This window comes from Streptomyces sp. KL2, from assembly GCF_046529545.1.
Lineage (GTDB): Bacteria > Actinomycetota > Actinomycetes > Streptomycetales > Streptomycetaceae > Streptomyces > Streptomyces radiopugnans.
The window spans coordinates 1,811,270-1,868,151 of sequence record NZ_CP127170.1; the positions used below are offsets into that span (position 1 = coordinate 1,811,270).

Consider the following 56,882-nt stretch of genomic DNA (forward strand, 5'->3'; position numbering starts at 1 on the left):
GACCGGCTTGCGGACGGTCGGCGCGTAGCGGCCGGCGAGCGTGCCGCCCGCGTCGGTCAGCTCGGCCTTGCGGGCCCGGTCGTACTCCCACGGGGTGAAGCGCTTCATCAGCTCCAGCGTGAGGTCGAAGTGCTCGGCGGGGTCCTTGACGCCCTGGAAGACGTCCAGCGGGCCGCCGGGGACCCCCTCCCAGAACAGGATGTCGCAGGCGCCGGAGACGGTGTATCCGGGGATCATGAACAGCTCGCCGACGCCCGGCACCAGGTTGAAGCGCACCGCCAGCATCTCGGGGTGCTCCGGGCGCCGCTCCAGGCCGTGCACGTAGGACACCGCCAGGGCGCGCTGCGGCTTGTCGTACGGCGAGCGCGAGGCGTCGCGCTCGAACATCGTCACCAGCTCGCCCTTGCCCGCCGCGACGAGCACCAGGTCGTAGGTGCGGGCGAAGAAGTCCAGGTCGGAGACGGTCGCGCCGTGGATGACGAGCTGGCCGCCGCGCTGGGCGAAGGTCTCCAGCCAGCCGGCCATCTTCACGCGCTGGTCGATCGACTGCGCGTAGGAGTCCAGACGGCCCACCCAGTCGATGACGCGGGACCCGTCGGGGCCGACGACCGAGACGCCCAGGCCCTCGGTGCGCGGGCTCTGGTCCTCCCAGAAGTTGATCTCCAGATCGCGCTCGTGCTGGAGGGCCTGGTCGAACATGCACTGGGTGGACATGACCCGGCCGCCGCGGATCTCGTCCGCCGTACGGTTCGACATCACGGTGACCTCGTAGCCGTGCGACTGGAGGCCGAGCGCGAGCTGGAGGCCGGACTGGCCGGCTCCGACGATGAGTATCTTCCGCATGGCGGTTCTCCCCTGGAGTGCCTGGGTGATGGGGTGCCTGGGTGTGGGGCGTGAGGACGGGGGCGGGACCGGCCGCCGGTCAGGCGGGGGTGAGGTCCAGCGCGTGGCCGACGAGCGCCGTCAGCGAGTCGACGACCGTGTCCCGCTTGCGCGCGTCCATGATGACGACGGGCACGCGCTCGGGGACGGACAGCGCCTCGCGCACGTCCTCGGCCTCGTAGTACTCCGTCCCCTCGAAGTGGTTGACGGCGACGACGTAGGGCAGGGCGCAGCTCTCGAAGTAGTCGAGCGCCGGGAAGCAGTCCTCCAGCCGCCGGGTGTCGGCCATCACCACCGCGCCGATCGCGCCGCGCGCCAGGTCGTCCCACATGAACCAGAAGCGCCGCTGGCCGGGGGTGCCGAACAGGTAGAGCACCAGGTCGGCGTCGAGGGTGACGCGGCCGAAGTCCATGGCGACCGTGGTCGTGGTCTTCTCGGGGGTGGCGGTGATGTCGTCGGTGCCCTCGCTCGCCTGGGTCATCACCGCCTCGGTGGTCAGCGGTTCGATCTCGGAGACCGATCCGACGAAGGTCGTCTTGCCCACGCCGAAGCCTCCCGCCACCACGATCTTGACGGAGATCGGGGCGCGTCCGCGCTCCTCCTGCCAGGGCTGGAGCTTCTCGGCGCTCTGTGCCGGGTCGTTCACGGCGTCCACCACGGGTCTTTCTCGGGGTCTGCGTCGGTGTCGATGTCGGGATCTGCGTCGAAGTCTGTGCCGGGGCCTGTGCCGGTGTGCCGGCCGGCCGTCCGCGCCGCTGTGCCCCGCACGGCGCCGGGCGGGGTGCGGGGCGGCCCGTCAGAGCCTGCGGAGTCCACCCAGCACCCTCTCCAGCAGCGCGCGGTCGGGGCGGTCGTTGTCGTAGCCGGTGCCGTAGACCCGGATGCGCCCCTGGTCGGCGAGGTCGCTGAGCAGTACGCGCACCACGCCCAGCGGCATCCGCAGACGGGCGGCGATCTCGGCGACCGAGCGCATCCTGCGGCACAGCTCGACGATGGCCCGCATCTCGGGCATCACGCGGTCGCGCAGCCCGCCGGAGGTCAGCTCCAGGCGCGCTTCGGGGGCCTCGATGGCGGCCACGAGGGTCTCCACCAGCAGGACGTGCCCGAAGCGGGTGCGGCCTCCGGTCAGGGAGTAGGGGCGCACGCGCGCGGGTTTGCGTACGGGCAGCGGGCTGTGGGAGGTCACTGGTCCAGCTCCATCGACGTGCGCAGTTCGGTGCGGAGTTCGGGGGTGAGGACGTGTCCGGCCCGGCCGACGAAGAGGGCCATGTGGTACGCGACGACGCTCATGTCGCAGTCGGGTGCGGCGTGGACGCCGAGCAGCGAGCCGTCGCTGATCGACATCACGAACAGGCTGCCCTCGTCCATCGCGACCATGGTCTGCTTGACGGGCCCGGCGTCCATCAGCTTCGACGCGCCCTGGGTGAGGGAGCCGAGGCCGGAGACGATGGTGGCCAGGTCGGCGCCGGCGTCCCTGGGGCCGCGCTCCGGCCGCCCTCCGGACTCCCGGCGCGGGGCGGCGCCGTCCGCGTGCTCCCCCTCGCCGCGCTCCTCGCGGCCCGGTCCGCCGCCGGGACCGGCGTCTGCGGCGGTTCTGCCCGGTTCGGAGGAGAGCAGGAGCAGGCCGTCGGAGGACACCACGGCGACGGAGCGTACGCCGGGGACCTCGTCGACCAGGTTGGACAGCAGCCAGCGCAGGTTGCGTGCCTGCCTGCTGGGCGTGTGTGCGGTGGTGGGCGCGTTCACTTGCGTGCCTCCTCGACAGTGCCACCCGTGTCCGTCGCCTCCGCGCGGCCGTCCGCCGGGCCGTCGCCGCGGCCGGCGGCGACCTGCTCGGCGGCGATCTGCGCCTCCGCGTCGCGCTGGCCGTCCCGGGCGCCCTGCTGGAAGCCGCCGAGCCGTCTGCGCAGTTCATCGGCCTTCAGCCCGCCCGTACGGGGGCGGGGGATGTCGGCCGCGGTCTCCACGGTCTGCGGTGTGCGCTTGGGGAGCCCCTTGGCGGTGACGGTCCGCGGGGCGGGGGAGGTCCCGTCCTCCGGGGCGGAGGACGGGGCGGGTCCGGGCGCCGGCGCCTCGTCCCGGGCCCGGCTGTGCTCACGGGGGTCCTCGGGCTCGACGTAGTACGGGCCCGCGGCCCGGACCAGGGCGTCGCGCGCGGGGTCGGCCGCGGCCTCGTCGGCCTCCGCGACGTCGGTGACGCCGGCCGCCGGGGAAGGCCGGGAGCGCCCCCCGCCGGAGGGCGGCGGAGTCCCCTCGGTGATCCGGGGGATCCGCGCGGTCTCGGTGGCGTCGACGGTGCCGGCGCCCTCGCCGTCCGCTCCCGTCCCCGGCACGTCCGTGCCCGCCGCGTCCGCGCCCGCCGCACCACCGGCCGCCGTCGCCGGGCGCGCGCGGTCCGGACGGGGCGGCAGCGCGTTGCCGTTGGCCTCGGCGACCGTGCCCGGCAGGGGCTGCGCCGTGCCGGCGGTGGCGGCCCTGGCCCCCGCGAGGGCCCCGGGTACCGGGCGGTCGGGCAGCAGGGCGCGCGGCAGGACGGCGACCGCGGCGATGCCGCCCTGCTTCTGCTCGCGCAGCTGCACCCGCACCCCGTGCCGCGCGGCGAGCCGGGCCACCACGTACAGGCCCATGCCCAGCGCGTCGTCGTCCTCGGGGACGGCGGAGGCTCCGTCGGCCAGCTTGGCGTTCAGCGCGGCGAGCCGCTCGGCGGAGGAGCCGATGCCCTCGTCCTGGACGGAGAGCATGATCTCGCCGCTCTCCAGCATCCAGCCCGACAGCCGCACCTCGGCGTCCGGCGGCGAGAAGGCGGTGGCGTTGTCCACCAGTTCGGCGATCAGGTGGCTGATGTCGTCGGCGGCGGAGCCGGACACCTGGGCGTGCGGCGGCAGCGCGGCGATCTCCACCCGCTCGTAACGCTCGACCTCGCTGATCGCGGCGCGCAGCACGTCCAGCAGCGGCACCGGCTCCAGATGGCCGGTGGTGTGCTCGGAGCCCGCCAGGAGGAGCAGGTTCTCGCTGTGGCGGCGCATCCGGGTGGCGAGGTGGTCGAGTTTGAAGAGGGCCGCGAGCCGCTCCGGCTCCTTCTCCTCGTGCTCCATGGACTCGATCAGGGCGAGCTGCCGCTCCACCAGCCCCAGCGTCCGCAGCCCCAGGTGGACGAACGTGCCGTGGGAGGCGCCCTGCCGGCGCTCCGGGCGCTCGCCCTCGGCGCTCCGCGCGGCGGCTTCGGCCTCGCTCCCGGCGGCGGCCTTCGCGGACTCGTGGTCGCGCAGCAGCCGTTCGTGTTCGGCGGTCAGCGCGGCCAACTGCTCGCGCGCGGCGGCGAGTTCGGCGGCCAGTCCGGCGGTTGCGGCGGTTCCGTCCTCACCCGCGGGATCGGCGGACGGCGCCCCGGCGGCCTCCGCGGAGCCGGACGCCGCGGAACCCGCCGCGGCCTCGGCCCGGACGGCGCGCTCGTGCAGCTCGGCGGCGGTTTCCCGCAGGCGGTTGACGGCGCGTACGACGTCCGCGAACTCGTCGTTGCGGCCGGTGTACACCACCGGCTCCTCGCCCACCGGATCGGCGGCCACCCGCTCGCCGCCGCGCCTCAGGACGGCCAGCGGGCGGGCCATCGAGCGGGCGGTCTGCACGCTGATGCCGACGGCGAGCAGCAGGCAGATCCCGAGCAGGGCGGCACGCAGCTCCAGCGCGGTGACGTCGTCGTCGCGCAGCCCCTCCAGCCTCTTCACCTCGGCGGCCGCCAGCGAGGACTCCATGCTGCGCATGCGGTCCACCCGGGCGGTCAGCGCGGACTCCACGCGGTCGGGGTTCAGCGCGCGGTCCTGGTGGTCCAGCCGCGGCTGGTCGGTGAGGCGGGCCAGGTAGCGCTCGGCCAGCGTCACGTCGGTACCGGTGACGGTCCTGGCGTACGCGTCCCGGTCGGAGGCGAGCGCGGTCTGGTCGAAGTCGGCGAGGGCGGCCTGCTCGCGCAGGTGCGCCTGCTGGGCGGCGGCGGTCAGACGCGGCTGCTCGCCCTCGCCGGCGAGCGCGGCCAGCAGCAGCCCGCGGGCGGCGGAGGCCTGCTCGACGGCGCGCCCGAGGTCGGGGAGCGCGTCGGCCGTCGCGTTCTCGGCGCGTGCGGGCAGGGCGCGGGTGGTGGCGGCGGTGATGCCGCCGAGGGACTGGATGAGCTGGGTGTACGCCTCGTACGCCTCGGCGGCGCCGCTCTCCCCGGCCACGGCCCGCTGACGGGTGTCGGGGAAGGCGTCGAGCAGCCGCCGTATGTCGGCGGGGGCGTCGGCGCTCAGTTCCCGGATGCCGCGGTCCACCCGGGCGCGCTCCCGTTCGGAGAGCCCCTCGCCGTCCCGGCCGGTGCGGCCGGCGGCGATGTAGCGGACGACGGCGTCGCGCTCGTCGGCCAGGGCGTGGGAGAGCGAGACCGCGCGGCGGCCCAGGTCCGCGCGGTCGACCAGCCGCTGGGAGTCGGTCAGATCACGCGAGGCGGTGGCCACCGAGGGCGCGCCCGCGGCGAGTACGGCGGCGGCGCACAGGACGACGGAGACGAGGAGTCTGTTGCGCACCCGCGCCCTGCGCCCTGTGGGGGGCGGTGTGGAGGCTGTGCCGTCCTGGCGGTCCTGCCGGCTGCTCCGGTGTCGCTTCTTCCCCACCCGTGCTCGCAATCTCGTTCCGCCGTCCCGGATCCGTCCGGGACGCGACAGTCCAGTGTGTGCGGCAAGGGACCGTATCCCGTCCGTTCACAGTTGCCCGCGGCGGCCGACGTTTCCATCGCCGCGGCGGATGCGGAGGCGGTCCCCCTGCCAGGCCACCCGAAGGAGTGAACATCACGGGGGAGTTGCCGAACAACTCCGATGCCGCGGCCAGTTCGGCCACACACCGGCCGGGGGTTGGAAATCCGCCCGGCCTTTTGGCAATATTCGCGCCCACCGTTTCACGGACACCACGATTCCGGTAGAACTCCGGCGAAGAACCGCAGGTCGCGACACTGGTCCAGACCTGTCTCCCGCTCCCCCGCCCCCTCCTGGGCCCGCTCCGGCACACTGGCGCGCATGCGGATCGAGATGGCGAGCGAACCCGGGAGCCCCCGGATCCCCAACGAGGACTACGCGTCGGTAGCCCTACCTGCGGCGGGAAGGGGCGGGGCGCTGGTGGTACTGGACGGCGTGACTCCGCCGCCGGAGGACACCGGGTGCGCGCACGACGTGCCGTGGTACGTGGCCCGCCTGGGCGGGGCACTGCTCGAACTGTCCGGTTCACGGCGGGATATGACGCTCAGGGAGTGCCTCGCCTCCGCCATCGGCCGGACCGCCTCTTCCCACGGTCCGGGGTGTGACCTTTCTCACGTCCGCACCCCGCAGGCGACGGTGGTGCTGGCCCGCTGGGACGAGTCGGCCGTCGAGCACCTGGTGCTCTCCGACTCGGCCCTGCTGGTGGAGAACGCGGACGGTTCGGTGACGCCCGTCCTCGACACCCGGCTGGACGGGCTGCGGCCCGCCGCGCGGGCGCTGCCCCCGGCCGGGCGGGCCGCGTACCTGGAGTCCCTGCGCAACACGGAGGGCGGTTTCTTCACCGCGGCGGCCGATCCGGCGGTGGCCGGGCGCGCGGTGGTGGGCTCGGCGCCCCGCGAACGGGTGCGCGCGCTGGCCGCGCTGAGCGACGGCGCCACGCGCTGGACGGAGACCTTCCGCCTGGGCGACTGGACCGCGCTGATGGCGGTGCTCCGCAAGGAGGGGCCCCGGTCGCTGATCGGCCGGGTGCGCACCGCCGAGTCGGCCGACCGCGCGGGCACGGCCTTCCCGCGCGGCAAGGCGCACGACGACGCTACGGCCGTGCTGGTGGAGTTCTAGTGTCGCGTCAGCCGGGGTTTGCCCGGTGGCGAGGCTTCCGGGCGCGTGCGACCGCAAGGCGGCCGGAAGCCGCATGCAGTTGGTCCCACCTGGGCTTTCGGCCGGCGCAGCGTGGGGGCGCGTGGGGGCACCCCCGGCCGGAGGCCGGGGAGTGCGTGCCGGGGCGGCGAGCGGGGTGAACCCTGGCTGACGCGGCACCAGACGGCCCCCGGGCGTCCCCGGCCCCGCCGGCCGGGGACGCCCGTCCGGGCCCGTCCGCTCAGACCGCGACCGGGAGGTCCGCCGCCGCGGGGGTCAGCGCCAGCTCCAGCACCTGGCGGACGTCCGCGACCGGGCGGACGTCCAGCTTCCGCAGCACCTCCTCGGGCACGTCGTCCAGGTCCGGCTCGTTCCGCTTCGGGATGACCACCGTGGTGATCCCGGCGCGGTGGGCGGCCAGCAGCTTCTGCTTCACCCCGCCGACCGGCAGGACGCGGCCGGTCAGCGAGACCTCGCCGGTCATCGCCACGTCCGGGCGGACCTGGCGGCCCGACAGCAGCGAGGCCAGCGCGGTCGTCATGGTGACGCCCGCGCTCGGCCCGTCCTTGGGCACCGCTCCCGCCGGGACGTGGAGGTGGACGCCGCGGTCCTTCAGGTCGCCGACCGGCAGCTCCAGTTCGGCGCCCCGTGAGCGCAGGTAGGACAGGGCGATGTGCGCGGACTCCTTCATCACCTCGCCGAGCTGCCCGGTCAGGGTCAGGCCGGAGCCGCCCGTCTCCGGGTCGGCCAGCGACGCCTCGACGTAGAGGACGTCCCCGCCCGCGCCGGTGACGGCCAGCCCGGTGGCCACACCGGGGACGGCGGTGCGCCGCTCGGCCGGGTCCTGGGCCGACTCCGGGGTGTGGTGCGGGCGGCCGATCAGGGCGCGCAGATCGTCCGCGCCGACCGTGAACGGCAGCTCGCGCTCGCCCAGTTCGTGCTGGGCCGCCACCTTGCGCAGCAGCCGCGCCACGGACCGCTCCAGGTCGCGCACCCCCGCCTCGCGGGTGTACTCGCCGGCCAGCCTGCGCAGCGCGTCCTCCTCCAGCACCACCTCGCCGGACTCCAGCCCGGCGCGCTCGCGCTGGCGGGGCACCAGGTGGTCGCGGGCGATGACGACCTTCTCGTCCTCGGTGTAGCCGTCCAGCCGGACCAGCTCCATACGGTCCAGCAGGGGCTGCGGGATGGACTCCAGGACGTTGGCGGTGGCCAGGAAGACCACGTCGGACAGGTCGAGTTCGACCTCCAGGTAGTGGTCGCGGAAGGTGTGGTTCTGCGCGGGGTCCAGCACCTCCAGCAGGGCGGCGGCCGGATCGCCGCGGAAGTCGCTGCCGACCTTGTCGATCTCGTCGAGCAGTACGACCGGGTTCATCGAGCCGGCCTCCTTGACGGCCCGTACGATCCGGCCCGGCATCGCGCCGACGTAGGTGCGGCGGTGGCCGCGGATCTCGGCCTCGTCGCGCACCCCGCCGAGTGCGACGCGGACGAACTTCCGCCCCATCGCCCGGGCCACGGACTCGCCCAGGGAGGTCTTGCCGACGCCGGGCGGTCCGACCAGGGCCAGCACCGCGCCGCCCCGGCGTCCCCCCACCACGCCCAGGCCCCGTTCGGCCCGGCGCTTGCGGACGGCCAGGTACTCGGTGATGCGCTCCTTGACGTCCTCCAGGCCGGCGTGGTCGGCGTCCAGGACGGCGCGGGCGCCGGCGATGTCGTAGGCGTCCTCGGTCCGCTCGTTCCACGGCATCTCCAGGACGGTGTCCAGCCAGGTGCGGATCCAGCCGCTCTCGGGGCTCTGCTCGGAGGCGCGCTCCAGGCGGTCGGCCTCCTTCAGGGCGGCCTCGCGGACCTTGGGCGGCAGGTCGGCGGCCTCCACCCGGGCGCGGTAGTCGTCGCCCTCGTCGCCCGCCTGTCCGCTCAGTTCGGCCAGCTCCCTGCGGACGGCCTCCAGCTGGCGGCGGAGCAGGAACTCGCGCTGCTGCCTGTCCACGCCCTCCTGGACGTCCTTGGCGATGGCCTCGGCGACGTCCTGCTCGGCGAGGTGGTCGCGCAGCCAGGTGACGGCCAGCCTCAGCCGCTCCACCGGGTCGGTGGTCTCCAGCAGCCTCACCCGCTGCTCGGACCCCAGGAACGGGCTGTAGCCGGAGTTGTCGGCGAGCTGCCCGGGGTCGTCGATCTGCTGGACGCGGTCCACGACCTGCCAGGCGCCGCGCCTGCGCAGCCAGCTGGTGGCCAGCGCCTTGTACTCCCTGACGAGCTCGGCGACGGCGCCGGGCAGCGGATCGGGGGTGCTCTCCTCGATCTCGGTGCCCTCCACCCACAGGGCCGCGCCCGGCCCGGTGGTGCCCGCGCCGATCCGCACCCGGCTCACGCCCCGGATCAGGGCGCCGGGGTCGCCGTCGGCGAGCCGGCCGACCTGCTCCACACGGCCGAGCACCCCGATGCCCGCGTAGGAGCCGTCGATGCGCGGCACGAGCAGGACCCGCGGCTTCTCCCCCTTGCCGCCGGTCCTGCCGTCCCCCGAGCCGTCGGGGCCGCCGGAGCCGGCCGCGCCGTCTCTCACGGCGGACTGGGCGGCCTCCACCGCGGCCCGCACCTCGGCGTCGGACAGGTCCAGCGGCACCACCATCCCGGGCAGCACCACCTCGTCGTCGAGCGGCAGCACGGGCAGGGTGAGCGTTGCGGGCGACAGAGCCATGATCTCTCCCTCGGCAGACAAGTTGAGCTGACAGGACTCAATGCCTTTTCAATGTCCGGGAGGCCCGCGGTGTTCCCCTCCGTGTGTTCGCTGCGAGCGATCACCTCGCTTCACGGCCCGCCCGGTGCGCTCCGTCCGCCGGCGGCAGGATGGGCGGCATGACGGCCGACAGGCAGCCCCCGTATCCCCCGTACGAGACGACGGCCGGCCACGGGACCGGCGCCCCCCTCGTCCTGGACCGCCGCGACGGCCCCCACGGCGAGGTCGTCCTGCGGCGGCACGGGAGGCTGCTCCAGATCATCGCCAACGGCTGCTTCCTGATGGACACCTCCGACGGCCGCTCCGAGCGCCTGCTGGTGCGGGCCGCGCTGGAGGAGCTGGACGCCGGCGGCGGCCGGCCCTCGCCGTCCGTGCTGATCGGCGGGCTGGGCGTCGGCTTCTCGCTGGCCCAGGCGGCGGCCGAGCCGCGCTGGGGGCGGATCACCGTGGTCGAGCGGGAGGAGGCGGTGATCGACTGGCACCGCGACGGCCCGCTCGGCGAGGTCTCCTCCGGGGCGCTGGCCGACCCCCGGGTGCGGATCGTCCGCGCCGACCTCCTGGCGTACCTGGCCGGCGGCGGGTCCGGGGGCCCGCCCGGCGGCGGGGAGCCGTACGACGCGCTGTGCCTGGACGTCGACAACGGTCCCGACTGGACGGTCACCGAGGACAACGGCTCGCTCTACGCCCCCGCCGGGCTCGCCGCCTGCGCCCGGCGGCTCACCCCGGGCGGGGTGCTGGCCGTGTGGTCCGCGCAGCCGTCCCGCGCCTTCGGCGAGGCCCTCCGGAATGCCGGGTTCACACGGGTGCGCACCGAAGAGGTGCCCGTCGCCCGAGGCGTCCCGGACGTGGTCCACCTCGCCACCCGACCGGCGTAGCGCACCGCACACGCGCCGTTTACGCTCTAGCGAGAAACCGAGCGGTAGGGCGAGACGTATGGACCACAGGAACACCACGCAGTCCCACGGCGGCACCGCCGCCGCGGCGGCCACCCCGGGCGCCCAGCGCCGGATCCTGGTCGTGGAGGACGACCCGACCATCACCGAGGCGGTCGCCGCCCGGCTGCGCGCCGAGGGCTTCCAGGTCCGCACCGCCGGGGACGGCCCGGCGGCGGTGGAGGCGGCCGAGGTGTGGCAGCCCGACCTGCTGGTGCTGGACGTGATGCTGCCGGGCTTCGACGGCCTGGAGGTCTGTCGCCGGGTGCAGGCGCAGCGGCCGGTGCCGGTACTGATGCTCACCGCCCGGGACGACGAGACCGACATGCTGGTCGGCCTGGGGGTCGGCGCGGACGACTACATGACCAAGCCCTTCTCCATGCGGGAGCTGGTCGCGCGCGCCCACGTCCTGCTGCGCCGGGTGGAGCGGGCCACGATCGCCGCCGCCTCCCCGCGCTCGGGCACGCTGCGGCTGGGCGAGCTGGAGATCGACAACGCCCAGCGCCGGGTGCGGGTCTCCGGCAGGGACGTCCATCTCACCCCGACCGAGTTCGACCTGCTGGTCTGCCTGGCCAACTCCCCCCGCGCGGTGCTCTCCCGCGAACAGCTCCTGGCCGAGGTGTGGGACTGGGCGGACGCCTCGGGCACGCGTACGGTCGACAGCCACATCAAGGCGCTGCGCCGGAAGATCGGCGCGGAGCGGATACGCACGGTCCACGGCGTCGGTTACGCGCTGGAGGCGCCCGCCCCGGCCTCCGACTGGACATGAGCGCGGCGGGCGCGGGCGGCCGCCTGCGTTCCCTGTGGAGCCGGTTCTGGGAGGGCGTGCGCCCCGTGGACCCGTTCCGCTCGGTGAAGGCCGCGCTGGGCGCGCTGGTGATCGTCACGGTGGCGATCACCACCCTGCTGACCATCGTCGCGGTCCACTCGGCCATCGAGCTGCGGGTGATCGCCCTGCTCGCGGCGATCGCCTCGCTGGTGGTCACCCAGTTCGTGGCACACGGGCTGGCCGCGCCGCTGGACGAGATGACGGACGCCGCGCGCTGGATGGCCCGCGGCGACTACAGCCGCCGCGTCCGCGTCGACCGCCGCGACGAGCTGGGCGAGCTGGCCGGGACCTTCAACCGCATGGCCGCCGATCTGGAGGCCGCCGACCGGCACCGCAAGGAGCTGGTGGCCAACGTCTCGCACGAGCTGCGCACCCCGATCGCGGCGCTGCGCGCGGTGCTGGAGAACGTGGTGGACGGGGTCTCCGAGGCCGATCCGGCGACGATGGACATCGCGCTGCGGCAGACCGAGCGCCTGGGCCGCCTGGTGGAGCACCTGCTGGACCTGTCCAGGCTCGACAACGGCGTGGTGCCGCTGCACTCCCGCCGCTTCGCGGTGTGGCCCTACCTGGCGGGCGTGCTCAAGGAGGCCAACATGACCAAGGGTCAGGGGCACTCCCGCACCGACGTCCACCTCCACCTGGACGTGACCCCCTCGGACATGGTCGCGTACGCCGACACCGAGCGGCTGCACCAGGTGGTCGCCAACCTGATCGACAACGCCGTCAAGCACAGCCCGCCCCACGGCCGGGTGACGGTGCGGGCACGGCCCGGCCGGGCGCCGCTGAGCCTGGAGCTGGAGGTGCTGGACGAGGGCCCGGGCATTCCGGAGGCGGACCGCGCCAGGGTCTTCGAGCGCTTCGGCCGCTCCGCCTCGGCCGAGGGCGGCGACGGCGGCACGGGGCTGGGGCTGGCCATCGCGCGCTGGGCGGTGGATCTGCACGGCGGGCGGATCGGGGTGGCCGAGTCCCCGCGCGGCTGCCGGATCCGTGTCACCCTTCCCGGCGATACGTCCAAACTTGAGTTGACGTAGGCTCGGAACAGCCGCGAGGTGAGGGAGCGAGGCAGGGGCCACTCCCTGGGGCGCCCCTTCCCAGAAGCGGTCGAACCATGTTCGTTTCCCGCCCAGGAAAGCGCCGAAACGCGCCCGTGGATGTGACTTAGACGACGCAAACACCATGCCGACTGCACCGAACGGTGCGGGGGGCGTAGCCTTTATTTCTGCTGTCCACCCACACAGGTAAGCGGAAGAGGGCGGTTGCCGCCGTGTCGCCACAGGCCCCCAAGACTTCGAGTTCCCCCAGGACCGAGCAGGACGGGCAGGGAAAGAGTCCTGCCGCCGGTTTCGGTGCCAACGAGTGGCTCGTCGACGAGATCTACCAGCAGTACCTCCAGGACCCGAACTCCGTAGACCGGGCCTGGTGGGACTTCTTCGCCGACTACAAGCCGGGACAGGCCGCCGGAGGAGCCGCGGCCCCCAGCGCGTCGAAGCCCGCGGGTGAGCCCCAGGCGTCACAGGCCCCCCAGCCGCGGCAGCCGGCGCCCGCCGCGGAGACTCCCGCGGGCAAGCCCGCCGAGCCCGCCGAGCCCGCTCCCCCCAGGAGCGAGCCCGCGGCCAAGGCCGCCCCCGCGAAGAGCGAGCCCGCCGGCAAGGCCGCTCCCGCGAGGAGCGAGTCCACCGGGAGCGGTGACGGCCAGGCGGCCGGCCCGGAGTACGTGCCGCTGCGCGGCCCGTCCGCCGCGGTCGCCCGGAACATGAACGCCTCGCTGGAGCTGCCCACCGCCACGTCGGTGCGCGCGATCCCGGTGAAGCTGCTCATCGACAACCGCATCGTCATCAACAACCACCTCAAGCGCGCCCGCGGCGGCAAGGTGTCCTTCACGCACCTCATCGGCTACGCCATGGTGCAGGCGCTCAAGGCGATGCCGTCGATGAACTGGTCGTACACCGAGAAGGACGGCAAGCCGACGCTGGTCAAGCCCGACCACGTCAACCTCGGCCTGGCCATCGACCTGGTGAAGCCCAACGGCGACCGCCAGCTCGTGGTGGCCGCCATCAAGAAGGCCGAGACCCTGACCTTCTTCGAGTTCTGGCAGGCCTACGAGGACATCGTGCGCCGCGCCCGGAACAACAAGCTGACGATGGAGGACTTCTCCGGCGTCACCGCGTCGCTGACCAACCCCGGCGGCATCGGCACCGTCCACTCGGTGCCGCGCCTGATGCCCGGCCAGGGCCTGATCATCGGCGTCGGCGCCATGGAGTACCCGGCGGAGTTCCAGGGCACCTCGCAGGACACCCTGAACAAGCTGGGCGTCTCCAAGGTCATGACGCTGACCAGCACCTACGACCACCGCGTGATCCAGGGCGCCGCCTCCGGCGAGTTCCTGCGGATCATGCACCAGCTGCTGCTCGGCGAGAACGGCTTCTACGACGAGATCTTCGAGGCGCTGCGCATCCCCTACGAGCCGGTGCGCTGGCTGCGCGACATCGACGTCTCCCACGACGACGACGTCACCAAGGCCGCCCGCGTCTTCGACCTGATCCACTCCTACCGGGTCCGCGGCCACGTCATGGCCGACACCGACCCGCTGGAGTACAAGCAGCGCAAGCACCCCGACCTGGACATCACCGAGCACGGCCTCACCCTGTGGGACCTGGAGCGGGAGTTCGCGGTCGGCGGCTTCGCCGGCAAGTCCCTGATGAAGCTGCGCGACATCCTGGGCGTGCTGCGCGACTCGTACTGCCGCACCACCGGCATCGAGTACATGCACATCCAGGACCCCAAGCAGCGCAAGTGGATCCAGGACCGCGTCGAGCGCCCGCACTCCTCGCTGGAGCGCGACGAGCAGCTGCGCATCCTGCGCAGGCTCAACGCCGCCGAGGCGTTCGAGGTCTTCCTGCAGACCAAGTACGTGGGCCAGAAGCGCTTCTCGCTGGAGGGCGGCGAGTCCGTCATCCCGCTGCTGGACGCCGTGCTCGACGCCGCCGCCGAGGCGCGTCTGGACGAGGTCGTCATCGGCATGGCCCACCGCGGCCGCCTCAACGTGCTGGCCAACATCGTGGGCAAGTCCTACGCCCAGATCTTCCGCGAGTTCGAGGGCAACCTCGACCCGAAGTCGATGCACGGCTCCGGCGACGTGAAGTACCACCTGGGCGCCGAGGGCACCTTCACCGGCCTGGACGGCGAGGAGATCAAGGTCTCCCTCACCGCCAACCCCTCCCACCTGGAGGCCGTGGACCCGGTCGTGGAGGGTGTGGCCCGCGCCAAGCAGGACATCATCGGCAAGGGCGGCACGGACTTCACCGTCCTGCCCGTCCAGCTCCACGGCGACGCGGCCTTCGCGGGTCAGGGCGTGGTGGCCGAGACGCTGAACATGTCGCAGCTGCGCGGCTACCGCACCGGCGGCACCGTGCACGTGGTCATCAACAACCAGGTCGGCTTCACCGCCCCGCCGGAGTCGGCGCGCTCCTCGATGTACGCCACGGACGTGGCGCGGATGATCGAGGCGCCGGTCTTCCACGTCAACGGCGACGACCCGGAGGCCTGCGTCCGCGTGGCGCGGCTGGCCTTCGAGTTCCGCCAGGCGTTCAACAAGGACGTGGTGATCGACCTCATCTGCTACCGCCGCCGCGGTCACAACGAGGCCGACAACCCGCACTTCACCCAGCCGCTGATGTACACCCTGATCGACAAGAAGCGCTCGGTGCGCAAGCTCTACACCGAGTCGCTGATCGGCCGGGGCGACATCACGCTGGAGGAGGCCGAGCAGGCGCTCCAGGACTTCCAGGGGCAGCTGGAGAAGGTCTTCACCGAGGTCCGCGACGCCACCAGCCAGCCGGCTCCGGCGGAGGTGCCGGCCCCGCAGGCGGAGTTCCCGGTCGCGGTGGACACCGGCGTCAGCGCGGAGGTCCTCAAGCGGATCGCCGAGTCCCAGGTCAACATCCCCGAGCGGATCACCGTCCACCCCAGGCTGCTGCCGCAGCTCCAGCGCCGCGCGGCGATGGTGGAGGAGGACAGGATCGACTGGGCGATGGGCGAGACGCTCGCCATCGGTTCGCTGCTGATGGAGGGCACCCCCGTCCGGCTGGCCGGCCAGGACTCCCGCCGCGGCACCTTCGGCCAGCGCCACGCGGTGCTGGTGGACCGGGAGACCGGCGAGGACTACACCCCGCTGCTGTACCTGTCCGAGGACCAGGCCCGCTTCAACGTCTACGACTCGCTGCTGAGCGAGTACGCGGCGATGGGCTTCGAGTACGGCTACTCCCTGGCCCGCCCCGAGGCGCTGGTGATGTGGGAGGCGCAGTTCGGCGACTTCGTCAACGGCGCGCAGACGGTCGTGGACGAGTTCATCTCCTCGGCCGAGCAGAAGTGGGGCCAGACCTCCGGCGTCACGCTGCTGCTGCCGCACGGCTACGAGGGCCAGGGCCCGGACCACTCCTCGGCCCGGATCGAGCGCTTCCTCCAGCTGTGCGCCCAGAACAGCATGACGGTCGCGATGCCGACCCTGCCGTCGAACTACTTCCACCTGCTGCGCTGGCAGGTGCACAACCCGCACCACAAGCCGCTGGTCGTCTTCACCCCGAAGTCGATGCTCCGGCTCAAGGCGGCGACCTCGAAGGCGGCGGAGTTCACCTCCGGCGGCTTCCGCCCGGTGATCGGCGACGCCTCGGCGGACCCGGCCCAGGTGCGCAAGGTCGTCTTCTGCTCCGGCAAGGTCTACTACGACCTCGCCGCCGAGCGGAGCAAGCGGGGCGCGACCGACACCGCGATCATCCGGCTGGAGCGGCTGTACCCGCTGCCCAGCAAGGAGATCCAGGCCGAGATGGCCCGCTACTCCGGCGCCTCGACGATCGTGTGGGCGCAGGAGGAGCCGGCGAACCAGGGTGCGTGGCCGTTCATCGCGCTCAACCTGGTGGACCACCTCGACCTGTTCATCGGCTCGGGGAAGGCTCCGAACGCGGACCGGCTGCGCCGGGTCTCGCGTCCGTCGTCCTCCTCCCCGGCGGTGGGCTCCGCCAAGCGCCACCAGGCCGAGCAGCAGCAGCTGGTCAACGAGGTCTTCGACCTCTGAGGCCGCGGCCCGGAGGCCGAGGGCGGCCCGCCGCCGTCCGCAGACCCCGTGGTACCGACGCACACCATCAGGCCCGGACAGGGAGACATCCATGTACTTCACCGACCGCGGTATCGAGGAGCTGGCGCAGCGGCGCGGCGAGGAGGAGGTCACCTTCGAGTGGCTCTCCGAGCAGCTGCGGACCTTCGTCGACCTCAACCCGGACTTCGAGGTGCCCGTCGAGCGGCTGGCGACCTGGCTGGCACGTCTGGACGACGAGGACGAGTGACGGCGGGCGGCGCCCGCGGCAGTGCGCTCTCCTTGACTTCCCGACGCCGCGATATATCGTGTCTTCACAGAGACGCGATATGTCGTCGTACGCCGATTCAGGGGAGGCCGCCGTGCCAGGCCGGTCCGAGTGGTCCGTGGACGCGCCGTGCGGGCTCGTCTTCGAGGAGGACGTCCACACCCTGCGGGTGCGCGTCGTGGGCGGCGCGGTGAACGTCGTCGGCGCCGACGCCCCGCCCGCCAGGCTGGAGGTCGGGGCCGTGACCGGGCCTCCGCTGACCGTCCGGCTGGAGGACGGCACGCTCACGGTCGCCTACGACGACCTGCCCTGGAAGGGCTTCCTCACCCTCCTGGACCGCGAGGCGTGGCGGCACAGCGCGGATGTTTCGCTCGCCGTGCCCGCCGGCGTCCGGGTCGAGGTCGGCGTGGTCGGGGCCGACGCGGTGGTCACCGGCATCGAGGGACGCACCGAGGTGCGCGGGATCACCGGCGGCATCACGCTGGTGGGCCTGCGCGGCGACGTACGGGCCGACACGGTCTCCGGCGGTGTCCAGGCGCAGGGCGTGACGGGGGGCCTGCGCTTCAGCTCCGTCTCCGGCGATCTGACGGTCATCGACGGCGGCGGCTCACCGGTGCGGGCCGACTCGGTCAGCGGCGACATGGTGGTCGACCTGGCCCCGGCCCGGGAGCGGCGGCGCACCGACGTCCGGCTGAGCTCCGTGTCGGGCGGGATAGCCCTGCGGCTGCCCGAACCTGCCGACGCCGCCGTGGAGGCGGGCACCGCCGGAGGCTCGGTCTCCTGCGCCTTCGAGGATCTGCGGGTCTCCGGGCAGTGGGGTGCCAGGCGTGTCACCGGCACCCTGGGCACGGGCGACGGGCTGCTGCGGGCCACCACCGTCTCCGGCTCGATCGCCCTGCTGCGGCGCCCGGAGCCGGAAGCCGGCGAGGAGGCCGGCGACCCCTGTCCGGCCGGCGGCACGCCCGCGCCGGCCGAGCCCTCCCCCCGTAAGGACGTGTGACATGCCCCCCGTCTTCGCCCACGGCCGACTGCGCCTGTACCTGCTGAAGCTGCTCGACGAGGCGCCGCGCCACGGCTACGAGGTGATCCGGCTGCTGGAGGAGCGCTTCCAGGGGCTGTACGCGCCCTCGGCCGGCACCGTCTACCCGCGGCTGGCCAAGCTGGAGGCCGAGGGCCTGGTCAGTCACACCACCGAGGGCGGCCGCAAGGTCTACTCGCTCACCGACGCCGGCCGCGCCGAGCTCGCCGACAGGCAGGGCGAGCTGACCGAACTGGAGCTGGAGATCCACCAGTCGCTGGCGGCCCTGGCCGCCGACATCCGCGATGACGTCAGCGGCGCGGCCGGGGACCTGCGCCGCGAGATGCGCGAGGCGGCCGAGCGGGCCCGCGGCGCAGGCCGGGCTCCGGGCGCCGCGGATACGGCGGGCACCGCGGAGGCCGGAGGCTCCAAGGGCTCCAGGGGTGCCGAGGGCGGCGGTGCGTCCGGGCCCGGTCGGGAGAAGGCCTGGGAGAAGGCCTGGGAGAGCGCGTGGGAGGGCGCCTGGGAGGGCGCCTGGGGCGACAAGGAGGCGCTGCGGGCCGCGCGCGAGGAGATGCGCCGGGCCGGTGAGCAGTGGAAGGAGCAGGCCCGCCGCGCCCGCCAGGAGGCCCAGCAGGCCAGGCTCCAGGCGCGCAGGGCCCGCCAGGCGCGGGACGCCGCCCTTCAGGAGGCCGAGCGGATCGCCCGCCAGGTCCAGGAGCAGGTGCAGTCGCACGCCCGGCAGGGCGACTGGCAGGGCGCCGTACGCGCGGGCATGTCGGAGCTGGGCAGGCACCTGGGCGGTCTGGGGGGCCTGGGCGACCTGGGCGGCACCGGCGGCCGGAGCACGCCCAGGGCACGGCACACGGGGCCGGAGCACGCGGGACCGGACGACCGGGCGGGCGCGGCACAGGCACCGGTCCCGGAATGGGCCGAGGAGCCCGCCGCACCGTCCGGCGACCCCCGGCGCGATCTGGAGCGGCTGCTGGACCGGTTCCGCGACGACGTGCGGGACGCGGCCCGCGACCACGGGGTGGACGAGGAGCAGCTGCGCGAGGCCCGCCGCCATCTGTCGACGGCGGCGGCACGCATCGCCTCCCTGCTGCGGTCGCCCGGCTCCGGCGGGCCGGACGGGCCGGGAGCGTAGGGGGCACGCGGGGCGGCCCGCCTGCCCTCGCTCCGGAGGGAAGGCGGGCCACCGCGCCGTCAGACCGTCAGACCGTCAGAACGATCTTGCCGAAGAGGTCGCCCGTCGCCATCTTCTCGAAGCCCTCGCGGGCCCGGTCCAGAGGGAGCGTGGAGTCGATCACCGGGCGGACGCCCTTGGCCGCGCAGAAGTTCAGCAGACCGGCCAGCTCCTCCTTGGAGCCCATCGTGGAGCCGACGACCTTCAGCTCCAGGAAGAAGATCCGGTTCAGCTCGGTGGCCTGCGGGTTCGGACCGCTGGTGGCGCCCGAGATGACCAGCCTGCCGCCGGGCTTGAGGGACTTCACCGAGTGGGACCAGGTGGCGGCCCCCACCGTCTCGATCACCGCGTCCATCCGGTGCGGCAGCCGCGCGCCGCTCTCGAAGGCCGCCTCGGCGCCCAGCTCCTCGGCCCGCCTGCGCTTGGTCTCGTCGCGACTGGTGGCGAAGACCCGCAGGCCCGCCGCGGCGCCCAGCACGATGGCCGCCGTGGCGACGCCCCCGCCCGCGCCCTGCACCAGGACGGAGTCCCCGGGACGCACCTCGGCGTTGGTGAAGAGCATCCGGTACGCGGTCAGCCACGCCGTCGGCAGGCAGGCGGCCTCCTCGAAGGAGAGCTCCTTCGGCTTGGGCAGGACGTTCCACTGCGGTACGGCGACCCGCTCGGCGAAGGTGCCCTGGTACTTCTCGGTCAGGATCGAGGGCCGCTCGCGCGGTCCGACCCCGTGTCCGGTCGCGCCGATGACGGAGTAGAGCACGACCTCGTTGCCGTCGGCGTCCACCCCGGCCGCGTCGCAGCCGAGGATCATCGGCAGCGACTCCTCGCCCAGGCCGACGCCGCGCAGGGACCACAGGTCGTGGTGGTTGAGGGACGCCGCCTTGACGTCGATGGTCGTCCAGCCGAGCGGAACGTCCGGCTCAGGACGCTCGCCCAACTCGAGTCCGTTCAGCGGCTTGTCTCGGTCGATGCGCGCGGCATAGGCAGCAAACATGATCAGAACCCTAGGCCGCGCCGGGCCTTCGCGGAACCGGGCGGCGGTGTGACACGCGCCGCTGGCCGCGCAGGCGGCCGGACACCGGACCGGCGTCCGCCGGAGGACACCGGAAAGGCGCAGGGCGGTGCGGACCCCGGTCCGGGGTCCGCACCGCCCTGCGCCGGCGGCCGTGTCTCAGAGGACCTTGGACAGGAACGCCTTCGTCCGCTCGTGCTGCGGATCGGTCAGCACGTCGCGCGGGTGCCCCGACTCGACGACCACGCCGTCGTCCATGAAGACCAGCGAGTCGCCGACCTCCCGGGCGAAGCCCATCTCATGGGTGACGACGATCATCGTCATGCCGTCCTCGGCCAGCCCGCGCATGACGTCCAGCACCTCGCCGACCAGCTCCGGGTCGAGCGCGGAGGTGGGCTCGTCGAAGAGCATCAGCTTGGGCTCCATCGCCAGCGCGCGGGCGATGGCCACGCGCTGCTGCTGGCCGCCGGAGAGCTGGGAGGGGTAGTTGTCGGTCCGGTTGCCGAGCCCGACCCGGTCCAGCAGCTTCAGGGCCCGCTCCCGGGCCGCCGCCCTGGACTCGCCCTTGACCTGGACGGGCGCCTCCATGACGTTCTCCACCGCGGTCATGTGCGGGAAGAGGTTGAAGCGCTGGAAGACCATGCCGATGTCGCGGCGCTGGGCGGCGACCTCGCGCTCCTTGAGCTCGTAGAGCCTGTCGCCCTTCTGCCGGTAGCCGACGAGGTGGCCGTCGACCGACAGCCGCCCGGCGCTGATCTTCTCCAGGTGGTTGATGCAGCGCAGGAAGGTGGACTTGCCGGAGCCGGAGGGGCCGACCAGGCAGAACACCTCCCCCGCGGCGACCTCCAGGTCGATGCCCTTGAGGATGTGGGCGTGGCCGAAGGACTTGTGGACGCCCTCGGCCTTCACCATCGGGACAGCGGAGGTGGTCATATCGTCTTCCCTCCCACCTGGCTCGGCGTGCGGAACGAGGTGAGGCTCCTGCGCACCCGCTGCCACGGTGTGGGCGGCAGGCTGCGGGACGAGCCGCGCTGGAAGTAGCGCTCCAGGTAGTACTGGCCGACGCTGAAGATCGTGGTGAGGATCAGGTACCAGATGGTCGCCACCAGCAGCAGCTCCATCACCTCCAGGTTCCGCGAGGAGATCCTGGTGGCGGAGAACAGCAGCTCGCTGTACTGGATGGCGTAGGCCAGCGACGAGGTCTTGAGCATATTGATGAACTCGTTGCCGGTCGGCGGGATGATGACCCGCATGGCCTGCGGCAGCACGATGCGGCGCATGGTGCGCGAGCCGGTCATGCCGAGCGCGTGGGCCGCCTCGGTCTGGCCCTCGTCCACCGACTGGATGCCCGCGCGGCTGATCTCGGCCATGTAGGCGGCCTCGTTCAGGCCCAGGCCGAGCAGCGCGGCGAGGAACGGCGTCATCACGTCGTTCATCTCGTCGCGGTAGAAGCCCAGGTCCAGGATCGGGAAGATCAGCGCCAGGTTGTACCAGATCAGCAGCTGCACCAGGACGGGGGTGCCGCGGAAGACCCAGATGTAGCCCCAGGCCACGGACGACATCACCGGGTTCTTCGACAGCCGCATCACCGCGAGGACGGTGCCGAGCACCACACCCATGAGCATGGCGAGCAGGGTGATCCACAGGGTGTTGACCGCGCCGGTGAGGATCGTCTCCTGGTTGAGGTAGCGACCCACCGTCGGCCAGGTGATGTCGGCGTTGACGAAGGCCGCCACCACCAGGCCGAACAGGACGAGCACGATCGCGGCGCTTATCCAGCGGCCGTAGTGGCGTACCGGGATGGCCTTGATGGCCTCGGGCGGGACCGGGGAGTTCTTGGCCACCGGCACCGCACCGCCCGCCCCGGTTCCGCCGCCCTCGGTGTTGGAGGCCGGCGCCGAAACGGGTGGTGCCTTGTCTTCAGGTTCGGACACGGAGAGTTACCTTTGCTGTGGAGCTACGGAGGTTCGCTGCGGCTCACTTGCCGCCGTTGACGGTGGCCTCCTCGACCGCGGCGTCGGTGACCTCCCACTTCTCCAGGACCTTCTGGTACTCGCCGTTGTCGATGATGGCGTCGAGGGCGGCCTTGATGGCGTCGCGCAGCTGGGTGTTCTCCTTGCTGACGGCGATGCCGTAGGGGGCGGCGTCGATCTGGTCGCCGACGACCTCGAAGTCCTCGCCGCCGCCGGAGGTCTTGGCGTTGTACGCGGCGACCGGGTAGTCGTTGATGTCGGCGACCGCGCGGCCCTGCTTGACCTGGAGGAGCGCCTCGGTGTCCTTGTCGAAGGCGAGGATCTTGATCGGCTTGTCGCACTTCTCGTTCTGCGCCTCGGCGAGCTCCTCGTTCGCCGTGCCGCGCTGGAGCGCGACGGTCTCGCCGCAGAGGTCGTCCAGGGACTTGATGCCCTCCGGGTTGCCCTTCTTGACCAGGATCGAGGAGCCGGCCCGGAAGTAGTCGACGAAGTCGACGCCCTCGCCGACCTTCTCGCCCTTGTCGTCCAGGCCCTCCTGGCGCTGCTTGGTGTCGGTCATCGCCGACATGATCACGTCGTGGCGGCCGGAGTTCAGACCGGTGATCAGCCCGTCGAAGGTGCCGTTGGTGAACTCGAACTCGACGCCGAGCTGCTTGCTCAGGGCCTCGCCCAGGTCGGGGTCGATACCGGCGATCTTGTCGTTCTCGTCGTAGAACTCGACCGGGGCGTAGGCGATGTCCGAGCCGACCTTGATGACGCCGGCGGACTGGATGTCCTTGGGGAGCTTGTCGAACAGCGGGGCCTCGGAGCTCTTGGCCTCTCCGCCGCCGCCCTCGTCGCCGCTGCCGGTCTGGTCCCCGCACGCGGTCAGCAGCAGGGAACCGGTGAGCGCGACGGCCGCGGCGGCGGCCAGGCGCCGGCGCGCGGACGGCCTGCGGGAGCCTTCCACCGAGGGCAGGGGGCGGTTGGTGCGTGCGGTCATGAAGGGTCCTCCTGCGGGGTGATGTGGAGTGTCCGGTGGTCGGCCGGGCACGCCCGGGGCGTGCGGCGACACTGCGTGATGGGGGCATCTTGCCATCCGGACACCTGAGGCCAGGATGCCAACCATGTCAAAATCGGATAACGGGCGACCGGAAACGATCGGTGCCTGACGAGGCGTGCGCCACCGCCCACTCGGCCACCCTTCCGCTCGTATGAGCGGGGGCGCGCACACGGGGGGAGAGCTTCGTCACTCCCCCATGCGGTGTTAAGCGGTCTTCCACCCTCTCTACAGGCTCTTTGCCCAGGATGCCCCATGTCCGGCGCACTTCGCGGGCAGCCGGTGGGACGGAAGACATTCGTGCACGGTGGCGCTCATCCGGTAGAAAGAGCAGTTACACCCCTCACCCGGGGACCAGGGCGTGAGTGCGACGCGCCCGGCGTCCGTTCCCCCCTCGACGGTGGCCCCATCCGCCGGACAGGCCGCGGACGTGGTGCCCGCCCGCGCCTCGACCAGGCAGCGGCCACCCTCGATCAGGAATTTCAGCAAAGGGGTCAAACAGTGGCAGCGGAGATCGTCAATTCCCAGGGCGAGCTGGACGGCGGCGTCGAGTCGGCCATCGATCCGGCGTTCGCCCTGCACCGCGGCGGCAAGATGGCGGTCCGGGCGACCGTGCCGGTGCGGGACGCGGACGACCTTTCCCTGGCCTACACGCCGGGTGTGGCCAAGGTGTGCAGCGCCATCGCCGAGCAGCCGGAACTGGTCCACGACTACACCTGGAAGTCACAGGTCGTCGCGGTCGTCACGGACGGCACCGCGGTGCTGGGCCTGGGCGACATCGGCCCGCAGGCGTCCCTGCCGGTGATGGAGGGCAAGGCGATCCTCTTCAAGCAGTTCGGCGGCGTGGACGCGGTCCCGATCGCACTGGACTGCACCGACGTGGACGAGATCGTGGAGACCGTCGTCCGGCTCGCGCCCTCCTTCGGGGGCGTCAACCTGGAGGACATCTCCGCTCCGCGCTGCTTCGAGATCGAGCGCAGGCTCCAGGAGCGCCTGGACATCCCGGTCTTCCACGACGACCAGCACGGCACGGCGGTCGTCACGCTCGCCGCGCTGCGCAACGCCGCCCGGCTGCGCGGCGTCGCGCTCGGCGAGCTGCGCGCCGTCATCTCCGGGGCCGGCGCGGCCGGGGTGGCCATCGCCAGGATCCTGGTGGAGGCCGGCATCGGCGATGTGGCGGTCTGCGACCGCAAGGGCATCGTCTCGGCCGACCGCACCGACCTCACCGACGTCAAGCGGGAGCTGGCGGGCTTCACCAACAAGGCGGGGCTGAGCGGGTCGCTGGAGTCGGCGATGGACGGCGCCGACGTCTTCATCGGCGTCAGCGGCGGCACGGTCCCCGAGGAGGCCGTCGCGAGGATGGCGAAGGACGCCTTCGTCTTCGCCATGGCCAACCCCACTCCGGAGATCCACCCGGACGTCGCCCGCAGGTACGCCTCGGTCGTCGCCACCGGCCGCAGCGACTACCCGAACCAGATCAACAACGTCCTCGCCTTCCCCGGCATCTTCGCCGGCGCCCTCCAGGTGCGGGCTTCGACGATCACCGAGGGCATGAAGCTGGCCGCCGCCGAGGCACTGGCCGCGGTGGTCGCCGACGAGCTGAGCGCCGACCGCGTGATCCCCTCCCCGTTCGACGAGCGGGTCGCCCCGGCGGTGACCGCCGCCGTCGCCGCCGCCGCCCGCGCGGAGGGCGTGGCGCGGCGCTGAGCACCGCGTGACACGGCCGCGGGGGCGGTACGGGCCGGGGCGATCCGGCCCGTACCGCCCCGCGGCCTTCCCGCCTCCGGGCCGGCCCCGGACCGCCTCCGCCGAGGACCGGTCCGGGGAACGGTCCAGGGACCGGTCATCCGCCGGTCCCGGTCACTTCAGGCCGAGCACCATCGCGTCGGCCGGCGACGCCCACACCGGACGCGCCTCGGCGAAGCCCGCCGCCCGCATCGCCTCCACGTGCCAGGCCGCGGACTGCGTCTCGCCGTCGGCGTGGTCCCCCGCCACCGGGTCGCCGAAGATCCGGAAGCGCTCGGCGGCAGGCTCCGCCAGCACCGGGTCGGCGGCCGCCGCCGCCCACCAGCCCGCCCAGTCCTGGGCGCCCGCGGCCTTCTCGCGCTCGCGCCGCGCCCGGTGGAAGGCGTCCACGGCCTCGTTGATCCGGGGCGTGGCGGGGTCGGGCATGTGGTCGGCGTTGACGAGGATGCCGCCGTCGCGCAGGACGCCCGCCAGCCGCCCGTACAGCGCACGCAACTCGTCGGTGCGCAGCCAGTGCAGCGCGGTGGAGGTGAGCACCGCGTCGTACGCCCGGTGCGGCAGGGCGTCCGTCCACCGCTCGTCCCGCAGATCGGCGGTGACGAACGCGGCGCGGGGGTCGGCGGCGAAGTGGCCGCGCGCGATGGTCAGCAGGGCCGGGTCGAGGTCCACCCCGGTGCTGGTGGCCCCGGGGAAACGGCGCAGCAGCCGGCCGGTGATGCTTCCCGTGCCGCAGGCCAGGTCCAGCACCTTCGGCTCGGTCCCCACCAGCGCCTCGACGGCGTCGAGCATCGCCCCGAAGCGTTCCTCCCGGTCCGGCAGGTACCACTCCTGCTGCCGGTCCCAGCTCTCCTGCCAGCGCCGCCACCGCTCGCCCTCCGCCACGCCCGCCGACGCGTTCCCCTCCGTCCCGGCTTCCTTCCCGGTCCCCATACCGGTCTCCGTTTCCGTCTCCGTCATGACGACCCCCGCATCCTGGGTACGTAATAGCCTGTACCGAGAGGCAACCCTTACTCGCCCCTCCCCATGACCATAGAGCGCGCCCGTAAGGACCACAAGTGGAACTGAACTATTACTCGGACTTCGCCGTGCGGCTGGTCAACACCGAGCAGCCGCAGCGCGGCGAGGACACGCTCACCTCCGTGGAGGCCGTACGCGCCCTCTTCGGCCCGGGCCAGAGCGCCGCGCGGCGCGCCACGGAGGCCGACGTGACCCGGCTGCGCGGAGTGCGCACACGGTTGCGCGCGGTCTTCGCGGCCGCCTCGGAAGGGGACGAGACCAGGGCCGTGGACCTGCTCAACGCCCTGCTGATGGAGTTCCCCGCCAGCCCGCAGATCTCCGGCCACGACCACCTGGACGACGCCGGCCGTCCCCGCTGGCACATGCACCTGGCCGACCACCCCGCCAACGCCACCGCCGGATACGCGGCCATCGCCTGCATGGGCCTGGCCTTCCACCTCACCGACCTGGGCGTGGACCGGCTGGGCATCTGCCAGGCCGACCCCTGCCGCAACGCCTACCTGGACACCTCGACCAACCGCTCCCGGCGCTACTGCTCCGACCGCTGCGCCACCCGTGCCAACGTCGCCGCCTACCGGGCCCGCAAACGCCTGGAGAACAGCGGCCGCAGCGCCGAGAGGACCCAGCCCAGCAACGCGCCGGGGGTGCGCTGAACCCGCCGCAGCGGCCGCAGCCGCACCCACGCCCGCGCCACCACGAGTTCGTCGGGCACCACTCCGAACTCGCGGCTGTCGTTGCGCACCGACGGATTGTCGCCCTCCACCCACCAGCCGCCGTTCCGCCGCCCCACGGCCCGCTTGACGATCAGCAGGTCGTGCTGGAAGGGGTGCCGCACCACGACCACGTGCCCGGGCCGCACCGCTCCCCCGTAGCGGACCACCAGCAGATCGCCGGGGCGCAGCGTCGGCTCCATCGACGGGTTGTAGACCTCGGCCAGCCCGATCCGCAGCAGCCCGCGGCCCTCCTGCTCGTCCGCCCGCTCCGGCATCCGCCGCACCTCCGGTCCCTTCCTCGGCTCCAGCGCCCTGCCCGTGTACCCTCCTCGTCCCCGCAACCCTCGGACTTTTGTCCCAGGCGAGTGGGGGCACACGCGAAAAGGCGCTCCTCACGGAGTAATCTCACACGTGAGAAGACGATCACGAGGAAGGACAGCTCTATGCTCTCCCGCCTGTTCGCCCCGAAGGTGAAGGTCAGCGCCCACTGTGACCTTCCCTGCGGCGTCTACGACCCGGCCCAGGCCCGTATCGAGGCCGAGTCGGTCAAGGCCATCCAGGAGAAGTACCAGGCGAACGACGACCCGCACTACCGGGCTCGTGCGACGTACATCAAGGAGAACCGGGCCGAGCTCGCCAAGCACCACATCTCGGTGCTGTGGAGCGACTACTTCAAGGCCCCGCACTTCGAGAAGTACCCGCAGCTCCACCAGCTGGTGAACGACGCCCTCAAGGCCGCCTCGGCCGCCAAGGGCTCCACCGACCCGGCCACTGGCCAGAAGCTGCTGGACCTCATCGCCGAGATCGACAAGATCTTCTGGGAGACCAAGAAGGCCTGACCCGGGCCCCCGGGCCGCGGCCCGGCCCCTCCAGGACCCACCGGTCCTTCCTTCCGCACCCGGCCCGCCGGGTTCCGCGCCCGGAACCCGCCGCGGGCCGGGTGCGGCCTTGAAGGGCCCTCCCGTCCGGTCGCCCCGGGCGCCGGTCCGCCGGGCGGCGGCGCGCACCCGGCGGACGGGGACGCGCGCCGGGCCCCGGCGGCCGCCCCGGCACGATCTCCGGCGCCGGAGTGGCTATCGTCTTCTGGTGCATACGATCGTGACCCGAACCCATGGTGGAACGGGGACGCTGCGGTGACGGGGCTGGGGTGGCGCCGTCTGCGGTTCCGGCACCCGGCCCAGGTCGTCGTGGCCGGCTTCGCCGCGGCCATCGCGGTCGGAACGGCGCTGCTGACGCTGCCGGTCGCCAGGGAGGGGCCCGGCGGCGCGAGCGCGATGGAAGCGCTGTTCACCGCCACCTCCGCCGTCTGCGTGACCGGGCTGGTGGTGGTCGACACCCCCTCCTACTGGACCGGCTTCGGCGAGGGGGTGATCCTGGCGCTGATCCAGGTCGGCGGGTTCGGGATCATGACCTTCGCCTCCCTGCTCGTGGTACTGGTCTCCCGCCGTCTGGGGCTGCGCGCCCGTCTCACGGCCGCGGCGGAGACCAAGACCCTGGGACTGGGCGAGGTGCGGTCGGTGGTCGCCGGTGTCGTCAGGGCCAGCCTGCTGCTGGAGGCGGTCACCGCCACGATGCTGACCCTGCGCTTCGGGCTCGGCTACGACGAGCCGTGGCCGCGGGCGGTGTGGCTGGGGGTCTTCCACGCGGTGTCGGCGTTCAACAACGCCGGTTTCGCCCTCTACACCGACAATCTGATGGGCTTCGTCGCCGATCCGTGGATCTGCCTGCCCATCGCCTTCGCCGTCATCGCCGGCGGGCTGGGCTTCCCCGTGCTGTTCGAACTGCGCCGCCGCCTGCGCCGACCGCGCACCTGGACCCTGCACACCAAGATCGTGCTGTGGGCCACCGGAGCCTTCCTGGCCGGCGGTACGGCGTTCATCACCGCCCTGGAGTGGTCCAATCCGGGCACCCTGGGGCCGCTGGACGTGCGGGGAAAGCTGCTGGCCGGCTTCTTCCAGGGCGTGATGCCGCGCACCGCCGGCTTCAACAGCGTCGACATCGGTCAGATGAACCCGGCCACCTGGCTGGGCATGGACGTTCTGATGTTCGTCGGAGGGGCCAGCGCGGGAACGGCCGGCGGCATCAAGGTCACCACCTTCGCCGTGCTGTTCTTCGTCATATACGCGGAGGTGCGGGGCGAGGGCGCGGTCAACATCTTCAACCGCCGCCTGCACGGCGACGTCCAGCGCCAGGCGCTGACCGTGGTGCTGCTGGCGGTGGCCGCCGTCGCGGCCTCCACGATCGCCTTCATGGTCTTCACCGACTTCAGCCTCGACCGGTCCCTGTTCGAGGTCACCTCGGCCTTCGCCACCGTCGGACTGTCCACCGGCATCACCGCCGACCTGCCGGCCGGGGAGCAGATCCTGCTGACCGTGCTGATGTTCATCGGCCGCCTCGGCCCCATCACGGTGGCCTCCGCGCTCGCCCTGCGCCCCCGTGTCCGCATGTACGAACTGCCCGAGGAGCGACCCGTCATTGGCTAAGCACCCCGCCCCCCAGAGGAAGAACCCGCCGGCCAGGGGCCGCGGTGCCAGGGCCCGCCGCCGCGACGACCGCAACGACTCCGTGGTCGTCATCGGCCTGGGCCGTTTCGGCCGCGCCCTGGCCCTGGAACTGGCCGAGGAGGACACCGAGGTCCTGGGCATCGACCACAGCGCCGAGGTCGTCCAGTCCCTGTCCGGCTCCCTCACCCACGTGGTGAGCGCCGACTCCACCAAGGAGGAGGTCCTGCGCCAGCTCGGCGTCCACGAGTTCGGCCGGGCCGTGGTCGCCATCGGCAGCAATCTGGAGGCCAGCATCCTGACCGCCTCCCTGCTGGTCTCATTCGGCATCCCCAACGTGTGGGCCAAGGCCACCAGCGAGGCGCAGGGCCGCATCCTCACCCAGCTCGGCGTCCACCACGTCGTCTACCCCGAGCACGACATGGGCCAGCGCGTCGCCCACCTGGTGCGCGGCCGGATGCTGGACTACATCGAGTTCGAGGACGACTTCGCCATGGTCAAGACCAGCCCGCCGGCCGACATCGTCGGACTGACCCTGGGCAACAGCGGGGTGCGCACCCGCCACGGCGTCACCGTCGTCGCCGTCAAACGCCCCGGCGAGGGCTTCACCTACGCCACGGCCGACACCGTCGTGGAGGAGGGCGACACCATCATCGTCGCCGGCCGCACCCGACAGACCGAGCGCTTCAGCGAACTGCGGTGACCCCCGCCCGTCCATGAGGGTTCGCGGGCGGGGGGCGGGGCCGTCCCATGCCCTTCGCGGCCCCCTGCGCACGTCATGCGGCCATGCCGGCCGCCGGGGCCTCTGCCCGCCGGCCCGTCACCGGGCCCGGACACGCCGTCGGGCGGCGGCCCGCAGCGCCGTGGAGTCGCTGCGGGCCGCCGGCCCGACCGGTCGTCCCCGCTCAGACGAGCTGACCGGCCCGGCGGGTGAGCTGGGCGCGTCCGAACAGCAGGGCGTAGCCGGGCGGCAGCCGGTCGATGATCCGGTCGAGCAGGTCCTTGTCGGCGAGCTCGGCGACCACGCTCAGCACCGAGCTGACGTCCCAGCGGGCCGTCGCCGGGGTCGCGCCCTCGATGCGGGCCGCGACGCTGTCGACGAACTGCGCGCCGCTGAGCGGCTTGGTCACCTTGAGCTGCCCGGTCAGCACGCGCATGCCCTCCTGCGGAAGGCGGACGGCCAGCTCCGTGCGCTCCGCACCGGTGAGATGGCCGCCGAGCGCCGAGAGCACGATCCGGGAGACGCGCTCCGCCTCCTTGGCCGTCGGGTACTGCCCCCGCTCGCGTACCTGCGCCACGAACTCGCTCCACCGCATGATCCATCTCCCCTTCCGCACTGACTGGTACCGGTGAGGTGGTCGGCACGGGCCGTCGCCCGCTGCCCCGCCAAGAGCACGGGGCAGTCGGCGGTGCGGCACTGAGTGCAATGCCCTCCGCCCATCTGTATAACTCAGGTCAAGAAAACTTGACAACAGTCGGCTCAGAGGTACGCAGCCACCTCGTATCAGCCCTGGTCCAGGGGAGGCGCGACAGCGAGCTTCCATCGACCGGGGCGTACACCCATGTGCCCGGGAAAAGCGCTTTCATACTGGACGGGTCGCCGCGTTCGCGAAGGCGTACGGGCCGCCTGCGGCGACGGCGTGCGGGAGCGCGTCCGCCCAACGCCCCCGCCCTCTCCGCCCCTTGCCTCGCTGACCTCGGCTTCCCTTCCCCTCGCACGCCTCCGACCCTCGACCCGGGGTGGATTGGGGAAGGAAAAGTCCGATGCGTCGTATGACGGATCTCACACCCGCCCCGGAGAGACGGCCGAGTCCCGTTCCCGCACATCCGCGCCGGGCGCCTCCCGTCCGCGGGGACGGGCCCTCCTACCGCACGCCCCCGGGGAGCAGCCGCCCTCCACTGCCGACTGGCATATTCCGTCGCAACCGCAATCCGCCGCCGGTACGCGGAGGGCGGGCGCCGGCCGCGGCGCTCGTACGGGCTTTCACCGTGCCCGGCCGACCGGTGACACGGGGTGCCACCCCGGCGTGACAATGGCTGGATGAGCAGCGCACCGCCTCCCCCGGCCGGCCCTCCGGCGTCCCCGGTGTCCCGGGCCCCCCTGACGGCCCTGGACTCCCTCGCCCCGCGCCTGCCCTCCCCCCTGGCGGAGGCCGCCGACGAGCACTTCTCGCGCCACGGCGTCCGGCTGCTGCTCAAGCGCGACGACCTGATCCACCCGGACCTCGTCGGCAACAAGTGGCGCAAGCTCGCGCCCAACCTGCGCGCCGCCGTGCGCAGCGGCGAGCGCACACTGCTGACCTTCGGCGGGGCCTACTCCAACCATCTGCGCGCCACGGCCGCCGCCGGGCGCCTGCTGGGCCTGTCCACGATCGGGGTGGTGCGGGGCGACGAGCTCGCCGGCCGGCCCCTCAACGACTCCCTGGCCCGCTGCGCCGCCGACGGCATGCGGCTGCACTTCGTGTCGCGGGCGGACTACCGCCGCAGGAACGACCCGGAGTGGACCGCCGGGCTGCGCGACCGCTTCGGCCCGTTCCTCCTCATACCGGAGGGCGGCAGCAACGCCGAGGCCGTGCGGGGCGCCGCGGAGCTGGGCCGGGAGCTGCGCGGCGCGGCGGACGTGGTGGCCGTCGCCTGCGGTACGGGCGGCACCCTCGCCGGGCTCGCCGCCGGACTCGCCCGCGGCCAGCGCGCGATCGGCTTCGCCGCCCTGCGCGGCGGCTTCCTCGCCGAGGAGGTGGAGCGGCTGCAGCACGCCGCCTTCGGCGGACGCCGCGGCGCCTGGACGGTGGAGGACCGCTTCCACTGCGGCGGCTTCGCCCGCACCACCGACGAGCTGGAGTCCTTCGCCCGGGACTTCGCGGCCCGGCACGGAATGCCGGGCCTGGACCGCGTGTACGTCGCCAAGGTGCTGTACGGCCTGGCGGTCCTGGCCGGCGAGGGCGCCTTCCCCCCGGGGACGACGGTGGCCGCCGTGGTCACCGGTCAGCCCTCCCCGCCCGGTCCGGCCGGCCGTCCCCGCCGACGTCCCGGTCCTCCACGCCTTGATCCGCGAGCCGGCTGAGTACGAGCGCCCGCCGGGGCAGGCCGGGGCCACCGAGGAGCGGTTGCGCGACCGCGACGCCCTCTTCCGCGAGCACCCGGCCGTCTTCGCCCTGATCGCCGAGGACGGCGGCGGCGAACCGGTCGGCTTCGCCCTGTGGTTCCTCGGCTTCTCGGCCTGGACCGGCACCCGCGGCGTGCACCCGGAGGACCTGTACGTCCGCCCGGCCGCGCGCGGCGCGGGCCACGGCAGGGCGCTGCCGGGCGATACTCGCGCGCGTCTGCGCCGAGCGGGGTTACGAACGTTTCCAGTGGTGGGTACTGAACTGGAACGAGCCCGTCATCGGCTTCTACGAGCCGCTCGGCGCCGAACCGGTGGACGAGCGGACGGTCCACAGGCTCTCCGGCGAGCCGCTGAGGGCCCTGGCGGCCGGGCGGACGCCGGGATCCCCGGGGGCCGGGAACGACCGGCGGCCCCGCGGCGCTGTGAACCCGGCGCGACCGGAGAGGAATTGGGCACCGCAGACCTCTAGCCACGGACAGTACCCATGTGTTTACTATGGGTGACGACCGCAGGAAGGGTGCCCTTCTCGGCCCGGGCGACAGCATGCCCCGGATCGCGATAGCGTCGCAGTCGAACGATCTGCCCCGCCCGTCCGTTGACCCGTTGCGACAGGGTCGTCGGGAGGGCGTACACGGCAGCCACCAGCTCGTGCCACCTTGGAGGTGAGGGTGTCCCAGATCGCAGGCGAGCCCGGGACGCAGGACTTCGTCGAGGTCCGGCTGCCCGCCGCGGGCGCCTACCTTTCGGTCCTGCGTACCGCCACCGCCGGTCTCGCGGCCCGTTTGGACTTCACCCTCGACGAGATCGAGGATCTGCGCATCGCCGTCGACGAGGCGTGCGCCATCCTGCTCCAGCAAGCGGTCCCCGGCAGCGTGCTGAGCTGCGTCTTCAAGCTCGTCGGGGACTCCCTGTGGGTGACGGTCTCGGCACCCACCACGGACGGCCGCGCCCCCGAGCGCGACACCTTCGCCTGGACGGTGCTCTCCGCGCTGGCGGGCGAGGTCGACTCGGCCGTGGCCGAGGACCGCACGGTCAGCATCAGCCTGCACAAGAAGCGCGGCGCCGGCCCAGGGGCGCCGTGACCGGCACACACGGGCCGGTACGGGACAAGGGGGTCGGTGTGAACGACCTGGAGAGCGAAACGCGGACGGGCCGCCACGAGAAGGCGGCGAGTCCGGTCATTCCCGAGCAGCACGCCCGGCCCCATCCGGTCGAACCTGATGAGCGGGCGGATGCCATGGAGGACCAGCAGCACGACATGCGCGAGGACGAAGGGGCCGGTGAGGGCGTCGCCTATGTGCACCGCCAGCCGGATCCCCAGGACCGCAGCGGCGCACGGAACCTGTTCGTCAGACTGCGCGGCCTCCCGGCGGGCTCCCCGGAGCGCGCCGAGCTGCGCGACACCCTGGTGCGGATGCACCTGCCGCTGGTGGAGCATCTGGCGCGGCGCTTCCGCAACCGCGGAGAGCCACTGGACGACCTGACGCAGGTCGCCACGATCGGCCTGATCAAGTCGGTGGACCGCTTCGACCCGGAGCGCGGCGTGGAGTTCTCCACCTACGCCACTCCCACGGTCGTGGGCGAGATCAAGCGGCACTTCCGCGACAAGGGCTGGGCGGTGCGGGTGCCCCGCCGGCTCCAGGAGCTGCGGCTGTCCCTGACCACGGCCACCGCCGAGCTGTCCCAGCAGCACGGCCGCGCCCCGACCGTCCACGAGCTGGCCGAGCGGCTGTCGATCTCCGAGGAGGAGGTCCTGGAGGGTCTGGAGTCGGCGAACGCCTACAGCACGCTCTCCCTGGACGTCCCGGACACCGACGACGAGTCCCCGGCCGTCGCGGACACCCTGGGCGCGGAGGACGACGCCCTGGAGGGCGTGGAGTACCGGGAGTCGCTCAAGCCGCTGCTGGAGGAGCTGCCGCCGCGTGAGAAGAAGATCCTGCTGCTGCGCTTCTTCGGCAACATGACCCAGTCCCAGATCGCCCAGGAGGTCGGCATCTCCCAGATGCACGTCTCGCGTCTGCTGGCCCGCACCCTGGCACAGCTGCGCGACCGGCTGCTGATCGAGGAGTAGCGGGGAGCAGGGGGCCCGCGGGCGGGATGCCTGCGGGCAGGGCGCCCGCCGGTCCGGTCAGGCGTCCCGGTGCTCGCGCGGGCCGACGCCCAGCGCCCCGGCCGCCGCCGGGCTCATCAGGCAGCCGAGCACTGCCAGCGCGGTGAGCGCGATGGCCACTCCGCCCGCGAGCCACACGCCGCCGTTCTGCGCCATCTGCCAGCCCACCGGAAGCGCCATCAGCTGGACGATCACCGCCGGTCCCCGGCTCCACCGGCGCCGCAGCCACAGTCCGCGCGCGGCGGCCAGCGGCAGCACGGCCAGCGCCAGCACGGTCACGGCCCCGGTGAGGGCCTGCACCGCGTCGTCGGCCCGGCCGCCGGTCAGCAGCATGACCAGCATGGTCACCCCCAGGCCGGCGACCACCACTCCCTGTGCCGCCACCACGGCGGCCGCGGCGGTGATCCGCCCGGGCCGGGAGGGCTCGGAGGAGCGGGGGGCGTCGGCGGAGGATGCGTCCGTGGTCACATCGCCAGGGTAGCGGGGCGGACCTCCCGGACCTCCGTCCGTCCCGGGCCGCCCCTCCCGGGGCCGTCCGTCTGGGCCGCGAGCGGCTGGGTACGCTGCACACCATGCGCGCGCTCCTCGTGGTCAACCCGGCGGCAACCACCACCAGTGCCCGCACCCGAGACGTCCTCATCCACGCCCTGGCGAGCGACCTCAAGCTGGAGGTCGCCACCACCGAGTACCGGGGACACGCGCGCGACCTGGGGCGGCAGGCGGTCCAGCGCGGGGAGATCGAGCTGGTCATCGTGCTCGGCGGTGACGGCACGGTCAACGAGGTCGTCAACGGGCTGCTGTACGCCGGCCCCGCGCCCGAGGCCCTCCCCCGCCTCGCGGTCGTGCCGGGGGGTTCGACCAACGTCTTCGCCCGCGCCCTGGGGCTGCCCAACGACGCGGTGGAGGCCACGGGTGCGCTGCTGGACGCGCTGAACTCCGGCGGCGAGCGCACGGTGGGCCTGGGGCTGGCGGCCGGTACGCCGGGGACGGACGACGCGGAGGTGCCGTCCCGGTGGTTCACCTTCTGCGCGGGCCTCGGCTTCGACGCGGGTGTGGTGGGCCGGGTCGAGCAGAAGCGCGAGGGCGGCAGGCGCTCGACGCACGCCCTCTACGTGCGCCAGGTGGTGCGGCAGTTCCTGGGCGACCCCTACCGCCGCCGCGGGACGATCACCCTGCGGCGGCCCGGCGAGGAGCCGGTCGAGGAGCTGGCGCTGTCCATAGTCTGCAACACCGCGCCCTGGACCTACCTGGGCAACCGCCCGGTGTACGCGGCCCCCCGCGCCTCCTTCGACACCGCCCTCGACGTGCTCGGACTGACCCGGCTCACCCCCTCCGCGGTGACCCGCTACGGCACCCAGCTGCTGACCTCCACGCCCGAGCGCGGCCCGCACGGCAAGCACGCGGTCTCACTTCACGATCTCACCGACTTCACCTTGGAATCACAGGTGCCACTGCCGTTTCAGATGGACGGTGACCACCTGGGGCTGCGTACGAGCGTGACGTTCACAGGCGTACGCCGTGCACTGCGTGTGATTGTGTAAGTGGATGTGGTGAAAGTCCTTTCACTCGAACGTTTAGACCAGGTTCCACCCCCTGGAAGTACGGCTGTGACCTAGTCGACACCAAGGAATCAAAAAAAACTTTCCGGAAGGGGTTGTATCCGCCGCCGAGGTTTGCGAGTCTCTTCATGGCGATCGGGACGGTCGACGCCGACCCCCTTGAGAGCCCCGAATCCACCTCCTCATCCCTCGGGACACTCCCGGCGAAGCCGGGCGATGCCCCTTCCCTTGTGGAGGGATTCGTGAAAGCGTTCACATTCACAAGCAATTACCGCAACGCGTAGGAGATGGAGCAGCCATGGACTGGCGTCACAACGCCGTTTGCCGCGAGGAAGACCCCGAGCTCTTCTTCCCCATCGGCAACACCGGTCCTGCGCTGCTGCAGATCGAGGAAGCCAAGGCCGTCTGCCGCCGCTGCCCCGTGATGGAGCAGTGCCTGCAGTGGGCCCTGGAGTCCGGCCAGGACTCCGGTGTCTGGGGTGGCCTCAGTGAGGACGAGCGCCGCGCTATGAAGCGCCGCGCCGCCCGCAACCGGGCGCGCAAGGCCACTGCCTGACGCCCACCCCGCCACCTGCTGCCCCCGAGCCGCAGCGCGCAGTGCCCACAGTGCGCACCGCAAAGACGATGATGTCGAGCCCCGGACCGTGCTCACCACGGTCCGGGGCTCGGTGCTGTGCGGGGCCCGCGCCCGTCGTCAGCGCCTCTCCGGCTCCACGGGGATGTCCAGGACCACCCGGGTGCCGCCCCCGGGAGCCGGGAGCATGTCGAAGCCTCCCTCCAACTCCCCCTCCACCAGCGTCCGCACGATCTGCAGCCCCAGGTTCCCCGCGGTGCGCGCGTCGAAGTCCTCCGGCAGACCGCGTCCGTCGTCCTGCACGGTGACCAGCAGCCGGCCCTCCCCGTGGCCGGCGCCCGCGCCGCGGACGGCCGCGACCTCGACCGTGCCCCGCTCCCCCGGCCGGAAACCGTGCTCCAGCGCGTTCTGCAGCACCTCCGTGAGGACCATGGACAGCGGGGTGGCCACCTCCGCCGCCAGTACGCCGAAACGGCCCGTACGCCGCCCGGTGACCATGCCCGGGGAGATCTCGGCGACCATCGCCAGCACCCGGTCGGCTATATCGTCGAACTCCACCCGCTCGTCCAGTGTCTGGGAGAGCGTCTCGTGGACGATCGCGATCGAGCCGACCCGGCGGACGGCCTCCTCCAGCGCCTCCCGCGCGGTGCCGCCGGTGCCCGAGCCGATCCGCCGGGCCTGGAGCCGCAGCAGGGCCGCGACGGTCTGGAGGTTGTTCTTCACCCGGTGGTGGATCTCCCGGATGGTGGCGTCCTTGGTGATCAGCTCCCGCTCCCTGCGGCGCAGTTCGGTGACGTCGCGCAGCAGGATGAGCGAGCCGATCCGCACCCCCTTCGGTTTGAGCGGGATGGCGCGCAACTGGACGACGCAGCCGTTGCCCTCGATCTCGGTCTCGCGCGGCGCCCAGCCGCTGGCGAGCTTGACCAGCGACTCGTCCACCGGGCCTCGGGAGGGCGCCAGTTCGGCGGTGGCCTGGCCCAGGTGCAGCCCGACCAGATCGGCGGCCAGACCCAGCCGGTGGTAGGCGGAGAGCGCGTTGGGGCTGGCGTACTGGACGACTCCGTCGGCGCCGAGCCTGATCAGTCCGTCGCCGACCCGCGGTGAGGCGTCCATGTCGACCTGCTGGTCGGGGAAGGGAAACGATCCCGCGGCGATCATCTGCGCCAGGTCCGAGGCGCTCTGCAGATAGGTCAGCTCCAGCCTGCTGGGCGTGCGCACCGTCAGCAGGTTGGTGTTGCGGGCGATGACGCCCAGGACGCGGCCCTCGCGGCGCACGGGGATGGACTCCACCCGGACCGGCACCTCCTCGCGCCACTCGGGGTCGCCCTCGCGGACGATCCGGCCCTCGTCCAGGGCGGCGTCCAGCAGCGGCCGGCGTCCCCTGGGCACGAGGTGGCCGACCATGTCGTCCTGGTAGGAGGTGGGTCCGGTGTTGGGGCGCATCTGCGCCACGGAGACGTAGCGCGTGCCGTCCCGGGTCGGGACCCACAGCACCAGATCGGCGAAGGAGAGGTCGGACAGCAGCTGCCACTCGGAGACCAGCAGGTGCAGCCACTCAAGGTCGGAGTCGCCGAGGGCGGTGTGCTGGCGTACGAGGTCGTTCATGGAGGGCACGGTGTGAGCCTAACCGGCGACCGATCCGGTCGTACGTCTGTGCATACGCGCCGTCGTGCGCAAGAATTGACGGCAGCCGCCACAGCGAACCGCTGATGCGTTCAAGGCGTGGACACGGGTCGGAGACCCGGTCCACAATGGCGGCAGGCTTCTGCCCTCCCCGCACAGGAGGGTGGAACGAGACCGGGCGCTCTCTGCCCTGACTGTGCCTGGTCTCCGATCGCTCCGGGCTGCGGTGCCGGACGGGTTGAGGGTCCCGTCCCGGCGCCGCGGCCCGCGGGTGTTCCACGGGTCTCCCAGAGCCTCCCGGGGCATCCCGTCACCCCCGCCGTCTCCTGGTCGCTCCCGCCCGGCTCCGCTGCGCGCATACGGAAGGCGAACGCGCGAGCGGCCGGACCCCGCGGGGAAGGGAAAGGCGGGATCCGGCCGGGGAAGGTGCGGTCAGCGGGTCTCGGTGACCTTCGCCAGGGCGCGGGGGGCGTCCGGGTCCTGGCCGCGGGCGATGGTCACCTCGTAGGCCAGCATCTGCAGCGGGAGGATCTCCAGGATCGGCTGGAGTTCCTCGGGCACGTCCCCGGTCGGCAGGACGAAGCCGGCGGAGGCCTCGGCCACCTGCCGCTCGGGGCCGATGACGACGAGGTCGGCGCCGCGGTCCTTCAGCCGGTCGAGGACGGGCTGGAGCGCCTGGCCGCCCCTGCCGTCGGTGACGATGGCGATCACCGGGGAGACGTTGTCGACCATCGCCAGCGGGCCGTGCAGCAGGTCGGCGCCGGAGTAGGACAGGGCGGGGACGTAACTGGTCTCCATCAGCTTCAGCGCCGCCTCCTTGGCCGTCGGGTAGCCGTAGCCGCGGGAGGTGATGACCATGCGCTCGGCGAAGCGGTAGCGGGCGGCCAGCCGCCTGACCTCGTCCCGGCGGGCCAGGATCGACTCGGCGAGATCGGGCAGCGCCTTGGCCGCGCTGCCGAAGGCGCCGCCCGCGATGCCCCCGGCACCCCCGTCGCCCCCGGCACCGCCGGCGGCCCGCAGGCCCTCGACCAGGAGGTACAGGGACAGCAGTTCGGCGGTGTAGGTCTTGGTCGCGGGCAGCGCCCTCTCCGGGCCGGCCAGGATGTCGATGTGGAACTCGGCGGCCTCGGCCAGCGGGGAGCCGGGGTTGTTGGTCACCGCCAGGGTGACGGCTCCCGCCTCGCGCGCCGCCCGGGTGGAGGCGACCAGGTCGGGGGAGCCGCCGGACTGGCTGACCGCGATGACCAGGCAGTCGGTGAGGTCCTGCCGGGCCTCGTAGGCGGTGGTGGTGGACATGGAGGTGAGGCCGCAGGGCTTGCCCAGCCGGATCTCCAGCAGGTACTTCGCGTAGAGGGCGGCGTTGTCGGAGGTGCCGCGCGCGGTGAGCAGCACGAAGCGGGGTCCGCGCGCCGCGATGCGTTCGGCGGTCTCGCGGATCCCGGGCGCGCCCTCGTCGAGGATCCGCCGGAGCACGGCGGGCTGCTCGGCCATCTCGCCGGACATGATCCGGCCCGGCCGCTCGCCGTGCGGTGCGGGGGTCGCGGCCGGGGTCGTGGCGGACATGCTGGGGGCCTCCCGTTGTCTGTGGTGCGTACGGTCCACGGAGCTCAGCCGTCGGTTCCCCGGCCGGCGATGACCTCCGCGGCGGCCCGTCCGCAGACGCGGGCGGCGCCGTGGGTCGCGATGTGGAGTGCTCCGGAAGGCGGTGCCTGGGGCAGGCCCATCTCGACCACGACCGTGTCCGGCCGGGCGGTGAGCAGGGCGTCCAGGGCGTCCGCCATCCAGGGATGCCGGTGGACGTCGCGTACCACTGCGACGATCCTACGGCCGGCCGCCTCCTCCAGCACCTGTGCGGCCGGTCCGCCCCGCCCCGCCCGTTCGGCCCGCTCGCGGTTCCAGGAGCCGGTCGCGGTGCCCGGGAGCAGTTCCGCCAGTTCGGCGGCGAGGCCCCAGGGCGTCTCGTCGCCGACGGCGATGTTGGCCACGGGTGTGAAGGCGGCGACGTACGGCGGCCCGGTCAGGGGCGTGTGGTCCCGCCGGACGGTGACCTTCAGCGCGCGGCGGGCGGCCTCCAGCCCGACCCGGGGATCGGCGGGTGTCGCCTCCCCGGCGCGGGCGGACGCCTCGGCGGTCCAGCGGGCCAGGGCGCGGACCCGGTCGGCCGCGTCGGCGAGCCGTTCCTCGGACAGCTCGCCCTCGACCACGGCGCGCACCAGGGCGTCGCGCAGGCGCAGCACGGTCTCCTCGTCGGCCAGTCCCCCGCCGACGCAGAGGGCGTCCGCGCCCGCGGCGACGGCCAGGACGCTGCCGCGCTCGATGCCGTAGGTCCCCGCGATGGCCCGCATCTCCATGCCGTCGGTGACGATCAGGCCCTCGAAGCCGAGCCCGCCCTCGCTCCGGGGCGCGCGCAGCAGGCCGGTCAGGGCGGCGGGGCTGAGCGTCCCCGGAAGCGCCGGGTCCAGGGCGGGCAGCAGGATGTGCGCGCTCATCACGCACTTGCTGCCCGCGGCGACCGCCGCCCGGAAGGGGACCAGTTCGCGCCTCTCCAGGGTGGCCAGGTCGGCGTCGATGCGCGGCAGGGCGTGGTGGGAGTCCACGCTGGTGTCGCCGTGCCCGGGGAAGTGCTTGGTGCAGGCGGCGACTCCGGCGGACTGCAGCCCCTCGACCCAGGCGGCGGTGTGCCGGGCCACCAGGTCCGGTGCGGAGCCGAAGGAGCGGACGCCGATGACCGGGTTGTCGGGGTTGGAGTTGACGTCGGCCGAGGGCGCCCAGTTGAGGTTGACCCCGCACTCGGCGAGCCTGCGCCCCAGTTCACGGGCGACGGCACGGGTCAGCGCGGTGTCGTCGACCGTGCCCAGGGCGTGGTTGCCGGGGAAGGACGACCCCGTGCGCGCCTCCAGCCGGGTGACGTCGCCGCCCTCCTCGTCGATGGCCACCAGTACGTCGGGGCGGACACCGCGCAGCTGGGCGGTGAGCGCGGCCAGCTGCGCGGGAGATGTGATGTTGCGGCCGAACAGGCCCACCGCGGCGAGCCCCTCGTCCAGCCGGCGCAGCAGCCAGCCGGGCGCGGTGGTGCCGGTGAAGCCCGGCTGGAGGACGGCCAGGGCGTTGCGCACCAGGGTGCTGCCGGTGGTGCCGGTGAGAGTCGTCATGGGAGCGACGTCATCCCTTCACTGCGCCGGAGGTGAGGCCCGTGGCCATCTTCTTCTGGAGGAGCATGAAGAAGATCACCACGGGGAGTGCGATGAGGACGGAGCCCGCCATCAGGGCGCCGTAGTCCGTGCCGCGGTCGGTGGTGAAGTTCATCAGCCACACGTTGAGCGTGTACTTGTCGTTGTCCTGCAGCAGGATGTACGCGAACAGGTACTCGTTCCACGCGGTCACCAGGGCGAAGATGGACGCCGCCGCGAGACCCGGGGCGACCAGCGGGAAGATGACCCGCCAGAAGGCGCCCATCCGGGTGCAGCCGTCCACCATCGCGGCCTCCTCCAGCTCCTTGGGCACGTTGATCACGAAGCCGCGGATCATCCAGGTGGCGAAGGGCAGCACCGAGACCGTGTAGACGACGATCACGCCCCAGTACTCGTTGAGCGCGCCCAGGTTGTTGAGCTGGATGTAGATGGGGATGAGCATCGCGGTCGGCGGCAGCAGCTGGACGAGGATGAGGACCGTCATGAACGGCTTGCGGCCGTAGAAGTCGAAGCGGCCGATGGCGAACGCCGCGATGGTGCCGATGAAGATGGCGCCGGCCACCGAGGTGCCGCAGATGATCAGACTGCTCTGGATGGCGGTCCAGAAGTTCGGGGACTCGGTGGCGCGGACGAAGTTGTCGAGGGTGAAGGAGGAGGGCCACAGCGTCTGGTCGTAGCTGCGGATCTCGCGGTTGGGCCGGAAGGCGCTGAGGACCAGCCAGTAGACCGGGAAGGCCATCACCGCGAAGGCGCACAGGCCCAGCACGTCGTACAGCAGGCGGCTGCGCTTGCGGTCCGGACGCAGCTCGTACGCCGAGTCGTCGCCGGTGGCCGCCTCGGGAGCCGCCACGGGCGTGGTGGCGGGCGGGGTGGAGGTGCTCACTCGACCTCTCCTGTCTTCATCAGCTGACGCAGGTAGTACACGGCCACGCCGGAGAGCAGCAGCACGGTGATGAGCGCGATCGCCGTGCCCTGGCTGAACGAGGCGCTCTCGAACGCCTTGCTGAACGAGTACAGGCCCAGCAGCTCGTACTCGGGCTCCGGCTTGTTGGCGCGCATCAGGAAGATCTGGCCGAAGACGTTGAAGTCCCAGATCACCGAGAGGGTGGTCACCATCTGGAAGACCGGCTTGATCACCGGGAAGACCACGTGGCGGAAGACCCCGAGGGCGTTGGCGCCGTCGAGCCGGGCCGCCTCCTCCAGTTCCGCGGGCACCTGGGTGAGCGCGGCGTACAGGGTGATCACCACGAACGGGATCGCCCCCCACACGACCACCGCGCCGATGACGGTGAAGCCCTGCCAGGGTTCGAGGAACCAGTTGTGGCCCTGGAAGTCCGCTCCGGGCAGTCTGCTCAGCAGGTTGTTGACCACGCCGTAGTCGGAGTCCGACAGCCAGCGGAAGATCGAGGTGGCCACCAGCAGCGGCATCGACCAGGCGGCCACCAGGGCCCCGGTCAGCAGCAGCCGCACCCAGGTGGACAGGCGCTGCATCAGCAGGGCCAGCCCCAGTCCCAGCCCCATGGTCGCCGTCACGCAGACCACCATGAACAGCACGGTGCGGACGGTGACCGACCAGAAGTGGGGATCGCCCAGGATGTTGGAGAACTGCTCGAAGCCCACCCACGGCGGGGTGGTGCCGCCCCACAGGTGCGCGCGGCGCATGTCCTGGAAGGACATGACCACCGTCTTCACCAGCGGATAGGCGAAGACGGCGCCGACCGCGACGATCGCCGGGGCGATCAGCAGGTACGGAAGCTTCGCGCCTCCGCCGCGGCCGCCTCGCGGCCGGGGCTTCGACGGACGGGAGGAGGAGTGGGGGGGCCGGGGCGGCCTCGGCCCGGAACGGTGCGGTACGGCCGCCGGCGGGTCGGCGGCTTTGGTGTCGGCGGCGGTCACGGTGCTGGCCTTCCGTTCGTTCTCTTCACCGAAGGTGCGGGGCGGAGGACGCGGGAGCGTCCTCCGCCCCCCGCGGCACGTGCCGGAAGGCCCGGGGTCGGGAGCCCTCCGGCGCGTTCTCAGGCCTCGTTGTTGATCAGCTCGTCGATCTTCGCGTCGGCCTTCTCGGTGGCGTCGGCCACCGAGGTGCCCTTGAGGACCTCCAGCAGCATGTTCTCCAGCACGTTCTGGCTCTCGATCGCGGTCCAGCCGGGGGCGATCGGGGTGAACCAGGCGTCCGGGACCGCGTTGGCGATCGGGGCGGTCTCGGGCTTCTCCTTCAGCGGTTCGAGCTGCTTGGTGTTGTTCGGCAGGATGTTCTTGGAGGCCAGGACCTCCATCGACTTCTCGCTGGTGAACATCGAGACCCAGTCCTTGGCCAGGTCCTGGACCTCGGACTTCTGGATCACCGCGAGGTCGGAACCGCCGATGAAGGACGGCAGTGCCTCGCCGTTCGGGCCGGGCATTCCGGCGGTGGCGATCTTGCCCTCCAGCTCCGGGTTGCCGTTCTCGCCCTCGACGACGCCGCCGGCCTCCCACCCGTTGCCGTAGATCAGCGCGGCCTTCTCGTTGGCCATCACATTGGCGTGGTCCTGCTCGTCCTTGGTCCGGTCGCCGTTGTTGTACTCCTTGACCAGGTCGATGAAGTGCTGGATGCCCTTGCGCGCCTCGGGGCTGCTCAGGGTGGCCTTCCACTCGCCCTTGCCCTCGTCGTACTCGGCTATCTGCCCGCCGTACGCGGCGACGTAGGACATGGCGGCGTACCAGTAGCGGCCGGGCAGGTAGAGGGGGGAGAAGGCCTTGTCGTCGCCGTACTCCTTCGCGACCTCGTCCAGCGCCTTCTTCAGCTCGTCCTCGGTCTGCGGCAGTTCCTTGGTCCCCGCGCCCTTGTCGAACATCTCCTGGTTGAAGATCGCGACGCGCGCCCCGGCGTAGTAGGGGACGCAGTAGAGCTTGCCATCGAAGGAGCAGGTGTCCTTCAGGCCCTGGATCCAGGTGTCGGAGTTGTCGTACTGCTCCGGGTCGATCTCGGCGAGGGCCCCGTTGAGGATGTAGGTCATGGTCTCGGTGTTGCCGAGCTCGACCACGTCGGGGAACTTGTCACCGCCCAGCGCCGCGTCGAGCTTCTTGGCCTTGTCGCCCCACTGCTGGTACTGGACCTTGACCTTGACCTTCGGGTACTTCTTCTTGAACTGGGCGTTGACGTCCTTGACCAGTTCGGGCCAGGTGCTCTGGGCGTCGTTCATCAGCCAGACGGTGAGCGTCTCGTTCCGCTCCTTGGGATCCTTGGAGGAGTTGTCCTCGCCGCCCCCGCCGCAGGCGACGAGACCGGTCGTCATCGCCGCGGCGCCGATCGCCGCTACGAGCTTGCGCTTCACGTGCTTCTCCTTCGGGATGCCGGAAATCCCCCGCCCACCGCTCGGGATCTCCGCTCCCGCCGGATGGCCGCTTCTGCCGTACCTCGTGTGCGCGGCGGCGCGGGATGCGCCGGCGTGCGACGAGTACTGCCCGTGGGGCTGGGCCGGCCGTAGTGGTTTAGACCAGTGCCCGCAGCTTGGCCTAGACCTATATCGCTGTCAACGGTGTATAAAGCTCGCGGTCGCATCCGTTACCGGACCGACATCTGAGCCGGGACGCCCCCCGGGACGGCTGCCGTGCCACGATGTGATCCGCTACGTACGGAGGAAGCCGGTGACGGCACTGGAGAAGTCACGACACGAGTCGGGAAGGCGCGCGATGGAGAGCGACGGGGCCACGAACACCGCTGCCGGCGCGGGCGCCCGCTCCGCCGGGGGCGGCGCCGCCGGGCGCACCGCGCGCGTGCCCAAGTACTACCGGCTCAAGCGCCATCTGCTGGAGATGACCGAGACGATGCCCCCGGGCACCCCGGTCCCACCGGAGCGCACGCTCGCCGGCGAGTTCGACACCTCCCGCACCACAGTGCGCCAGGCGCTCCAGGAACTGGTGGTCGAGGGACGGCTGGAGCGCATCCAGGGCAAGGGCACCTTCGTGGCCAAGCCCAAGGTCGCCCAGGCGCTCCAACTCACCTCCTACACCGAGGACATGCGAGCCCAGGGCCTGGAGCCCACCTCCCAGTTGCTGGACATCGGCTACGTCACCGCCGACGACCGGCTCGCCGGGCTGCTGGACATCCCCTCGGGGGACCGCGTCCTGCGGATCGAGCGGTTGCGGCTGGCCAGCGGTGAGCCGATGGCCATCGAGACCACGCACCTGTCGCAGAAGCGCTTCCCGGCCCTGCGCCGCAGCCTGGTGAAGCACTCCTCCCTCTACACGGCCCTGGCCGAGGTGTACGACGTCCACCTCGCCGAGGCGGAGGAGACCATCGAGACCTCCCTGGCCACCCCGCGCGAGGCGGGCCTGCTGGGCACGGACGTCGGACTGCCGATGCTGATGCTCTCCCGGCACTCGCGCGACACCGAGGGCGAGCCGGTGGAGTGGGTGCGCTCGGTCTACCGCGGTGACCGCTACAAGTTCGTCGCCCGCCTCCAGCGCCCCGGCCGGGGGCGGTGAGCCGGGGGCCGGGAAGGCGGGGGCCGGGGAGGCGGGCCGCTCCTCCGCCCGGCCGGCATCCGCGGCACCGGTGACACGGGGCGGGCCGTCGGCCCGGATTCCCCGACGCGTCCACGGCGATCTCGAGGATGGAGCGCAGCGATGCCCGCACCACCGGAGAACTCCGGGCCCCTCCCGCTCGTCACACCGGCGCGCGTGGTGATCGGTCTCTGCCTGCTCGCTCCCTTCGTCGCGATGCTGTGGGTCGGCTCGTACGCCAGGACGGAGCCGACGCTCGCCGGGATGCCCTTCTTCTACTGGTACCAGATGCTCTGGGTGCCCGTCTGCGCCGTGCTGACGTCCGTGGCGTACGTACTGGTGCGGCGCGAGCGGGCGGCGCGGCGCGGTGCGGAACGCGGGGAGGGGCGGGGGCGCCCGGGGACCGGGAAGGGCGAAGACCGCCACCGGTGAGAAGCCGTTGCGCCACCGTCCGCGGGGCCCCTGCCCCGCCGTGCTGCGCGACGCCCGGCACCGGGCCGGGCACACCGAGCCGCTGGTGGCCGCGGGACCCGTCGGCTCCGGCGCGGACGAGGGCGCCGACGGCGGGGGGCTGGGCACCGTCACCTTCGCGGTGCACGGCGGCGAGTGCGCGGAGATCCCCGCCGGAGAGGGCGGAGCGGAGCACCGTCGCCGCCCTCCCCGGCCCGCAAGGGGCCCCCGCGGACCGTCAGCGGATTCCCCGCGTCCATCACCCGGACACCCCTCAACACAACATGTAGGGGTGCTGGACCGAAGCGGCACAAGATGTATGCTCATCTCGCTGTCGCCGCAGGGGAATCCGGTGTGAGTCCGGAGCTGTCCCGCAACGGTGTGCGACGGGGCGCCCCCATGTCGTCCGCACGGGCCGCGGCCCGCCGCGAGTCCGATCACCTGCCGACGGTGTTCAGTCACGTCCGGGTCTCGTGGGTTGGGCCGGCGGACGCGTGCGGTGCGCCCCCTTACGGCCGGGTGCGCCCGTAAGCGCCTGTCGCACCCGCCCCCGGGGCCGCCGGCCCACGAGGGAGAGCACCGAAGTGACCATCTCATCAGCGGAGCCCGTCACGGCCCCCGCGGCGGGGGACGACCACCCCGGCACCGCGCTGCTGCGCACCCTGACCGAACTCGCCGCCGACCTGCCCGCCACCGACCCCGGCCGGGTCGCCGCCGCCGCGCTGCGCGGGCGCCACCCCGGCGCGGACGAGGCCCGGTTGCGGTCCCTGGCGGCCGAGGCCGCGGCCGGCCTCATCGCCGAGGAGCCCGAGTACTCGCGGCTCGCGGCGCGGCTGCTCGCCCAGGCGATCCGCCGGGAGGCGGCCGGCCAGGGGGCGGTGTCGTTCCCGGCGTCGGTCGCTGCCGGCCACCGCCTGGGACTGATCTCCGACCGCACGGCCGCGTTCGTCGCCGGGCACGCGGAGCGGCTCGACGCGCTGGCCGAGGAGGCCGTCGCCGGAGGAGCCGACGACCGCTTCGGCTACTTCGGACTGCGTACGCTCCACTCCCGCTACCTGCTGCGCCACCCGGCGACCCGCGATGTGATCGAGACGCCCCAGCACTTCCTGCTGCGCGTGGCCTGCGGACTGGCCGACGGGTCCTCCGGGCGCGCGCTGGAGGAGGTGGCCGAGCTGTACCGGCTCACCAGCACCCTCTCCTACCTCCCCTCCTCCCCCACCCTGTTCAACTCCGGCACCCGGCACCCCCAGATGTCGTCCTGCTACCTGCTGGACTCCCCCCGGGACGAGCTGGACTCGCTCTACGAGCGGTACCACCAGGTCGCGCGCCTGTCGAAGCACGCCGGCGGCATCGGGCTGTCCTTCTCGCGGATCCGTTCACGGGGGTCGCTCATCCGCGGCACCAACGGCCACTCCGGCGGCATCGTGCCGTTCCTCAAGACCCTGGACGCCTCGGTCGCGGCCGTCAACCAGGGCGGCCGGCGCAAGGGCGCGGCCTGCGTCTACCTGGAGACCTGGCACGCGGACATCGAGGAGTTCCTCGAACTGCGCGACAACACCGGCGAGGACGCCCGCCGCACCCACAACCTCAACATCGCCCACTGGATCCCGGACGAGTTCATGCGCCGGGTCGAGGCGGACGCCGACTGGTCGCTGTTCTCCCCCTCCGACGTCCCCGAGCTGGTCGACCTGTGGGGCGAGGAGTTCGACGCCGCCTACCGCCGCGCGGAGACGGCCGGACTGGCGGTGAGGACGCTCCCGGCCCGCACCGTCTACGCCCGGATGATGCGCACCCTCGCCCAGACCGGCAACGGCTGGATGACGTTCAAGGACACCTCCAACCGCACGGCCAACCAGACCGCCGAGCCGGGCAACGTCGTCCACTCCTCCAACCTCTGCACCGAGATCCTGGAGGTCACCGACGACGGCGAGACGGCCGTGTGCAACCTGGGTTCGGTCAACCTCGCGGCCCACCTGCGCACCGGCGCCGACGGGGAACCGCGCCCCGGCGAGGAGCTGGACTGGGAGCGGCTGGACGCCACCGTCCGCACCGCCGTGCTCTTCCTCGACCGCGTGGTGGACGTCAACCACTACCCCACCGGGCAGGCCGCCGCCTCCAACTCCCGCTGGCGCCCGGTGGGTCTGGGGCTGATGGGCCTGCAGGACGTCTTCTTCCGGCTGCGCCTGCCCTTCGACTCCCCCGGGGCGCGGCGGCTGTCCACCCGGATCTCCGAGCGGATCATGCTCGCCGCCTACGAGGCGTCCGCGGACCTCGCCGAGCGCCACGGCCCGCACCCGGCCTGGTCCGCGACCCGTGCCGCCCGCGGGGTGCTCCACCCCGACCACTATCCGGACGCGGAGATCACCTGGCCGGAGCGCTGGGCCGCGCTGCGGGAGCGGATCGCCGCCACGGGCCTGCGCAACTCCCTGCTGCTGGCCGTCGCCCCGACCGCGACCATCGCCTCGATCGCGGGCGTCCACGAGTGCGTCGAGCCCCAGGTCTCCAACCTCTTCAAGCGCGAGACGCTCAGCGGTGAGTTCCTCCAGGTGAACTCCCACCTGGTGGCGGACCTCAAGCGGCTGGGCCTGTGGGACGAGCGGACCCGCGAGGCGCTGCGCGAGTCGAACGGCTCGGTGGCGGAGCTGTCCTGGATCCCGGAGGACGTCCGCGCGCTGTACCGCACGGCCTGGGAGATCCCGCAGCGCGCCCTGATCGACATGGCGGCCGACCGCACCCCGTTCCTGGACCAGAGCCAGTCGCTCAACCTGTTCATGGCGTCGCCGACCATCGGCCGGCTCAGTTCGATGTACGCCTACGCCTGGAAGCGCGGCCTGAAGACCACGTACTACCTGCGCTCGCGCCCCGCGACCCGTATCGCGCGGGCGGCCCGGGCCGCCGCACCCGCACAGGCGGCACCGGACCCCGGAGCGGCCGCCTGCTCCCTGGAGAACCCCGAGTCCTGCGAGGCATGCCAGTGACCACCACCCGCCCCCGGAACCTGCTGGATCCGGGCTTCGAGCTCACCCTGCGCCCGATGCGCTACCCGGCCTTCTACGAGCGCTACCGCGACGCGATCAGGAACACCTGGACCGTGGAGGAGGTGGACCTCCACTCCGACGTGGCCGACCTCGCGAAGCTCTCGCCGGGCGAGCGGCACCTGATCGGACGGCTGGTCGCGTTCTTCGCCACCGGCGACTCGATCGTGGCCAACAACCTGGTGCTGACCCTCTACAAGCACATCAACTCCCCCGAAGCCCGGCTCTACCTCAGCCGGCAGCTCTTCGAGGAGGCCGTGCACGTCCAGTTCTACCTGACCCTGCTGGACACCTACCTCCCCGATCCCGACGACCGCGCCGCCGCCTTCGCCGCCGTGGAGAACATCCCCTCCATCCGCGAGAAGGCCGGGTTCTGCTTCAGGTGGATCGACGAGGTGGAGAGGATCGACCGGCTGGAGGGCCGGGCCGACCGCCGCCGGTTCCTGCTGAACCTGATCTGCTTCGCGGCGTGCATCGAGGGCCTGTTCTTCTACGGCGCCTTCGCCTACGTCTACTGGTTCCGCTCGCGCGGTCTGCTGCACGGCCTGGCCACCGGCACCAACTGGGTCTTCCGCGACGAGTCGATGCACATGTCGTTCGCCTTCGACGTGGTCGACACCGTACGCCGGGAGGAGCCGGAGCTGTTCGACGACGAGTTGCGGCGGCAGGTCGAGGAGATGCTGGAGGAGGCCGTCGAGGCCGAGCTGCAGTTCGCCCGCGACCTGTGCGGCGAGGGCCTGCCGGGGATGAACACCGAGTCGATGCGCGAGTACCTGCGGTGCGTGGCGGACCAGCGGCTGGTCCGGCTGGGCTTCCCCGCCCGCTACGGCGCCGGCAACCCGTTCCCGTTCATGGAGCTGCAGAACGTCCAGGAGCTGACCAACTTCTTCGAGCGCCGCGCCTCGGCCTACCAGGTCGCGGTGGAGGGCTCGGTCTCCTTCGACAACGACTTCTGACGGCGCTTCCGAGGGCGCTTCCGAGCCCTCCACTCCGCGGACGCGCGTGTTCCCGGGCCCGCGCGGGCCCGGGAACACGCGGATGGGGGGAGCGGTGGCCCGTCAGCAGCCGCCGCAGTTGTAGTACGTCACGTCCCAGTGGTTGCTCTCGCGGTAGTAGACGTTCCCCGAGCCCGACTGGTACTTGCTGCCGCCGATGTAGGTGAAGCGGCTGGTGATGTAGTTGTTCAGGCAGGTGGAGAGGCTGTAGTCCAGCTTGTAGCCGTTCCAGTGGCTGTACGTCCCGCTCGCGTGGCCGGTCTCCGTGCCGCCCGTGACGTTGAGGGCGCAGCCGCTGGCGCTCTTGAGCGTCTCCGCCCCCTGCACCGTGGCCAGGTTGATCTGCTCGAACGATGTGCAGGTGGAGTTGTAGCGGTCCGAGCAGCCGCCGCTGGAGGACCAGGTGATGCCCGCCGCCCGGAAGCGGCTGGTCGCCTGGGAGTGCGTCAGCTTGGTGACCAGGGCCGCCGCGGGAGCCTGGGCGGACACCCCGCCCGGGGCCGCCGCGGCCGGGGCGGCCGGGGCGGCCTGGGCGGCCTGGGCGGCACCCGGCAGGGCCAGGAGCGCCAGCGACAGCACCGGGACACCGATCGCCGCACGCCACAGTGACTTCTTCATGGGGGACCTTTCAGTGGGGGGTGGGACCGTGTCGTGCCGTGGGGGACGGGCTCAGATGCCGCAGCTGGGCGCCGACCAGTAGCGGCTGGAGCGGTGGTCGACGTGGGTGTGGTCGTTGTGGCCGGGGTAGCCCGGGCCGAGGATGCCGTTGAAGCCGTGGTAGCGGGCCTGCTGCGCCATCCTGCACAGGGTGTGCGAGCCGGCGCCGAGGTCGACGCCGTCACCGTAGAGGTGGCGGCTGTTGGAGGCGCCGCCCACCGCGCTGTTGCAGGAGTAGGAGCGGAAGCCGCTGGTCACCCGGATCGGCGCGTCGCCCAGGGCGTGGCGCATGGCCTCCAGCTTCCACATGGAGATCAGGGCGTTGCGCTTGGCCGTCGCCGCGCTCACCGCGCCGCCGCTCCAGGTGGAGTTGCACTGGTTCAGCTCGGCGTAGGAGAAGTGGGCCGGGGTGCAGTCGGCGTCCTGGAGCGCGTAGATCTTGCTGAAGGTCTGCGGGCCGGCGACGCCGTCGGCCGACAGGCCGTACGCCGCCTGGAACCTCTTGACGGCCGCGGCGGTGGCCGGGCCGTAGGAGCCGTCGATGGCGAGCACGCTGCCGTAGCCGGGGTAGCCGGAGACGCGAACCTGGAGTTCGGCGACGTCCGAGCCGGACATGCCCTGGGAGAGGGTGCGGTTCCAGGTGTAGCACTCGTCGGCGTGGGCGGTGCCCGCGGTGGTGACCGTGCCGACCAGTGCGGCTGCCGCGATCATGACAACACTGAGGATGAGACGGACGGTGCCTCTGAGCATGGTGCCTCCGTGTCGGAACAGTGGGGCCTCCGAGAGTGGCGGAGGAGATCTACCCGCGTCAACACGCTTCCGGAAATGCCAATGGGCGGGCCTCTGAAGGCCCGCCCACCGTCACACGCCGTTCACCATCGGCCGGAGGCCGAAGCCGAACCGCTCAGTACCGCTCAGTCGTTGGGCACCGTCTCGTAGCGCGGGGTGTTCTCGGCCATCTGCCGCAGGACGTCCTTGCGCTCGCGCTTGGAGAGGCGGTCGATGTAGAGGCGGCCGTAGAGGTGGTCCGTCTCGTGCTGGAGGCAGCGCGCGAAGTACCCGGTGCCCCGCACCGTGATCGGCCTGCCCTCGGCGTCCTGCCCGCGCACGACGGCGTAGTCGGGGCGCGCGAGCGAGGCGTACGCGCCCGGCACCGACAGGCAGCCCTCGCCCGAGTCGTCCAGCACCCGGCGCTCGGCGGGCAGTTCCTCCAGCACGGGGTTGCACACGACGCCGACGTGCCGCACGCCCTCGTCGTCCGGGCAGTCGTAGACGAAGACCTTCAGGTCGACACCGATCTGGTTGGCGGCCAGGCCGACGCCCTCCGCCGCGCGCTGACTGGCGAACATGTCGTCGATCAGCTTGGCCAGTTCGCCGTCGAACTCGGTGACGTCCCTGCACTCCCTGTGCAGCACCGGGTTGCCGACGACGGTGATCGGACGGGCGGTGCCGCGCTCGCGGTGGGCCCGCTCCCGCTCCTCGCAGTCCTCCGTGTCGACGACGAACCCCTCGTCGTCCACCCGCTGCCCGGTCTCGTGCTCCGCCATCTTCGCCGTACGCCTTCCTCGGTGCTCCACCACGACCCGTACAGAGTACGGGCAGACCACCGGCTCCGTGTGCGGCCGGCCGGTCTCAGCAGACCTCTTCCAGGTCCCGCCACTCGCGGGTGTCGGGGCTGTCGGCGACCCAGCCGTCCAGCAGCCCGCGCACCAGGGAGGCCGGCGCCGCCAGACCGCACTCGCGCTCGGGCACCCACAGCTCCCCCGACGTCATGTGCCCCAGCGGCCCCGGATGTCCGGGCACGCTGTGGTCGTGCGGATCGTGCCGGGGTGCGCCCTCGCCCTCGTCGCTGGGCATCCGGCTCTCCGAGCAGGAGCGGCACAGCAGCCGCACCGACGAGGACCAGTCCTCGGCCGCGAAGCCCGCGTCCGCCGCCAGCGTCTCCAGCGCGTCCCGGTCCGCCTCGGTCGCCGCCTCCAGCAGCACCACCCAGGTGGGCACCGGCGAGGGCGCCCAGAGTTCTATCTCGTCGAAGACCGGATAGGCGTGGCCCGCGGCGGTGGTCCGCTCGCCGTGCGGGACCCCGTCGTGCAGCACCACCTCGCCCCAGCGGCGCCCGGAGGACGGCAGCGGGATGTTCTGCACCTCGATGCGGGCCGGGTCCAGCCGCCGTCCCCACACCACCTCGGCCTCGCCCTCCGGTGACAGGCGCACCGCGGCGCTGCCCAGCTCCATGCCGGCCGGCGGGCCGGCATGGAGCTGGGCGCCGCCGGCGGCGCGGTCGGCGGCCGGCGCATCCGGCACCCGCAGGCCGTACGCCTGCCAGGCGCGCCGGGCCAGGGCCCAGTCCTGCAGCGCGGTGGCCGCGATGCCCACGTTCCACCAGTCGGGCGCTCCGGCCGACCGGTCCAGGAGCGCGACCGCGCGCAGTCCGGCGGCGCGCGCCTGCTCCCAGTCGTGCCGGAACTTGTGCAGCAGCGCGAGATTGAACCAGGACTCCGACAGCCACGGCTCCAGATCGGCGGCACGGGTCAGCAGCGTGCCGGCGTCCTCGTAGCGTCCGTCACCGATGAGCGTGAACGCGCGGTCGGTGACCACCCGCCAGTCGGCGGAGGGCCGGTGCCTTGCCTTGCCGAAGATCCTCACGATGTTCCCGCCTGACTCCCGCCTGCTGCTCCCGACCGTCCTCGCGGCCGTCTTCCCGCGGTCCCCGCCGCGGTGTCCGTGCCGCGATCTTCTTCCAGCCGCGGTTCCCGGTTCGCATCCAACCATGCCCACCCGGGTGCGCGCTCATTACCCGTCGGTCGTAGGGACGGTGAGCGGTCGGCAGCAGGGGGGCACGCCCGGCGCGGCGGCGCGCAAGGGCCTTCGGCCGCTCGTGTCACGGCAGGCGGAAGCCGGGCGGATTAGCACGTTCGGGTGATGTGGCGGGGGCACGGGGCGGCGGGGCGGGGCCGGTGCGGGGCGCGGGCCGCGCACCGGCGGCCCTCAGGCCGTTTCCCCGCAGCCCTCGCCGGCCTCGCCGCCCGGGCTCGCGAGGGGAGCGGTGCGGGGACGGCCCGCCGCGGACTCCGCCACGGGCTGCTCCGGCACGGCCTGTCCGGCGCGGATCACCTCGATGCGGCCCATCACCTTGGACCGCAGGTCACCGGGCACCTCGTCATGGCCGCAGCACCGCTTGACCAGCTTCTTCACGGCCTGCTCCAGACCGTACTTCTCCAGGCACGGCGAGCACTCCTCGAAGTGCTCCCTGAACTTCGTCAGATCGCCGTCGGGCATCTCGCGGTCCAGGTACTCGTACAGGTGGTCCAGGACCTCAGCGCAGTCCGTCTCGTGCGGCTCTCCGCAACTCATGAGCCCGAGCCTTTCCGGTCGTGCGACTCCTCGGGCGCGGCGGCGCCGTTCGCGCCCGCCGGGACCAGCCCGCGCTCGCGGGCGTAGTCCTCCAGCATGCCGCGCAACTGCCGGCGACCGCGGTGCAGACGGGACATCACCGTGCCGATGGGTGTCCCCATGATGTCCGCGATCTCCTTGTACGCAAACCCCTCGACGTCCGCGAGGTAGACCGCGATCCGGAACTCCTCGGGGATGGCCTGGAGCGCCTCCTTCACGTCCGAGTCGGGCAGCCGGTCCAGCGCCTGCGACTCGGCCGAGCGCAGCCCGGTCGACATGTGCGACTCGGCGCGGGCGAGCTGCCAGTCCTCGATCTCCTCGGCCGCGCTGCGCTGCGGTTCGCGCTGCTTCTTGCGGTACGAGTTGATGAAGGTGTTGGTGAGGATGCGGTACAGCCACGCCTTGAGGTTGGTGCCCTCACGGAACTGGTGGAAGGACGCGTACGCCTTGGCGTACGTCTCCTGCACCAGGTCCTCCGCGTCCGCGGGGTTGCGCGTCATGCGCAGCGCGGCGGAGTACATCTGGTCCAGGAAGGCGAGGGCGTCCCGTTCGAAGCGCGCGTTCCGTTCGGCGTCCGTCTCCACGGGTTCCCTGGGCGCAGCGTCGTCGGTCGCGGCGACCGGACCCACCTCCTCCGATGCGGCTTCGAGTCCGTTGCCGGACCCATTCGAACCGGAGAATAGACGACGGTCCGTCCTCTCCGCCGTCCGGAAGGGGGCCTCCCCGACGGGTCCGGCGAGCCTCAGTGTCGCCCAGTCCACCTGGGCGGCTGTGGCACGGGTACCCACAGGGCGGGACGGGCATGCGATCGAACCCATGTCGGGTGGACTCCCTCTCCTCGCGCGTGCGTGCGGTCCGTACGTTTCCTGCACCGGCACAACACACCCGCGCGGGGCATCATTCCCGCGCCAGCCACTCGCGCACCGCGCCGGTGATCACACCGAGCGCCTCCTCCTGGCCGAGCGCCGCCCTCCTCGGCACGGCGAAGCCGTGGTCGCCGCCGGGCACCTCGACGACCTCCGTGCCCTCGGGGAACTCACCGGGCCGCCCGAAGGGGTCGCGCCCGCCCTGGACGACCAGGGTCGGCACCCCCGCCTCCAGCAGCTCACCGGCCCGGGACCGCTCCGGCTTCCCCGGAGGATGCAGCGGGAAGGCCAGCGCGAGCACGGCGCGCGCCCCGAGCTCGGCGGCGGTCCGGCATGCCACGCGCGCCCCGGCGCTGCGCCCCCCGGAGACGACCGGCAGCCCTTCCCCCGCCAGAGCGGGCCACACCGCCCGCCACCCCTCGTCCAGCTTCCCGGGCGCGGGCGCCAGCTTCCTCCCCGCCACCCGCCAGGGCTGCTCGACCAGGGCGACCGAGACGCCGTGCGCGGGCAGCGCGTCCGCCAGGGCCCGCAGATCCCGCGCCTCGATGCCGCCCCCGGCACCGTGGCCGAGCGCGAGGACCAGGCGCGGCCGGGCGGCGCGCCGCCAGATGATCCGGGCCGGGCCGTCCGGCGTGGCGACCTCCTGCGCGGTGCCGCCCGCGGTGCCGTTCCCGCCGGTGGTGCCGGTGCTGCCGGCGTTTCCGCCGGTGGTGCCGCCGCTGTCGTCGCTGTCGTCGCTCACCGGCTCAGAACAGCGTCCCGGCCTCGGGCGCGTCAAGCTCCTCCAGCAGCTCGGGCCCGTTGTTGCGCACGTTGCTGACCTCGCTGCGCACCGGGTAGGCGCGCATGGTCCCGGCGGGCGGCGGGACCAGCAGTCCGCGTACGTCCTCCGCGTCGGTGAGGGCCGGGTCCAGCCAGGCGTCCCAGCGGTCGGGGGTGAGCACCAGCGGCATCCTGGGGTGGATGTCGGCCAGGGAGCGCGGCCCCTCCTCCCCGGCGCCCGCGAACGGCTCGCTCTGCGCCTCCGTGGTGATCACCGCGCAGGTGGCCCACCATGCCTGGGGGTGGTCCTCGGGCAGCGTCCTGTCCCGCCAGAACTCGTAGAGCCCGGCCATCGCCATCACCGAGCCGTCGGCGGGGGTCACGAAGTACGGCTGCTTGCGCGGCCGCTTCCGCCTGCCCTTCTCCTCCTCCTGCCGCTCGGCCGCCCCGGTGACCCACTCGTAGTACCCGTCGGCGGGCAGCAGGCAGCGCCGGGCGGCGAAGGGGCGGCGGTAGGAGGGCTTCTCGTGCACCGTCTCGGCCCGTGCGTTGATCATCTTCACGCCCACGTCCGGGGACTTCGCCCAGGAGGGCACCAGCCCCCAGCGCAGCGTCCTGAGCTGGCGTACCGGACGCGGATCGCCGCTGTCCTTCAGCGGCCGGTCCAGCACCGCGTACACCTGCTTGGTGGGGGCCACGTTCCAGTCGGGCGCCAGCTCCTCGGCCGGGTCCCGCTTCTCCACTCCGAAGAGCCCGGCCAGTTCACCGGCCGATCGGCTCGCCGCATACCGTCCGCACATGTCCGCCACCCTGCCACGCCCGTGCGGCCGGCGGCACCGTGACCGGCCGTACGGGCGTCCCGGAAGGGCCGTGGCACACTGCGGAGCACCGCCTCGCGGCCGGGGAGCGGGGCTCGCGGGGCCGCGGAACGGGCCGGAACGGACGCGGCGGGCACGACGGACCGCAGGGGAAGAGGAGGGGCGGCCGGGCATGAACACGGACACGGACAGCATCGCCGAGGTCTGGGACCGCGTCGTCGGGACGCAGCCCGACCCGTCCTTCGCGGTCGTGGCGGTCACCGGGCTGGTGGCCCTGGCCGTCGTCGCCGCGCGGGGGCCGTGGCGGGTGGCGCGCAACGCGGTGACCATCGCCCACGAGGGCGGGCACGGGATCGTGGCGCTGCTGACCGGGCGGCGGCTGGAGGGCATACGCCTGCACTCGGACACCTCCGGGCTGACCGTCTCCCGCGGGAAGCCGAGCGGGATCGGGATGGTGCTGACGG

Annotated in this window: 51 protein-coding genes, 1 pseudogene and 1 riboswitch (2 of these 53 running past the window's edge); of the genes and pseudogenes, 24 read left to right on the plus strand and 28 right to left on the minus strand. The window is 72.6% G+C overall.

The features are described from left to right. The 5 genes from QPK52_RS08070 to QPK52_RS08090 all read right to left on the minus strand — a co-directional run. Window positions 1-843: the 5' portion of a styrene monooxygenase/indole monooxygenase family protein gene (locus QPK52_RS08070; protein WP_410536484.1), read on the minus strand. Its footprint begins 396 nt before the window's first position; 843 of the gene's 1,239 nt are visible here — the first part of the coding sequence; the start codon lies at window positions 841-843; the stop codon falls past the left edge of the window. Window positions 844-922: 79 nt separating this feature from the next. Beyond that, on the minus strand, window positions 923-1,540 hold the full coding sequence (locus QPK52_RS08075; RefSeq protein ID WP_410536486.1) for a GTP-binding protein: 618 nt from the start codon (window positions 1,538-1,540) through the stop codon (window positions 923-925). A 138-nt stretch (window positions 1,541-1,678) separates the two neighbouring features. Then, window positions 1,679-2,068: a DUF742 domain-containing protein gene (locus QPK52_RS08080; protein WP_093662003.1), complete on the minus strand. Its 390-nt coding sequence runs from the start codon at window positions 2,066-2,068 to the stop codon at window positions 1,679-1,681. Further along, on the minus strand, window positions 2,065-2,628 hold the full coding sequence (locus QPK52_RS08085) for a roadblock/LC7 domain-containing protein (protein ID WP_410536488.1): 564 nt from the start codon (window positions 2,626-2,628) through the stop codon (window positions 2,065-2,067). Before QPK52_RS08085 ends, QPK52_RS08080 begins: the two co-directional genes overlap by 4 nt. Continuing rightward, the gene (locus QPK52_RS08090; RefSeq protein WP_410536490.1) at window positions 2,625-5,438 is read right to left on the minus strand and encodes a nitrate- and nitrite sensing domain-containing protein; all 2,814 of its coding nucleotides are present in this window, start codon (window positions 5,436-5,438) and stop codon (window positions 2,625-2,627) included. Before QPK52_RS08090 ends, QPK52_RS08085 begins: the two co-directional genes overlap by 4 nt. A 486-nt stretch (window positions 5,439-5,924) precedes the next feature. On the opposite strand from QPK52_RS08090, the gene QPK52_RS08095 reads away from it, so the two are divergent. After that, window positions 5,925-6,722 (plus strand): hypothetical protein, encoded by a 798-nt coding sequence (locus QPK52_RS08095; protein WP_410536491.1) that lies wholly within the window; start codon window positions 5,925-5,927, stop codon window positions 6,720-6,722. Between the two features lie 259 nt (window positions 6,723-6,981). Here QPK52_RS08095 and lon read toward each other — a convergent pair whose 3' ends face one another. Beyond that, a complete protein-coding gene (lon, locus tag QPK52_RS08100) occupies window positions 6,982-9,435 on the minus strand; it encodes an endopeptidase La (protein ID WP_410536492.1) in 2,454 nt (817 codons plus the stop codon). 158 nt (window positions 9,436-9,593) lie between these two features. Between lon and QPK52_RS08105 the strand changes: the two genes are divergently transcribed. The 7 genes from QPK52_RS08105 (at window position 9,594) to QPK52_RS08135 (ending at window position 18,757) form a co-directional block, all read left to right on the plus strand. After that, complete coding sequence (locus tag QPK52_RS08105) at window positions 9,594-10,349, plus strand: spermidine synthase (RefSeq protein WP_410536494.1); 756 nt, start codon at window positions 9,594-9,596, stop codon at window positions 10,347-10,349. A 58-nt stretch (window positions 10,350-10,407) separates the two neighbouring features. Then, window positions 10,408-11,175, plus strand: coding sequence for a response regulator transcription factor (locus QPK52_RS08110; RefSeq protein WP_410536496.1), 768 nt, complete (start codon window positions 10,408-10,410; stop codon window positions 11,173-11,175). Continuing rightward, entirely contained in the window at window positions 11,172-12,266 is a 1,095-nt protein-coding gene (locus tag QPK52_RS08115) for an ATP-binding protein (RefSeq protein ID WP_410536498.1), read from the plus strand. The genes QPK52_RS08110 and QPK52_RS08115 overlap by 4 nt, the downstream gene beginning before the upstream one ends. A gap of 233 nt (window positions 12,267-12,499) precedes the next feature. After that, the gene (locus QPK52_RS08120) at window positions 12,500-16,306 is read left to right on the plus strand and encodes a multifunctional oxoglutarate decarboxylase/oxoglutarate dehydrogenase thiamine pyrophosphate-binding subunit/dihydrolipoyllysine-residue succinyltransferase subunit (protein ID WP_410536500.1); all 3,807 of its coding nucleotides are present in this window, start codon (window positions 12,500-12,502) and stop codon (window positions 16,304-16,306) included. Window positions 16,307-16,397: 91 nt separating this feature from the next. Then, window positions 16,398-16,574, plus strand: coding sequence for a DUF6104 family protein (locus tag QPK52_RS08125; protein WP_093847737.1), 177 nt, complete (start codon window positions 16,398-16,400; stop codon window positions 16,572-16,574). 112 nt (window positions 16,575-16,686) lie between these two features. After that, window positions 16,687-17,592 (plus strand): DUF4097 family beta strand repeat-containing protein, encoded by a 906-nt coding sequence (locus QPK52_RS08130; RefSeq protein ID WP_410536501.1) that lies wholly within the window; start codon window positions 16,687-16,689, stop codon window positions 17,590-17,592. A gap of 1 nt (window position 17,593) precedes the next feature. After that, window positions 17,594-18,757: a helix-turn-helix transcriptional regulator gene (locus tag QPK52_RS08135; protein ID WP_410536503.1), complete on the plus strand. Its 1,164-nt coding sequence runs from the start codon at window positions 17,594-17,596 to the stop codon at window positions 18,755-18,757. A 67-nt stretch (window positions 18,758-18,824) separates the two neighbouring features. Here the strand turns inward: QPK52_RS08135 and QPK52_RS08140 are convergent, their stop codons facing one another. The 4 genes from QPK52_RS08140 to QPK52_RS08155 form a co-directional block, all read right to left on the minus strand. Further along, the gene (locus tag QPK52_RS08140) at window positions 18,825-19,787 is read right to left on the minus strand and encodes a zinc-binding dehydrogenase (RefSeq protein WP_410536505.1); all 963 of its coding nucleotides are present in this window, start codon (window positions 19,785-19,787) and stop codon (window positions 18,825-18,827) included. Between the two features lie 177 nt (window positions 19,788-19,964). Beyond that, on the minus strand, window positions 19,965-20,738 hold the full coding sequence (locus QPK52_RS08145) for an amino acid ABC transporter ATP-binding protein (protein ID WP_410536507.1): 774 nt from the start codon (window positions 20,736-20,738) through the stop codon (window positions 19,965-19,967). Then, a complete protein-coding gene (locus QPK52_RS08150; RefSeq protein WP_410536508.1) occupies window positions 20,735-21,739 on the minus strand; it encodes an amino acid ABC transporter permease in 1,005 nt (334 codons plus the stop codon). The genes QPK52_RS08145 and QPK52_RS08150 overlap by 4 nt, the downstream gene beginning before the upstream one ends. Before the next feature lie 43 nt (window positions 21,740-21,782). After that, a complete protein-coding gene (locus QPK52_RS08155; RefSeq protein ID WP_410536510.1) occupies window positions 21,783-22,760 on the minus strand; it encodes an ABC transporter substrate-binding protein in 978 nt (325 codons plus the stop codon). A 558-nt stretch (window positions 22,761-23,318) separates the two neighbouring features. On the opposite strand from QPK52_RS08155, the gene QPK52_RS08160 reads away from it, so the two are divergent. Then, complete coding sequence (locus QPK52_RS08160; RefSeq protein WP_410536512.1) at window positions 23,319-24,524, plus strand: NADP-dependent malic enzyme; 1,206 nt, start codon at window positions 23,319-23,321, stop codon at window positions 24,522-24,524. Between the two features lie 153 nt (window positions 24,525-24,677). Here the strand turns inward: QPK52_RS08160 and QPK52_RS08165 are convergent, their stop codons facing one another. Beyond that, window positions 24,678-25,520: a class I SAM-dependent methyltransferase gene (locus QPK52_RS08165; RefSeq protein WP_410536514.1), complete on the minus strand. Its 843-nt coding sequence runs from the start codon at window positions 25,518-25,520 to the stop codon at window positions 24,678-24,680. 98 nt (window positions 25,521-25,618) lie between these two features. Between QPK52_RS08165 and QPK52_RS08170 the strand changes: the two genes are divergently transcribed. Continuing rightward, window positions 25,619-26,233 carry a CGNR zinc finger domain-containing protein gene (locus QPK52_RS08170; RefSeq protein WP_410536515.1) on the plus strand — a complete coding sequence of 205 codons (615 nt, stop codon included), beginning with the start codon at window positions 25,619-25,621 and terminating at the stop codon, window positions 26,231-26,233. On the opposite strand, the gene sodX is transcribed toward QPK52_RS08170, so the two are convergent. Next, the gene (gene sodX / locus QPK52_RS08175) at window positions 26,152-26,568 is read right to left on the minus strand and encodes a nickel-type superoxide dismutase maturation protease (RefSeq protein ID WP_410536517.1); all 417 of its coding nucleotides are present in this window, start codon (window positions 26,566-26,568) and stop codon (window positions 26,152-26,154) included. The genes QPK52_RS08170 and sodX overlap by 82 nt on opposite strands. 168 nt (window positions 26,569-26,736) lie before the next feature. Between sodX and sodN the strand changes: the two genes are divergently transcribed. From sodN to QPK52_RS08190, 3 genes are all read left to right on the plus strand, one after another. Then, complete coding sequence (gene sodN / locus QPK52_RS08180) at window positions 26,737-27,132, plus strand: superoxide dismutase, Ni (RefSeq protein ID WP_093661405.1); 396 nt, start codon at window positions 26,737-26,739, stop codon at window positions 27,130-27,132. 294 nt (window positions 27,133-27,426) lie between these two features. Next, window positions 27,427-28,776 (plus strand): TrkH family potassium uptake protein, encoded by a 1,350-nt coding sequence (locus QPK52_RS08185; RefSeq protein WP_410536519.1) that lies wholly within the window; start codon window positions 27,427-27,429, stop codon window positions 28,774-28,776. Further along, window positions 28,769-29,497 (plus strand): potassium channel family protein, encoded by a 729-nt coding sequence (locus tag QPK52_RS08190; protein WP_410536520.1) that lies wholly within the window; start codon window positions 28,769-28,771, stop codon window positions 29,495-29,497. The genes QPK52_RS08185 and QPK52_RS08190 overlap by 8 nt, the downstream gene beginning before the upstream one ends. 202 nt (window positions 29,498-29,699) lie before the next feature. Here the strand turns inward: QPK52_RS08190 and QPK52_RS08195 are convergent, their stop codons facing one another. After that, complete coding sequence (locus QPK52_RS08195; protein WP_177214064.1) at window positions 29,700-30,110, minus strand: DUF2267 domain-containing protein; 411 nt, start codon at window positions 30,108-30,110, stop codon at window positions 29,700-29,702. Between the two features lie 725 nt (window positions 30,111-30,835). Here QPK52_RS08195 and QPK52_RS08200 point away from each other — a divergent pair. From QPK52_RS08200 to QPK52_RS08215, 4 genes and pseudogenes are all read left to right on the plus strand, one after another. After that, window positions 30,836-31,858 carry a 1-aminocyclopropane-1-carboxylate deaminase/D-cysteine desulfhydrase gene (locus tag QPK52_RS08200; protein ID WP_410536522.1) on the plus strand — a complete coding sequence of 341 codons (1,023 nt, stop codon included), beginning with the start codon at window positions 30,836-30,838 and terminating at the stop codon, window positions 31,856-31,858. Then, window positions 31,839-32,271, plus strand: a pseudogene (locus QPK52_RS08205) (GNAT family N-acetyltransferase); the annotation flags it as partial. The gene QPK52_RS08200 and the pseudogene QPK52_RS08205, both read left to right, overlap by 20 nt. A gap of 297 nt (window positions 32,272-32,568) precedes the next feature. Next, window positions 32,569-32,982 (plus strand): anti-sigma regulatory factor, encoded by a 414-nt coding sequence (locus tag QPK52_RS08210; RefSeq protein ID WP_093661399.1) that lies wholly within the window; start codon window positions 32,569-32,571, stop codon window positions 32,980-32,982. Beyond that, window positions 32,871-33,971: an RNA polymerase sigma factor SigF gene (locus QPK52_RS08215; RefSeq protein ID WP_410540253.1), complete on the plus strand. Its 1,101-nt coding sequence runs from the start codon at window positions 32,871-32,873 to the stop codon at window positions 33,969-33,971. The genes QPK52_RS08210 and QPK52_RS08215 overlap by 112 nt, the downstream gene beginning before the upstream one ends. A gap of 57 nt (window positions 33,972-34,028) precedes the next feature. Here the strand turns inward: QPK52_RS08215 and QPK52_RS08220 are convergent, their stop codons facing one another. Next, window positions 34,029-34,478 (minus strand): hypothetical protein, encoded by a 450-nt coding sequence (locus tag QPK52_RS08220; RefSeq protein WP_410536523.1) that lies wholly within the window; start codon window positions 34,476-34,478, stop codon window positions 34,029-34,031. A 104-nt stretch (window positions 34,479-34,582) separates the two neighbouring features. On the opposite strand from QPK52_RS08220, the gene QPK52_RS08225 reads away from it, so the two are divergent. After that, a complete protein-coding gene (locus QPK52_RS08225) occupies window positions 34,583-35,551 on the plus strand; it encodes a diacylglycerol/lipid kinase family protein (RefSeq protein ID WP_410536524.1) in 969 nt (322 codons plus the stop codon). A 316-nt stretch (window positions 35,552-35,867) separates the two neighbouring features. Further along, the gene (locus tag QPK52_RS08230; RefSeq protein WP_028427873.1) at window positions 35,868-36,125 is read left to right on the plus strand and encodes a WhiB family transcriptional regulator; all 258 of its coding nucleotides are present in this window, start codon (window positions 35,868-35,870) and stop codon (window positions 36,123-36,125) included. Window positions 36,126-36,263: 138 nt separating this feature from the next. Here the strand turns inward: QPK52_RS08230 and QPK52_RS08235 are convergent, their stop codons facing one another. From QPK52_RS08235 to QPK52_RS08260, 6 genes are all read right to left on the minus strand, one after another. Then, window positions 36,264-37,748, minus strand: a complete 1,485-nt coding sequence (locus QPK52_RS08235) for a histidine kinase N-terminal domain-containing protein (RefSeq protein ID WP_410536526.1) — start codon at window positions 37,746-37,748, stop codon at window positions 36,264-36,266. Between the two features lie 450 nt (window positions 37,749-38,198). Continuing rightward, window positions 38,199-39,329: an SIS domain-containing protein gene (locus QPK52_RS08240; protein ID WP_410536528.1), complete on the minus strand. Its 1,131-nt coding sequence runs from the start codon at window positions 39,327-39,329 to the stop codon at window positions 38,199-38,201. Between the two features lie 44 nt (window positions 39,330-39,373). After that, window positions 39,374-40,918 (minus strand): glycoside hydrolase family 3 protein, encoded by a 1,545-nt coding sequence (locus QPK52_RS08245; RefSeq protein WP_410536530.1) that lies wholly within the window; start codon window positions 40,916-40,918, stop codon window positions 39,374-39,376. A gap of 10 nt (window positions 40,919-40,928) precedes the next feature. Beyond that, window positions 40,929-41,807, minus strand: a complete 879-nt coding sequence (locus tag QPK52_RS08250; RefSeq protein ID WP_410540255.1) for a carbohydrate ABC transporter permease — start codon at window positions 41,805-41,807, stop codon at window positions 40,929-40,931. Window positions 41,808-41,836: 29 nt separating this feature from the next. After that, window positions 41,837-42,853, minus strand: a complete 1,017-nt coding sequence (locus QPK52_RS08255; RefSeq protein ID WP_410536531.1) for a carbohydrate ABC transporter permease — start codon at window positions 42,851-42,853, stop codon at window positions 41,837-41,839. A 119-nt stretch (window positions 42,854-42,972) separates the two neighbouring features. After that, on the minus strand, window positions 42,973-44,271 hold the full coding sequence (locus tag QPK52_RS08260) for an extracellular solute-binding protein (RefSeq protein ID WP_410536533.1): 1,299 nt from the start codon (window positions 44,269-44,271) through the stop codon (window positions 42,973-42,975). A 358-nt stretch (window positions 44,272-44,629) separates the two neighbouring features. On the opposite strand from QPK52_RS08260, the gene QPK52_RS08265 reads away from it, so the two are divergent. From QPK52_RS08265 to QPK52_RS08280, 4 genes are all read left to right on the plus strand, one after another. Next, a complete protein-coding gene (locus QPK52_RS08265) occupies window positions 44,630-45,424 on the plus strand; it encodes a GntR family transcriptional regulator (RefSeq protein WP_410540256.1) in 795 nt (264 codons plus the stop codon). Between the two features lie 141 nt (window positions 45,425-45,565). Next, entirely contained in the window at window positions 45,566-45,874 is a 309-nt protein-coding gene (locus tag QPK52_RS08270; RefSeq protein WP_410536535.1) for a DUF3311 domain-containing protein, read from the plus strand. Window positions 45,875-46,171: 297 nt separating this feature from the next. Continuing rightward, window positions 46,172-46,356, plus strand: a riboswitch (cobalamin riboswitch). 120 nt (window positions 46,357-46,476) lie between these two features. Beyond that, on the plus strand, window positions 46,477-48,870 hold the full coding sequence (locus QPK52_RS08275) for a ribonucleoside-diphosphate reductase subunit alpha (RefSeq protein ID WP_410536537.1): 2,394 nt from the start codon (window positions 46,477-46,479) through the stop codon (window positions 48,868-48,870). After that, window positions 48,861-49,883 carry a ribonucleotide-diphosphate reductase subunit beta gene (locus QPK52_RS08280; protein WP_410536538.1) on the plus strand — a complete coding sequence of 341 codons (1,023 nt, stop codon included), beginning with the start codon at window positions 48,861-48,863 and terminating at the stop codon, window positions 49,881-49,883. The genes QPK52_RS08275 and QPK52_RS08280 overlap by 10 nt, the downstream gene beginning before the upstream one ends. A gap of 102 nt (window positions 49,884-49,985) precedes the next feature. On the opposite strand, the gene QPK52_RS08285 is transcribed toward QPK52_RS08280, so the two are convergent. The 8 genes from QPK52_RS08285 to QPK52_RS08320 all read right to left on the minus strand — a co-directional run bounded on the left by QPK52_RS08285 (window position 49,986) and on the right by QPK52_RS08320 (window position 56,400). Continuing rightward, on the minus strand, window positions 49,986-50,540 hold the full coding sequence (locus tag QPK52_RS08285) for a hypothetical protein (protein ID WP_410536540.1): 555 nt from the start codon (window positions 50,538-50,540) through the stop codon (window positions 49,986-49,988). A 51-nt stretch (window positions 50,541-50,591) separates the two neighbouring features. Next, complete coding sequence (locus QPK52_RS08290; protein ID WP_410536541.1) at window positions 50,592-51,329, minus strand: D-Ala-D-Ala carboxypeptidase family metallohydrolase; 738 nt, start codon at window positions 51,327-51,329, stop codon at window positions 50,592-50,594. A 164-nt stretch (window positions 51,330-51,493) separates the two neighbouring features. Continuing rightward, the gene (gene def, locus QPK52_RS08295; RefSeq protein WP_410536542.1) at window positions 51,494-52,126 is read right to left on the minus strand and encodes a peptide deformylase; all 633 of its coding nucleotides are present in this window, start codon (window positions 52,124-52,126) and stop codon (window positions 51,494-51,496) included. An 85-nt stretch (window positions 52,127-52,211) separates the two neighbouring features. Next, window positions 52,212-53,225 carry a tetratricopeptide repeat protein gene (locus tag QPK52_RS08300; protein WP_410536543.1) on the minus strand — a complete coding sequence of 338 codons (1,014 nt, stop codon included), beginning with the start codon at window positions 53,223-53,225 and terminating at the stop codon, window positions 52,212-52,214. A gap of 342 nt (window positions 53,226-53,567) precedes the next feature. After that, entirely contained in the window at window positions 53,568-53,933 is a 366-nt protein-coding gene (gene rsrA / locus QPK52_RS08305) for a mycothiol system anti-sigma-R factor (protein ID WP_410536544.1), read from the minus strand. Then, complete coding sequence (locus tag QPK52_RS08310; protein WP_165869470.1) at window positions 53,930-54,601, minus strand: sigma-70 family RNA polymerase sigma factor; 672 nt, start codon at window positions 54,599-54,601, stop codon at window positions 53,930-53,932. The genes rsrA and QPK52_RS08310 overlap by 4 nt, the downstream gene beginning before the upstream one ends. 268 nt (window positions 54,602-54,869) lie before the next feature. Beyond that, a complete protein-coding gene (locus tag QPK52_RS08315) occupies window positions 54,870-55,451 on the minus strand; it encodes an alpha/beta family hydrolase (RefSeq protein ID WP_410540257.1) in 582 nt (193 codons plus the stop codon). A 133-nt stretch (window positions 55,452-55,584) separates the two neighbouring features. Then, entirely contained in the window at window positions 55,585-56,400 is an 816-nt protein-coding gene (locus QPK52_RS08320; protein WP_410536545.1) for an SOS response-associated peptidase, read from the minus strand. 190 nt (window positions 56,401-56,590) lie between these two features. Between QPK52_RS08320 and QPK52_RS08325 the strand changes: the two genes are divergently transcribed. Continuing rightward, window positions 56,591-56,882, plus strand: the 5' end (the start) of a protein-coding gene (locus QPK52_RS08325) for a M50 family metallopeptidase (protein WP_410536546.1). It continues 428 nt past the right edge of the window; only the first 292 of its 720 coding nucleotides appear in the window; the start codon lies at window positions 56,591-56,593; its stop codon lies off the right edge, out of view.

Excerpts from the sequence above, each read along its gene's own strand:
- QPK52_RS08095 (WP_410536491.1), top strand. The coding sequence starts at position 5,925 with ATGCGGATCGAGATGGCGAGCGAACCCGGGAGCCCCCGGATCCCCAAC.
- lon (WP_410536492.1), bottom strand. The coding sequence starts at position 9,435 with ATGGCTCTGTCGCCCGCAACGCTCACCCTGCCCGTGCTGCCGCTCGAC.
- QPK52_RS08105 (WP_410536494.1), top strand. The coding sequence starts at position 9,594 with ATGACGGCCGACAGGCAGCCCCCGTATCCCCCGTACGAGACGACGGCC.
- QPK52_RS08110 (WP_410536496.1), top strand. The coding sequence starts at position 10,408 with ATGGACCACAGGAACACCACGCAGTCCCACGGCGGCACCGCCGCCGCG.
- QPK52_RS08115 (WP_410536498.1), top strand. The coding sequence starts at position 11,172 with ATGAGCGCGGCGGGCGCGGGCGGCCGCCTGCGTTCCCTGTGGAGCCGG.
- QPK52_RS08125 (WP_093847737.1), top strand. The coding sequence starts at position 16,398 with ATGTACTTCACCGACCGCGGTATCGAGGAGCTGGCGCAGCGGCGCGGC.
- QPK52_RS08135 (WP_410536503.1), top strand. The coding sequence starts at position 17,594 with ATGCCCCCCGTCTTCGCCCACGGCCGACTGCGCCTGTACCTGCTGAAG.
- QPK52_RS08140 (WP_410536505.1), bottom strand. The coding sequence starts at position 19,787 with ATGTTTGCTGCCTATGCCGCGCGCATCGACCGAGACAAGCCGCTGAAC.
- QPK52_RS08145 (WP_410536507.1), bottom strand. The coding sequence starts at position 20,738 with ATGACCACCTCCGCTGTCCCGATGGTGAAGGCCGAGGGCGTCCACAAG.
- QPK52_RS08155 (WP_410536510.1), bottom strand. The coding sequence starts at position 22,760 with ATGACCGCACGCACCAACCGCCCCCTGCCCTCGGTGGAAGGCTCCCGC.
- QPK52_RS08165 (WP_410536514.1), bottom strand. The coding sequence starts at position 25,520 with ATGACGGAGACGGAAACGGAGACCGGTATGGGGACCGGGAAGGAAGCC.
- sodX (WP_410536517.1), bottom strand. The coding sequence starts at position 26,568 with ATGCCGGAGCGGGCGGACGAGCAGGAGGGCCGCGGGCTGCTGCGGATC.
- sodN (WP_093661405.1), top strand. The coding sequence starts at position 26,737 with ATGCTCTCCCGCCTGTTCGCCCCGAAGGTGAAGGTCAGCGCCCACTGT.
- QPK52_RS08195 (WP_177214064.1), bottom strand. The coding sequence starts at position 30,110 with ATGCGGTGGAGCGAGTTCGTGGCGCAGGTACGCGAGCGGGGGCAGTAC.
- QPK52_RS08200 (WP_410536522.1), top strand. The coding sequence starts at position 30,836 with ATGAGCAGCGCACCGCCTCCCCCGGCCGGCCCTCCGGCGTCCCCGGTG.
- QPK52_RS08225 (WP_410536524.1), top strand. The coding sequence starts at position 34,583 with ATGCGCGCGCTCCTCGTGGTCAACCCGGCGGCAACCACCACCAGTGCC.
- QPK52_RS08230 (WP_028427873.1), top strand. The coding sequence starts at position 35,868 with ATGGACTGGCGTCACAACGCCGTTTGCCGCGAGGAAGACCCCGAGCTC.
- QPK52_RS08235 (WP_410536526.1), bottom strand. The coding sequence starts at position 37,748 with ATGAACGACCTCGTACGCCAGCACACCGCCCTCGGCGACTCCGACCTT.
- QPK52_RS08240 (WP_410536528.1), bottom strand. The coding sequence starts at position 39,329 with ATGTCCGCCACGACCCCGGCCGCGACCCCCGCACCGCACGGCGAGCGG.
- QPK52_RS08245 (WP_410536530.1), bottom strand. The coding sequence starts at position 40,918 with ATGACGACTCTCACCGGCACCACCGGCAGCACCCTGGTGCGCAACGCC.
- QPK52_RS08265 (WP_410540256.1), top strand. The coding sequence starts at position 44,630 with ATGGAGAGCGACGGGGCCACGAACACCGCTGCCGGCGCGGGCGCCCGC.
- QPK52_RS08270 (WP_410536535.1), top strand. The coding sequence starts at position 45,566 with ATGCCCGCACCACCGGAGAACTCCGGGCCCCTCCCGCTCGTCACACCG.
- QPK52_RS08280 (WP_410536538.1), top strand. The coding sequence starts at position 48,861 with ATGCCAGTGACCACCACCCGCCCCCGGAACCTGCTGGATCCGGGCTTC.
- QPK52_RS08285 (WP_410536540.1), bottom strand. The coding sequence starts at position 50,540 with ATGAAGAAGTCACTGTGGCGTGCGGCGATCGGTGTCCCGGTGCTGTCG.
- QPK52_RS08290 (WP_410536541.1), bottom strand. The coding sequence starts at position 51,329 with ATGCTCAGAGGCACCGTCCGTCTCATCCTCAGTGTTGTCATGATCGCG.
- def (WP_410536542.1), bottom strand. The coding sequence starts at position 52,126 with ATGGCGGAGCACGAGACCGGGCAGCGGGTGGACGACGAGGGGTTCGTC.
- rsrA (WP_410536544.1), bottom strand. The coding sequence starts at position 53,933 with ATGAGTTGCGGAGAGCCGCACGAGACGGACTGCGCTGAGGTCCTGGAC.
- QPK52_RS08320 (WP_410536545.1), bottom strand. The coding sequence starts at position 56,400 with ATGTGCGGACGGTATGCGGCGAGCCGATCGGCCGGTGAACTGGCCGGG.